This is a genomic window from Leucobacter albus, assembly GCF_039528015.1.
GTDB lineage: Bacteria > Actinomycetota > Actinomycetes > Actinomycetales > Microbacteriaceae > Leucobacter > Leucobacter albus.
Window position 1 is genome coordinate 94769 of sequence record NZ_BAAAKZ010000001.1, and the last position, 51677, is coordinate 146445.

At 68.8% G+C, this 51677-nt stretch carries 41 protein-coding genes and 3 tRNA genes (1 of these 44 cut by a window edge); 22 read left to right on the forward strand and 22 right to left on the reverse strand.

What is annotated here, in order from left to right; all coding sequences use genetic code 11:
- Positions 1-330: the 3' end of an ABC transporter permease gene (locus tag ABD115_RS00420; RefSeq protein WP_343957067.1), read on the forward strand. Its footprint begins 570 nt before the window's first position; 330 of the gene's 900 nt are visible here — the last part of the coding sequence; the start codon falls outside the window, past its left edge; its stop codon occupies positions 328-330.
- On the forward strand, positions 327-2168 hold the full coding sequence (locus tag ABD115_RS00425) for a dipeptide ABC transporter ATP-binding protein (protein ID WP_343957068.1): 1842 nt from the start codon (positions 327-329) through the stop codon (positions 2166-2168). The genes ABD115_RS00420 and ABD115_RS00425 overlap by 4 nt, the downstream gene beginning before the upstream one ends.
- A 142-nt stretch (positions 2169-2310) precedes the next feature.
- Here ABD115_RS00425 and ABD115_RS00430 read toward each other — a convergent pair whose 3' ends face one another.
- A complete protein-coding gene (locus tag ABD115_RS00430; protein WP_343957070.1) occupies positions 2311-2883 on the reverse strand; it encodes a TetR/AcrR family transcriptional regulator in 573 nt (190 codons plus the stop codon).
- 143 nt (positions 2884-3026) lie between these two features.
- Between ABD115_RS00430 and ABD115_RS00435 the strand changes: the two genes are divergently transcribed.
- The 4 genes from ABD115_RS00435 (at position 3027) to ABD115_RS00450 (ending at position 8066) form a co-directional block, all read left to right on the forward strand.
- Positions 3027-3953 (forward strand): NAD-dependent epimerase/dehydratase family protein, encoded by a 927-nt coding sequence (locus ABD115_RS00435; RefSeq protein ID WP_343957072.1) that lies wholly within the window; start codon positions 3027-3029, stop codon positions 3951-3953.
- Between the two features lie 383 nt (positions 3954-4336).
- Entirely contained in the window at positions 4337-6181 is a 1845-nt protein-coding gene (locus ABD115_RS00440) for a M14 family zinc carboxypeptidase (RefSeq protein WP_343957074.1), read from the forward strand.
- 149 nt (positions 6182-6330) lie between these two features.
- Positions 6331-6618 (forward strand): helix-turn-helix transcriptional regulator, encoded by a 288-nt coding sequence (locus ABD115_RS00445; protein WP_343957076.1) that lies wholly within the window; start codon positions 6331-6333, stop codon positions 6616-6618.
- Positions 6615-8066, forward strand: coding sequence for a type II toxin-antitoxin system HipA family toxin (locus ABD115_RS00450; RefSeq protein ID WP_343957078.1), 1452 nt, complete (start codon positions 6615-6617; stop codon positions 8064-8066). The genes ABD115_RS00445 and ABD115_RS00450 overlap by 4 nt, the downstream gene beginning before the upstream one ends.
- Positions 8067-8274: 208 nt before the next feature.
- Here ABD115_RS00450 and ABD115_RS00455 read toward each other — a convergent pair.
- Together ABD115_RS00455 and ABD115_RS00460 are read right to left on the reverse strand one after the other, a co-directional pair.
- Positions 8275-8348 (reverse strand) — tRNA-Arg (locus tag ABD115_RS00455).
- Positions 8349-8397: 49 nt separating this feature from the next.
- Positions 8398-9996, reverse strand: a complete 1599-nt coding sequence (locus ABD115_RS00460) for a fatty acyl-CoA synthetase (protein WP_343957080.1) — start codon at positions 9994-9996, stop codon at positions 8398-8400.
- Between the two features lie 171 nt (positions 9997-10167).
- Between ABD115_RS00460 and ABD115_RS00465 the strand changes: the two genes are divergently transcribed.
- From ABD115_RS00465 to ABD115_RS00475, 3 genes are all read left to right on the forward strand, one after another.
- Positions 10168-10713: an adenine phosphoribosyltransferase gene (locus tag ABD115_RS00465; RefSeq protein WP_343957506.1), complete on the forward strand. Its 546-nt coding sequence runs from the start codon at positions 10168-10170 to the stop codon at positions 10711-10713.
- A gap of 32 nt (positions 10714-10745) precedes the next feature.
- Entirely contained in the window at positions 10746-13772 is a 3027-nt protein-coding gene (locus ABD115_RS00470; RefSeq protein ID WP_343957082.1) for a DUF2207 domain-containing protein, read from the forward strand.
- 110 nt (positions 13773-13882) lie between these two features.
- A complete protein-coding gene (locus ABD115_RS00475) occupies positions 13883-15625 on the forward strand; it encodes an AMP-binding protein (RefSeq protein WP_343957084.1) in 1743 nt (580 codons plus the stop codon).
- 60 nt (positions 15626-15685) lie between these two features.
- On the opposite strand, the gene ABD115_RS00480 is transcribed toward ABD115_RS00475, so the two are convergent.
- The gene (locus ABD115_RS00480) at positions 15686-16690 is read right to left on the reverse strand and encodes an o-succinylbenzoate synthase (RefSeq protein ID WP_343957087.1); all 1005 of its coding nucleotides are present in this window, start codon (positions 16688-16690) and stop codon (positions 15686-15688) included.
- Positions 16691-16865: 175 nt separating this feature from the next.
- On the opposite strand from ABD115_RS00480, the gene ABD115_RS00485 reads away from it, so the two are divergent.
- The 4 genes from ABD115_RS00485 to ABD115_RS00500 all read left to right on the forward strand — a co-directional run bounded on the left by ABD115_RS00485 (position 16866) and on the right by ABD115_RS00500 (position 21026).
- Entirely contained in the window at positions 16866-17708 is an 843-nt protein-coding gene (locus ABD115_RS00485; RefSeq protein WP_343957089.1) for a VIT1/CCC1 transporter family protein, read from the forward strand.
- 47 nt (positions 17709-17755) lie between these two features.
- Positions 17756-18670: a 1,4-dihydroxy-2-naphthoyl-CoA synthase gene (locus ABD115_RS00490; protein WP_343957091.1), complete on the forward strand. Its 915-nt coding sequence runs from the start codon at positions 17756-17758 to the stop codon at positions 18668-18670.
- A 149-nt stretch (positions 18671-18819) separates the two neighbouring features.
- Positions 18820-20076 carry an AMP-binding protein gene (locus ABD115_RS00495; RefSeq protein ID WP_343957093.1) on the forward strand — a complete coding sequence of 419 codons (1257 nt, stop codon included), beginning with the start codon at positions 18820-18822 and terminating at the stop codon, positions 20074-20076.
- A complete protein-coding gene (locus ABD115_RS00500; protein WP_343957095.1) occupies positions 20073-21026 on the forward strand; it encodes a 1,4-dihydroxy-2-naphthoate polyprenyltransferase in 954 nt (317 codons plus the stop codon). The genes ABD115_RS00495 and ABD115_RS00500 overlap by 4 nt, the downstream gene beginning before the upstream one ends.
- On the opposite strand, the gene ABD115_RS00505 is transcribed toward ABD115_RS00500, so the two are convergent.
- Positions 20990-22312, reverse strand: coding sequence for an acyltransferase family protein (locus ABD115_RS00505; RefSeq protein ID WP_343957097.1), 1323 nt, complete (start codon positions 22310-22312; stop codon positions 20990-20992). The two genes, ABD115_RS00500 and ABD115_RS00505, sit on opposite strands and share 37 nt — an antisense overlap.
- A gap of 354 nt (positions 22313-22666) precedes the next feature.
- Between ABD115_RS00505 and ABD115_RS00510 the strand changes: the two genes are divergently transcribed.
- The 3 genes from ABD115_RS00510 to ABD115_RS00520 are packed head-to-tail and all read left to right on the forward strand — an operon-like array spanning position 22667 to position 26998.
- The gene (locus ABD115_RS00510; RefSeq protein WP_343957099.1) at positions 22667-24607 is read left to right on the forward strand and encodes an ABC transporter ATP-binding protein; all 1941 of its coding nucleotides are present in this window, start codon (positions 22667-22669) and stop codon (positions 24605-24607) included.
- The gene (locus ABD115_RS00515; protein ID WP_343957101.1) at positions 24604-26430 is read left to right on the forward strand and encodes an ABC transporter ATP-binding protein; all 1827 of its coding nucleotides are present in this window, start codon (positions 24604-24606) and stop codon (positions 26428-26430) included. The genes ABD115_RS00510 and ABD115_RS00515 overlap by 4 nt, the downstream gene beginning before the upstream one ends.
- A 19-nt stretch (positions 26431-26449) precedes the next feature.
- Complete coding sequence (locus tag ABD115_RS00520) at positions 26450-26998, forward strand: HPP family protein (protein WP_343957103.1); 549 nt, start codon at positions 26450-26452, stop codon at positions 26996-26998.
- Positions 26999-27119: 121 nt separating this feature from the next.
- Here the strand turns inward: ABD115_RS00520 and ABD115_RS00525 are convergent, their stop codons facing one another.
- The 6 genes from ABD115_RS00525 to serS form a co-directional block, all read right to left on the reverse strand.
- A complete protein-coding gene (locus ABD115_RS00525) occupies positions 27120-28331 on the reverse strand; it encodes a hypothetical protein (RefSeq protein ID WP_343957105.1) in 1212 nt (403 codons plus the stop codon).
- Positions 28332-28725: 394 nt separating this feature from the next.
- A tRNA-Ser gene (locus ABD115_RS00530) sits at positions 28726-28817 on the reverse strand.
- A gap of 69 nt (positions 28818-28886) precedes the next feature.
- Positions 28887-30143 (reverse strand): LCP family protein, encoded by a 1257-nt coding sequence (locus tag ABD115_RS00535; RefSeq protein WP_343957107.1) that lies wholly within the window; start codon positions 30141-30143, stop codon positions 28887-28889.
- 147 nt (positions 30144-30290) lie between these two features.
- Positions 30291-30381: transfer RNA gene (locus tag ABD115_RS00540), tRNA-Ser, on the reverse strand.
- 128 nt (positions 30382-30509) lie between these two features.
- Positions 30510-31361, reverse strand: a complete 852-nt coding sequence (locus tag ABD115_RS00545; protein ID WP_343957108.1) for an HAD family hydrolase — start codon at positions 31359-31361, stop codon at positions 30510-30512.
- 4 nt (positions 31362-31365) lie between these two features.
- Positions 31366-32637, reverse strand: a complete 1272-nt coding sequence (gene serS / locus ABD115_RS00550) for a serine--tRNA ligase (protein WP_343957109.1) — start codon at positions 32635-32637, stop codon at positions 31366-31368.
- A 43-nt stretch (positions 32638-32680) separates the two neighbouring features.
- Between serS and ABD115_RS00555 the strand changes: the two genes are divergently transcribed.
- Positions 32681-33694, forward strand: a complete 1014-nt coding sequence (locus ABD115_RS00555; protein ID WP_343957110.1) for a diacylglycerol/lipid kinase family protein — start codon at positions 32681-32683, stop codon at positions 33692-33694.
- Positions 33695-33697: 3 nt separating this feature from the next.
- Here the strand turns inward: ABD115_RS00555 and ABD115_RS00560 are convergent, their stop codons facing one another.
- Both ABD115_RS00560 and ABD115_RS00565 read right to left on the reverse strand, forming a co-directional pair.
- A complete protein-coding gene (locus ABD115_RS00560; protein ID WP_343957112.1) occupies positions 33698-34867 on the reverse strand; it encodes a hypothetical protein in 1170 nt (389 codons plus the stop codon).
- Positions 34864-35223: a PadR family transcriptional regulator gene (locus ABD115_RS00565; RefSeq protein WP_343957114.1), complete on the reverse strand. Its 360-nt coding sequence runs from the start codon at positions 35221-35223 to the stop codon at positions 34864-34866. Before ABD115_RS00565 ends, ABD115_RS00560 begins: the two co-directional genes overlap by 4 nt.
- A 171-nt stretch (positions 35224-35394) precedes the next feature.
- On the opposite strand from ABD115_RS00565, the gene ABD115_RS00570 reads away from it, so the two are divergent.
- Entirely contained in the window at positions 35395-35688 is a 294-nt protein-coding gene (locus ABD115_RS00570; RefSeq protein ID WP_343957116.1) for a hypothetical protein, read from the forward strand.
- Between the two features lie 62 nt (positions 35689-35750).
- On the opposite strand, the gene pheA is transcribed toward ABD115_RS00570, so the two are convergent.
- Both pheA and pgm read right to left on the reverse strand, forming a co-directional pair.
- Positions 35751-36704, reverse strand: a complete 954-nt coding sequence (gene pheA, locus ABD115_RS00575; RefSeq protein ID WP_343957118.1) for a prephenate dehydratase — start codon at positions 36702-36704, stop codon at positions 35751-35753.
- 76 nt (positions 36705-36780) lie between these two features.
- On the reverse strand, positions 36781-38424 hold the full coding sequence (gene pgm / locus ABD115_RS00580; protein WP_343957120.1) for a phosphoglucomutase (alpha-D-glucose-1,6-bisphosphate-dependent): 1644 nt from the start codon (positions 38422-38424) through the stop codon (positions 36781-36783).
- 65 nt (positions 38425-38489) lie between these two features.
- On the opposite strand from pgm, the gene ABD115_RS00585 reads away from it, so the two are divergent.
- Positions 38490-39275 (forward strand): HAD-IIA family hydrolase, encoded by a 786-nt coding sequence (locus tag ABD115_RS00585; protein ID WP_343957122.1) that lies wholly within the window; start codon positions 38490-38492, stop codon positions 39273-39275.
- 89 nt (positions 39276-39364) lie between these two features.
- Here ABD115_RS00585 and ABD115_RS00590 read toward each other — a convergent pair whose 3' ends face one another.
- The 5 genes from ABD115_RS00590 to ABD115_RS00610 all read right to left on the reverse strand — a co-directional run bounded on the left by ABD115_RS00590 (position 39365) and on the right by ABD115_RS00610 (position 44970).
- Positions 39365-40903: a carboxyl transferase domain-containing protein gene (locus tag ABD115_RS00590; RefSeq protein ID WP_343957124.1), complete on the reverse strand. Its 1539-nt coding sequence runs from the start codon at positions 40901-40903 to the stop codon at positions 39365-39367.
- Entirely contained in the window at positions 40900-42141 is a 1242-nt protein-coding gene (locus tag ABD115_RS00595) for a CaiB/BaiF CoA transferase family protein (RefSeq protein WP_343957126.1), read from the reverse strand. The genes ABD115_RS00590 and ABD115_RS00595 overlap by 4 nt, the downstream gene beginning before the upstream one ends.
- A gap of 2 nt (positions 42142-42143) precedes the next feature.
- Positions 42144-43364, reverse strand: a complete 1221-nt coding sequence (locus ABD115_RS00600; RefSeq protein ID WP_343957128.1) for an amidohydrolase — start codon at positions 43362-43364, stop codon at positions 42144-42146.
- 109 nt (positions 43365-43473) lie between these two features.
- Positions 43474-44205 carry a hypothetical protein gene (locus ABD115_RS00605; RefSeq protein WP_343957130.1) on the reverse strand — a complete coding sequence of 244 codons (732 nt, stop codon included), beginning with the start codon at positions 44203-44205 and terminating at the stop codon, positions 43474-43476.
- Between the two features lie 15 nt (positions 44206-44220).
- The gene (locus tag ABD115_RS00610) at positions 44221-44970 is read right to left on the reverse strand and encodes a DUF5058 family protein (RefSeq protein ID WP_343957132.1); all 750 of its coding nucleotides are present in this window, start codon (positions 44968-44970) and stop codon (positions 44221-44223) included.
- A 212-nt stretch (positions 44971-45182) separates the two neighbouring features.
- Here ABD115_RS00610 and ABD115_RS00615 point away from each other — a divergent pair, with 212 nt between their 5' ends.
- Positions 45183-46601: an amidase gene (locus ABD115_RS00615; RefSeq protein WP_343957134.1), complete on the forward strand. Its 1419-nt coding sequence runs from the start codon at positions 45183-45185 to the stop codon at positions 46599-46601.
- Positions 46602-46649: 48 nt separating this feature from the next.
- Positions 46650-47597: an Lrp/AsnC family transcriptional regulator gene (locus ABD115_RS00620; RefSeq protein WP_343957136.1), complete on the forward strand. Its 948-nt coding sequence runs from the start codon at positions 46650-46652 to the stop codon at positions 47595-47597.
- A 107-nt stretch (positions 47598-47704) separates the two neighbouring features.
- Here ABD115_RS00620 and pyrE read toward each other — a convergent pair whose 3' ends face one another.
- Complete coding sequence (pyrE, locus tag ABD115_RS00625; protein WP_343957138.1) at positions 47705-48259, reverse strand: orotate phosphoribosyltransferase; 555 nt, start codon at positions 48257-48259, stop codon at positions 47705-47707.
- Between the two features lie 84 nt (positions 48260-48343).
- Here pyrE and ABD115_RS00630 point away from each other — a divergent pair, with 84 nt between their 5' ends.
- A complete protein-coding gene (locus ABD115_RS00630) occupies positions 48344-49183 on the forward strand; it encodes a Sir2 family NAD-dependent protein deacetylase (protein WP_343957139.1) in 840 nt (279 codons plus the stop codon).
- A 247-nt stretch (positions 49184-49430) separates the two neighbouring features.
- Here the strand turns inward: ABD115_RS00630 and ABD115_RS00635 are convergent.
- On the reverse strand, positions 49431-51677 hold a 2247-nt coding region (locus ABD115_RS00635), incomplete at its 5' end, for a pyruvate carboxylase (RefSeq protein WP_343957141.1).

A 51677-nucleotide genomic window follows, 5' to 3' on the forward strand; every position in this document is an offset into this window, starting at 1 on the left:
TACATGGGCGTGAAACCGTTCACGATCATTCGAACGCACCTGCTGCCAAACATGGCGAGCCTGCTCATCGTCGACGCGACGCTCAACGTCTCTGGCGCGATTCTTGCTGAAACAGGGCTATCGTATTTCGGCTTTGGCATTCAACCGCCCGATGTCTCGCTCGGCACTCTCATTGCGGTCGGAACCTCGGGTCCGAGCCTCACGTCTTCACCGTGGCTGTGGGCTTTTCCGGGCGTCATGCTCGTGCTTACTGTGCTCAGCGTCAACTTCATTGGCGACGCCATGCGCGACGCGATCGACGCAAATTCTTCGAAGGGAGCTCGCCGATGAACGCGCCAGCACCTCTGCTGCGGGTGACTGACCTGCACGTGACGCTGCCGAGCGAGGCCGGTCTCGTTCGGGCCGTGACAGACGTCAACTTCAGTCTCGAGTCTGGTCGCGTGCTCGGGGTCGTCGGTGAGTCGGGCTCCGGCAAGTCGATGACCTCGAAAGCGATCCTGGGGCTGCTCCCAGAGTCTGCAACGGCAACCGGATCCATCGCCTTCCGAGGGAGGGAGTTGCTCGGGCTGGGCGATCGTGAAATGTCGCGCCTGCGCGGAAACGAGCTCGCCCTCGTGCCGCAAGACCCCCTGTCGTCGCTCACCCCTGTCTTTACGATTGGTCAGCAACTCGTTGAGGCGATGCGAATCCATCAGCGTGTGACCAAAGCTGCCGCTCGCGCTCGCGCAATCGAGCTCCTCGACCTCGTCGGCATCTCGGCGCCCCACCGGGCGATCGACGCGTTCCCGCACGAGTTTTCTGGGGGAATGCGACAGCGCGTGTTGATTGCGATGGCTGTCGCGAACGATCCCGCGATTATCTTTGCTGATGAGCCAACGACCGCGCTCGATGTAACCGTTCAGGCACAGGTGCTTGACGTGTTCCGGGCAGCACTCGAAGCGACGAACGCAGCGATGGTGATTGTGACCCATGACCTCGGCGTTGTCGCAGGAATCGCAGATGATGTGTTGGTGATGCGCGCTGGAGACGTGGTCGAGTCAGGCGGCGTAGATCGGGTGTTTGCGCAGCCGCAAGACCGGTACACCGCTGACCTGATTGCTGCTGTACCGCGGATTGACGGGCCACTCGCCGAAGCCCCCCAGCGCGAGCAAGAAACGGTGCTGCTTGCTGAGGGGCTGCATCGTCACTACCGACCACGGCAGCGCATGGCGTTGCCCTGGCGAAGGCAGCATGGCGAGCCCGTACGGGCAGTCGACGGCATCGACCTCGTCATATCTCGGGGCGAAACCTATGCGCTCGTTGGAGAGTCCGGTTCTGGGAAGACCTCGACGATCAGAGAGATCATGAACCTCGCGGCCCCGACGCACGGGCGGCTCGAACTGTTTGGTCGCGACGTGTCGACGCTCACTGCGGAGGAGCGCCAGCGGCTTCGCGCGCGGGTGCAGGTCGTGTTCCAAGACCCGCACGCGTCACTCGACCCGCGGCTCCCCGTAGCGGATCTGCTCGCTGAGCCGCTCCAGGCCGCAGGCTGGGGCAAAGCCCAGCGAGACGCGCGGGTCAGCGAGCTCCTCACGCTCGTTGGGCTGTCACCTGAGCTGCACCTCGAGCGGTTCTCGTCAGAGTTTTCGGGCGGGCAGCGACAGCGCATCGCGATTGCCCGCGCGCTCGCGCTCGAGCCCGAGTTGATCGTGCTCGACGAGCCTGTTTCAGCCCTGGATGTCACCGTGCAGGCTGGGATCCTTGAGTTACTCGGCGAGCTGCAGCGGCGACTGGGTCTCTCGTACCTGCTGGTGTCACACGACCTTGCCGTTGTTCGGCAAGTCTCTCACCGGGTTGGGGTGATGTACCTTGGGCGGATCGTCGAGCAGGGAACTGCAGCGGATGTGCTTGACAAGCCCACCCACCCGTATAGTGCTGCATTGCTCTCGGCAGTGCCGATACCAGATCCAATCGTGGAACGAACTCGAGAGCGAATCGTGCTCAGGGGTGATTTGCCGACGGCCACAGACATCCCCTCCGGTTGCAGATTCCGGTCCCGGTGCCAGGTGTTCACGCTGCTTGATGAGGCTGGTCGACAGCGCTGCGAGACGCAGGATCCGGGGCCCGCTCGGGCAGATGCGGGGCACGCCGTCGCGTGCCACTTCCCTGAGGGTGTTCATGGCGGGTAGCCGGTAGTTTCAGGGCCAAGACGCTTGGTGTGCAACTCTCCGACGGGAGAAGATAGCGGCGCGGGCCGCCTTTGCGCGCTGGAGGAAGCCTCGCCAGACGAGGTCGTGGATGTCTCGTGAGCGCTTCGCCTGTGTGAGCGCGCTAGCTGCGCGCCGTCGCGAGCGCCTCTGCGTCGGCGCGCAGCGCTGCGCGCCGCGCCGCGGGGGTGGTGTCGACAGTGAGAATCGTGTCGGCTACTCGCGAGAGTGTCCACCAGCCAACGACGAGGGTGACCACGGAGAGCAATAGCTGTTCGGCCGCATCTTGGGTGACGCCGGGAAGGGCGACGGTGAGGCCTGCCGCGAGGTTCGCGCAGCTGAGCGAGCGGCAATCGACTGCGACTGGCTCGGTGAGTTCGAGGCTCTCCCAGGCGAGCAGTCTGGCGAGCCCGGGTTGCGACTGGAGCCTGTCGAACAGGGCGAGCGCGTAGGTGCCGACCGCGGCGGCGCCTACGCCCTCGATGGGCAGGTCTTCGAGCAGGTTTGCGAGCTGGTCGTCGAGCACGGCCGTGAAGAAGCCGCTTTTCGAGCCGAAGTACGAGTACACCCGCTCCTTGTTCACGCCAGACTCCCGCCCGACCGCGTCCATTGTGGTGCCCGCGAAGCCGTGGCGAGCGAACAGCACTGCCCCCGCGTCGAGGAGCTGCCGCTGTGTCTGTTCGGTATCCCAGGCCATGGAAGCATCGTAACTCAATTCCAAACGATCGTTTGCGTTTCGGGGGCAGCTCACCATACACTCATTTCCAAACGATCATTTGGAGAATTTATGAGCCCGATCCCGCGCCCCATTCACGCCCGAGTCGACGAGGCGATCGCCGCATGAGGGCCCTCGTGCTCGGTGGCACCGGTGCCGTAGGCAACGCGACCGTGGCGGCGTTGCGGGCGCGTGGGCACGACGCGCTCCGGGGGAGCCGTCGCCCGCCCGCAGGCGCGGAGCACATGCAACTTGACCTCGCAACGGCCGAGGGGCTCGGCCGTCTCATCGAAGCGGCGAAGACCTGCGACGTCGTCATCAACGCGTCGGGCAGTGAAGACCCGCGCATCGCAAGCGAGCTCGCGCGCGCCCCCTACGTCGACACCTCCGCGAGCACTGCCTACCTCGCAAGGCTCAGGGCTCTTCCCGGCGACGCGACGCGGGTGGTGGGCGCGGGGATCGCGCCGGGCGTGAGCACGGTGCTTGCCGCGGCGGTGGATCCGAGGGCGGGCGACGACATCGACATTCAAGTGCTGCTCGGCACTGGCGAGGTGCACGGCCCCGCTGCGGTTGCCTGGACGGCGCAGCTCGCGGGGCGCGCCATTCACGGGGCGCCCGAGGATCCGCCGCTACTGAACTATCGCGAGCGTCGACGAATGAGCGTTGACGGCCGTTCCCGACTGCACCTGCGCACGGATTTTCCCGACCACCTGCTGCTCGATGCGACCGGCGCGCAGATTCGCACGTACCTCACCCTCGGCAGCCCCGTCGCCACCGCCGGGCTCGCGCTCGTTGGGTTGTTGCCCGGGCTGCGCGGCATGCTCGCGGCGGCGCCACACTGGGGCGACGAGCGGTGGCGGGTGGCAGTCACCAACCGGCGCACGGGGCAGACGCTCGCTGCAGGGGGCCTCGGGCAGTCGCGGGCGACGGGGGAGTTCGCGGCGCTCGCCGCAATCCGCGCCGCCGAGCAGCCGGGCCTCGGCGCGGTCACCATGGCAGATCTCTTCGGCCTCGAGGTGCTCGAGCAGGCTGGCTCGGTCGCGACCCGTTGAGGGCCTGGCCTGGCCCGGCCCTCCTGCGGGCCCAAATCAAGCGCCCCACGGCCAATTTCGTACGCCCGTCACTGTAGCTTTGCGCCACGATGCTCAAGGATCGCTCAAGATGGTTGGGGAGTCATTGGCAAACCAATAGCTTCCATAAGTATGTTGACAGTGCAATGGAGCCGCTCGTTCAGGGGTACCCCCGAGCGTGACCTGTTGCGCAAAGGGGAGCCGAAATCTGGCCCCCAAGCTGGCCCCCGTGGAGAGTTCCGGGGAGCCCACATCTGCGTGCGCTCGCATCGACGGCACGCGTGTTCCACCGCGGAACCTTTGACTTGCACCTCCCACACCGGCGTGAAGTGCAACAACAAAGAGAAGAAAGAAGGTGGAATGTAGTGGCAGCCAAATCTCGCCCGCTAGCGATGTATATCGCGGCAGGGGTACTCCTGTCGGGCGTATTCACTGCGCCAGCCGTTGCGTTGGCTGACGAGCAGGGGGCCGACGCCCCCGGTGTCAGCGAAGCAGCAGAACTCGTGACCCCGGGCACGAATCAAGAGGCCGGGGGCGACCCCGACGGGCCGACCGCAGGCACCGAGGCCGCAGAGCCAGAGGCCGCGCCGGCGGAGGGTGAGGCAACCGATGCCCCGGCCGCTCCCGAGGCCGCGCTGGAGGCCCCTGCAGCGGAGCAGCTGCGCACGGGCTTCGAGATTCGCGGTGAGGTCGAAGGCGAGTCGTGGACGACCGCCGAAGAGGAGCTCGACTTCCTCACGACCCTCGCGGCGACGAGCCCGCGCGTCGAGGTCGACGTGCTCGGCAAGTCGACCCTCGGGCGCGATCTGCACCTCGTGCGTGTCGGCGCAGACAAGCCGGCCCCGCGCGCAGAGCTCAGCGAGGCGAACACCGCGATGGTGACCTGCACGCAGCACGGCAACGAGGAGGCGCCCCGCGAGGCCTGCCTGAAGCTCGTGCGCGATCTCGCGTTCTCCGAAGACCCCGCGATCGTGGAGTACCTCAAGGCCGTGACTGTCGTGGTTATTCCGACGGGCAACCCCGACGGCTTCTTCGCGGCCGGCCCCGACGGCGTCGTCACGCACGACACGCGCACCCGCCTGCTGTGGGACGGCGTCGATGCGCAGGGCAACCCCGCGCCAGGCACCGACCCGAACCGCGATCACCTCGCGCTGAAGACGGTCGAGGGGCGACTGATGTCGTCGCTGCTGAGCGAATTCACGCCCCACGTTGCGCTCGACGCGCACGAGATCCCCGTGCGCGGGGTCGCAGGCCCCAAGCCCGGCCCGAATTCGAACCCGAAGGCGCGCTACGGCGACGCCGAGTTCCTGTACCCGCGCAACGCGAACGTGCCGGAGGATGTCTGGAAGCTGTCGAAGGATTTCGTTGACGGCGCGATCGCGGGCACCCGCGAGGCAGGCTTCGACGGCCGCTACTACCTCAGCGGCGGCGACGAGCGCATCATGCGCAACGTGCTCGGCCTGCGCGGCACCGTGAGCGTGCTGCTCGAGTCGAACCAGAACAACCTCAATAACAAGGATCGCGTGCGCGTGCAGACGACGGCGATGGAAGACGTGCTTGGCTACCACGCCGAGAACGTCGAGCGTGTCACCGGCATGGCGAAGAAGTACGAGGCGTCGCAGATTCAGGCAGGCAAGGATCGCGCACCGCTGTTCGTCGGCGGCGTCGTTCCTGACGGCAACCCGACCGACGGCGTGGGAACGCTGCCCGGCGGGGATCCGCTCGCGACGCTTGACCCGGCTCCGGCGTGCTACACGCTGACCGCGGCCGATTACGAGACGGTGCGCGACCAGCTCAAGGGTCACAACGTCGTTGTCGACAAGGTCGGCGAGGGCTACCAGATCGACCTGGCTCAGAAGGCCAGGCCGATGATTCCGTACATCGTCGACGCTGCAGCGCAGTACGCCGAGGTCGCCGCGACGCCGAGCGCCGAGTGTGCCGACGTCGACCCCGGCACGGGTGGCCCCGGCACGGGTGGGCCCGGAACTGGCGAGCCGGGCACCGATGGGCCCGGCACCGGTGGCCCGGGAACGGGCGGCGGCAAGGGCGACGGCTCGACCGCGCCCGTGACCGATTCGGGCAAGGGCAGCGGCAACCTCGCAGTGAGCGGATCCGAGGGGCTCTGGCTGCCGGTCGGCGCCGCGAGCCTGCTGCTCGCCGCGGGCGTCTGGGCGCTCGCGCGCACCCGCGGCAAGCGGGCTGACGCCTAGGTTGCTCCCAGCGGCACCGCGCCGCTCACCAACAAGACCCTCACTCTCGAAAGAGTGAGGGTCTTGTTGTGCGCCTCGCGGCCGGTACACATGCCCCCCGGGGCGCAGAACGCTTCCCATTCCACACAAGGCGAACTATACTTCCCATCATGAGGAACGCGAAGGATAGTGCGCTTCCGGAGCGGATCCCGGTGCGCACCCAGACCGGGTTCGGTGAGTTCGTGCGCAGTTCACGGATCAGGTCGGGGAAGACGCAGGAGGATCTGGCGGGCGCGGTGGGGAAGAGCCGACGCTGGTTGCAAGACGTGGAGCGGGGCAAGGTCGCCCCGTCGTTACCGGCTGCGATCGATGTGGCAAATGCGCTCGGCTACGAGTTCATCGCCGATCGATCCATCGCATCGAACCTGCTGGACGAGGTGTTCGAGGATCTGGCATGACGAGCCACCCAGACACCTTGGATCTCTGGCTCGATGGGCGCCTAGCCGGGCAGCTGCACCGCGGCGAGATGGGCGAGGTCGAGTTCCTGTACGAGATCGACTATCTGGGCGACCCTGTGTCGACGCCGCTGTCGGTGAGCGTCCCGAAAACCCAGGCTGGCCACGGCCCGGATCGGGTGATGCCGTGGCTGTCCAACCTACTGCCTGACGCCATCGAGGTGCGTGATCGTTGGGCTGCGAAGTTCGGGGAGCGGCGCAACGACCCCTTCACGCTGCTCCGGCACATGGGGCAGGACGCCCCCGGCTCGGTGCAGGTCGTCCCTGAGGGTGTCGAACCCACTGCGGCAGGGCGGCTGTCGCCCATCCGCGAGGAGCGGATCGCCGAGCGCATCGCCGGGATCATCGCCGACCCGGATCACTGGGTGGATGATACGGACGAGGACGAGAGCCGCTTCTCGCTGGGCGGGAACCAGGGGAAATTCGCCCTCGCGAGGGTCGGTGCGGGGTGGTTCGAACCGAATGGTCGTGCCGCCAGCACCCACATCGTGAAACCGGGGATGGCGACCGCTACAGGAGTCACCAATGCGGCGGTGCAGGCGGTCGAGTTCGCGACGATGCGTGCCGCCCGAAAAGTGTCGATTCCGGCGGCGACGGTCGAGATCGTCGACTTTGCCGGCACCCGTGCGTTCGTCACGACTCGGTACGATCGGCGCACCCGGCCAGACGGATCGGTGCTCCGAATCCATCAGGAGGACTTCTGCCAGGCGCTGAGCGTGCTGCCCTCCCGGAAGTATGAGGAGGACGGTGGGCCGTCACTGGCCGACACGAAACGCCTCGTGGCTGAGGCGTCATCGCCGAGCTACCGTGAGGGCGATCTGCGGATGCTCGCGCGATTTGCTGCCTTCAACCTCCTGGCTGCCGGTGTCGATGCGCACGCGAAGAACCATAGCCTGCTGCTCGCCGGGCCGAACACCCGCCTTGCCCCGGCCTACGACCTGATCTCGGCCCACGGAATCTGGGACGAGGGCCGTGTGCGCTACACGTCGAAGGCCGCGGTGAAATACGGGAATACCCGCCGCTACCGAAACATTACGGGGCGGGATCTGGCCCGTGCCGCCGACGTGCTCGGCGTCGACCGTGCCGGTTTCGCCGAACTGCTGCAGGAGCTTGCAGCGAGCCTTCCGGATGCGTTCGAGGCATCGATCGCGGAACTCCCCGACGGGTTCGGTGACGAGCGGGTGCTCCGGATGCCGGAGCGGGTGCGCGATTTCGCGTCGGATCTTGCCGGGCGCATCACGCCGACCGACATCTCGGAGACGCCAGCCTTCGCGGGAGAGCCGCTGTCGAAACCACGCTCGAGCGGGCAGGTCTGGGTTGCCGGCGTGCGAGACCGACACGGCTCTTGGCATACGGGGCACTACCGAAGTCGGACGATGCCCCTCGTGTAGGGGAGGTGTCTCGGCTCATCCGCAACTGGTGTATTTCCTCGCCATCAGAGAAATACAGTTGACGATGCTTCGCTCCAACCGAGAGTCAGCGATGTTAGGCCGGAGTTGTCTCGTTGCCGGCGCTAGGGGGCGGCCTCGGCGGCGGCGCAGGCCCGCCCCGCTGCAAACCAAAAAGACCCTCACTCTCGAAAGAGTGAGGGTCTTGCGGTGCGCCCCAAGGGATTCGAACCCCTGACCTTCTGATCCGTAGTCAGATGCTCTATCCAGCTGAGCTAGGGGCGCAGTGTTGATCTCTCAACTTGGAATACGTTACACGAACTTTCCAAGTAATTCAAAACGAGACCGGCTCAGACTCCCCAAATCGTTGTCTTAGCTCGCGTTTGAGGATTTTGCCGCTCGGGTTTTTCGGGAGCGTCGCGACGACGTGCACGACGGTCGGCACCTTAAACGCGGCGAGCCGCTCGCGCGTGTGCGCCCGCAGCTCCTCCTGGGTCGCGCTCGCACCAGCGGTGAGCACGACCGCCGCCGTCACAGTTTCGACCCACTTCGGGTGCGGCGTGGCGAAGACCGCGCACTCCGCGATCGCGGCGTGCTCGTAGAGCGCCTCCTCGACCTCGCGGCTCGCGACATTCTCGCCGCCCGTGTTGATCATGTCTTTACTGCGGTCGACGATGCGCAGCCGCCCGCCCTCGTCAAACACCCCCAGGTCGCCGGAGTGGAACCAGCCGCCCCTGAAGGCCTCTGCGGTCTGTTCGGGGGCGTTCCAGTAGCCGAGGGCGAGCTGGGGGCTGCGGTGCACGATCTCGCCGACCTCGCCGACTGGCACCGGCTCCCCGGCCTCGTCGACGACCCTGGTCTCGACGTGCAGCACCGGCCGCCCGGCCGAGCCCGCGTGGCTGAGCTGTTCATGCGGCGGCAGAATCGTCGCGACGGGCGCGAGCTCGGTCTGGCCGTAGAAGTTCCACAGCTGCAGGTTTGGTAGCCGCTGCTGCAGCTCGAGTAGCACCTCGACCGGCATTGCCGCCGCTCCGTAGTAGCCCTTCTTCAGGCTCGAGAGGTCGGCGGTGTCGAAGTCGGGGGAGCGCAGCAGCGAGATCCACACGGTGGGCGGGGCGAAGAACTTCGTCACGCGGTGCTCGGCAATCTTCTGGAGCACAGTCGCGGGGTCTGGCGCCGGCAGCAGAATGCTCGTCGCGCCGAGCATGATGTCGGGGCCGAGAAAGCAGTCGAGCTGGGCGCAGTGGTACAGCGGCAGCGCGTGCAGGTCGATGTCGTCACCGGTCATGCCGCCCTCGACGACCGAGCTCAGGTACTCGGCGCCGAGTGAGCGACTTGAGTGCACGGCGCCCTTGGGGCGCGACTCTGTTCCGCTCGTGAACATGATGCGAATCGGGTCGTCGGCCGCGAGCACCGTCGGGGGCTCCGCGTCGTGCGAGGTCGCGAGGATCTCTTCGTACGGCAACCACCCTGGGGCGGGCGCCGTCGAGAGATCTTCGGTGATTTCAACGAGGGTTTGAACGCCGACGCCCGAGTGCGCGACGGCGAGCTCGGCGGTTTCCACGAGCCCGGTCTGCGCGATCAGCAGCTTAGGGGTTGAGCCCGCGATGAGCGGCCCGATCTCACCTGCGGTCAGCACAAAGTTGAAGGGAACGAGAATGGCGCCGGCGCGGGCGGCGCCATAGGCGGTGACGGCGAACTGCCAGCAGTTGCGGCTGAGCAGCGCGACGCGCTCACCCGGGGCGACACCGCACCCCGTGAGGGCGTTCGCAAACCGGTTTGCGAGCCGATCGAACTCGGCGAAGGTCAGCGTGGTGTCGCCGTCGATCAGCGCGGTCTTGTCAGGGTGCCGCGCGGCGGTGCGGCGCAGTTGCTCGCCGAGTGTGTCGGCCCGGGCCGCGGCGACGGTCGCGGAGAGTGTTTCATCAAACACGGTGTTCGTACCTCACTTCGTCGTAAAGCAGTTGCCCGCGTCGGCGGGTGTTCGCAACCCTAGCAACGAGTACCTGGGACTACCACCCTCGATTGGGGGAACGGGTGAGTCGCACGGGCTGCGGGTACGATGAAGTACGTGTCTACCAACAGTGACAGCGATCAGCTCGCTATGCCGTACGTTCCCGAGCCAAGCGCGGAGCTCGCGCGGGCCGAGAAGCTCATCCTCGGCATTCCCGATTACCCGGCCCCCGGCATCGTTTTCCGCGACATCATGCCGCTGTTGGCCGACGGCCCCGCCCTGCGCGCGACCGTCGACGCGCTGATCGCTCCGTTTCTCGGCACCTTCGACGTGATCGCCGGCCTCGAGGCGCGCGGCTTCTTGCTCGCGAGCGCCGCGGCCTACGCCACGGGCACGGGCCTGTTGCCGATTCGCAAGGCGGGCAAGCTGCCGCGGCCCGCAGCGTCTGTCGGCTACGAGCTCGAGTACGGTGTCGCCGAGGTCGAGGCTCACAACGACCTTCCGGCTGGCACCAGGGTGCTGCTCATCGACGACGTGCTCGCCACCGGCGGCACCCTCGAGGCGGCGCGAGAGCTGCTCGAGCTGCTCGGGTACAGGGTCGCGGGCACCGCGGTGCTGTTCGAAATCGACGGGCTGGGCGGCAGGGACGCTGTGGCCGACCCGCACCTTCACACGGTGTTTACTAGCGGCGAGTGAGCGGTCGATCGAGGCGAGGGGGCGCCGGGCCCGTGGCGTCAGGCGCGTCAGCTGAGCGGGCAGAAGCAGCGGCCGACGCCGATCACCTGAGATCTGGGCGGATCCCCGACCCGCAACCGGAGCACACGCCCCTGTTTCGCTGGCTCGCGCGCACCCTCGGCACGATTGAGCAGTTCCTGCGCGCCCGCGGTGGCAAGCCGTTGCGCACCGGAATTCGCTGGTTCTGGGGTGCGCTGGCGCTTGTCGGCATTTTTCTGCTCATCGGCCCGGTGCTCAACAAGCCCATGGATTTCGATGAGGTGATCGACTCCGCAAGCGTCGCCGACGTCGACTGGGTCGCGCGCGACGCTGCGATCGATTACACGGTGGATCGCGAGCCAGACGGCACGTTCTCAACCCGCGTCACCGAGCGTTTCCAGGCGAACTTCGTTAACGGGCCCGAGCGCGAGGTCGTGCGCACCCTCGTCACCGAGGTGCACGGCAAGAACGCGGAGTTCGTGCTCGTCGGCGCCTCGGTCGACGGCGAAGCCGCGGCGACCGAGGTCACCAGGCACCCTACGACGACCGACATCACCATCGGGGCGCCTGGCGGGGAGCGGCTTGAGGGCGAGCGCGAGATCGAGCTGAGCTACGAGCTGCATCACCTCGCACGCGCCGTTACAGACAGCGCAACCGGCGAGCTCGTCGACGAGTGGGACTGGCCGCTGTTCGCGCCGAGCTGGCCGCAGGCCACCAAGGGCCTTGCGGTGTCGGTGACGCTGCCGACGGAGCTCGACGAGGCACTCGTGCGGCAGCCCTTTGCCTCGGTCGGCTGGTTACTGGTGCGCGGCAACGTGTGGCTCACGCCAGACGAAACGACGGCCGAGAGCGTGCGCTACGCCTTCGAGAACGACGACTCGCTGCCACCGAACTCCGATGTATGGGTGGAGTTCTCGTTCGAGCACGGCACGTTCGCAGAGCCGCCAAAGACCGCGCTGTTCTGGGTGCAGACCTGGGGGCCGCTGCTGCCGCTCGCCGCGCTCGTCGTGCTGATGCTGTTCGCGCTCGCGGCCCGCTGGATCGTGTGGGCCGATTCCGCTGGCGAGCCGTGGTTTCTGCCGCGCGCAGAGCCACCGACAGGGCTCGACCCCGTTGCCGCGGCCGAAATGCTCGAGAAGCCGCGCCACGCGGAGCTCGTCGCAGCGCTGAGCGCGCCAGACGCCGGCACTCGGAGCGAGCGCTGGCTGCGCTCAGTCGCCCGTGCGGGCCGGCGCTCGGGCAGGGCGGGCAACCTGCCAGCCGTCGAGCGCTGGCGCTCGCGCTGGGCGCGCACGAGTGGGGCGGTCGAGCAGGGGCTGAGGTGGGCGCCAGACAGCTACGTGCGCGATACCTTCTTGCTCGCGCCCATCGCGGTGACGCTGCTGCAGTGGGGCCTGCTCCGGCAGCTCTCGCACCAGGTCATTCTGCTCGTCGTGTGGTGGCCGGCGCTCTTCGTGCTCGCCGCGACCATCATCTCGGCGGTCGCGCTGTGGGCCGTCGCGCGCCCCCGCCCGCTCACCCGCAAGGGCGCGCTCGCGAAGCAGCAGCTGCGCGGCATCGACGCCTACGCGCGCGCGACGCGGCTGCTCGAGCGTGGCCCGGTCGACGACGCCCTGCTGCCGTACGCGGTGCTGTTCGAGTCGCCGAGGCGCGCGGGCAACGCGGTGACGCAGCACGCGGTGCGCGAGTCTGGCGATCGGGGCCTTCTGGCCGGGTGGCGCGGCGAACACTTCTTGTCGGTGCCGTCGCTGCTGTCGTTCGTGGCAGCCGGGGCCCTGTTTGCCGGGTCGATCGTGGTTGCGAGCACGCAGCCCGCCCCCTACAGCGCCGACGAGTTTCTTACCTGGCCGTCGTCAGAGGCGCGCGGCGCGACGTGGACTCAGCTCGAGGGCTTCGACATCTCTGCTGAGCTCGCGCGCGACGCTGCTGGCGGCGCTCGGCTCGAGGTCACCGAGCAGCTCACCGTTGGGTTTGAGCCGGGCGGGGCGTCGGTGCCGCAGTTCGAGCGCGAGTGGCCGAGCGAGCGCCTGGGTCAGCCGCTCGGGCTTGAGGTCGAGGCGATCTCTGTCGACGGCGAGAGTGTGCCCTTCGCGCAGACACGGGGCAAGCTGACGACAAAGGTCACGACAAAGCTCAGCGAAGTCTTGGCGGGGAAGCTGCCCGTCGAGGTGCGCTATTCGTTCAGCAGCCCCGTCGTCGAGGTGCAAGACGGGAGCGGTGTCGCGCAACAGCTGCGCTGGGCGGCGCTGCTGCGGTTCTGGGACGACACGTTCTTCACCGAGCAGAGCAAGCCGTTCGACGGGTCTGACCCGGTGCGCCCGATTCGCGTGCAGTTGACGGTCGCCAAAGAGATCGCCGCCGAGCTGCGATCGGGCGGGTGGATCGACCACGGCGACGCGCCAAAGCAGCCGGGCGAGAGCGGCACCGGCTTCACCGCCTGGGCCGCCGAACGAGACATGTACAACGACTCCGGGCGCATCGAACTGCGAGTCGGGGCTGAGCAGAAGAGGTCAGACGGCGCGCTCGTCGCGGTGCTCGACATCGAGGCGGTGGAGTCGCGGCCAGCCCCCGAGCCGGGCGCAGACGCTGCCGATGCCGAGCCGTTCGCCGTCGACGCCGAGCTCAACGGCACGCTCGGTCAGCACGAGCTCGGCGCGACGGGCGACCTCGGTGCCGTGCTGAACTTCTCCGCTGGCACGTTTACGAATGTCACCGACGGCGCCGCCGAGCGCTACCGCGTCGAGCACGGCGCGCCGCTCGGGCTGCTCATCGGGTTCACGGTGCTCGTGCTGATCGCGTGCGCGGCGGTATTCGTAGTCGCGCTGCGGGGCGGGTCGCGCCTCGGGCTCTCGGCCCTGCTGATCTCGTTCGGCACGCTCACGCTGCTCGCCGTCGCGCAGTCGATCGTGTTCTGGTGGGTGACGGGTTCGATGCCGGGGAGCTCTGGCGCTGTCGGTGGGTTGATTGCGCTGTCGACGGTGATGTGGGTCGCGCTCGTCGCTCAGTGGATCGCGGTGGTGCGCGGCGGCAAGACCACCTGAGCGCGGCCCCGGGGCCGAAATCGCTGCGGTCGCGGGTGGAGTTCGCCGCTACTGTAACGATCGCGAGACGGGCGGGAGCGCGAGCCGCCCGAATGGGCGAGACTAACTAGATGGGTACAGATAGCTTTTTCGCGGCACGAGACCAATTGCTTGCGCTCCAGGGAGACCCGGGTCGGGCGAGGGCAGAGTTTCGGTGGCCAGATGTTGGCGACGAGTTCAACTGGGCGCACGACGTGTTCGACCGCATGGCGGCAGACAACGACACGACGGCGCTGTGGATTGCAGAGGAAGACGGCACCGAGGTCAAGCGCAGCTTCCGCGAGCTGAAGCAGCGCTCCGATCAGGTCGCGAACTGGCTTAAGCGACTCGGCGCGAAGCGCGGCGACATCGCGATGCTCATGCTCGGCAACCACGTCGAGCTGTGGGAGATCATGCTCGCGGCGATGAAGCTCGGGGTCGTGATTCTGCCAACCTCGGTCGTGCTTGGCACGCAGGAGCTCGTTGACCGGGTGGAGCGCGGCAACGTGAGCTGGGTGTTCGCCGGCCCCGAAGACGCCGTGAAGTTTGCCGGAGTCCCGGGCAATTTCCGCGGCATCGGAGTGCGGATCGAGACCGGCACGATGGATCAGCGCGCCGCGCTCTATGACTGGGCGGTCTTCGAGGAGTCGCGCTCGGCATCGCTCGCGCCGATCGTGAAGCAAACGAAGAGCGTCGACCCGGCGCTGCTCTACTTCACGTCGGGCACAACGAAGCTGCCGAAGATCGCGGTGCACTCCCACACGAGCTACCCGCTCGGACACTTCACGACTATGGCATGGCTCGGAGTGCGGCCGGGCGACATTCACTCGGTAATTAGCGCCCCTGGCTGGGCGAAGCACGCGTGGTCGAGCTTCTTCGGCCCATGGAACGCCGGGGCTACCGTTTATGTCGCGAACTACGCAAAGTTCAAGGCAGAACGCATCATCGCAGAGCTCGACCGGGTGGGCGTGACGAGCTTCTGTGCTCCGCCGACGGTGTGGCGGATGCTCATTCAAAGTGACCTTGGCTCAAAGCCCTCGGCGCTCCGCGAAGTCGTGTCAGCGGGCGAGCCGCTCAACCCCGAGGTGATCTCGCGAATCGAAGAGAGCTGGGGGCTCGTGTTGCGCGACGGCTACGGCCAGACCGAGACGACTGCGACCATCGGCAATATGCCGGGCGAGGACATCGTGCCCGGTGCGATGGGGCGGCCACTGCCGGGCGTTGACATCGTGCTCATCGACCCCGTGACCGGTGAGGAGGGTGACGAAGGTGAGGTTTGCCTGCGCCTCGGGCCGGAGGATGACGGCACCGGCGCCGCGCGACCGGTCAACCTCATGAACGGATACTTCGGGAACGATGAAGCGACCGCTGAGGCGCTCGCAGACGGTTTCTACCACACCTGCGATGTCGCCCAGCGTGATGAGAATGGCTCGCTCACCTTCGTGGGGCGCACCGACGACATCTTCAAGTCGAGCGACTTCAAGGTGTCGCCGTTCGAGGTCGAGAGCGCGATGCTCGAGCACGATCTTGTGGCAGAGGCCGCGGTCGTCGGCGCTCCCGACGACACCAGGCTCAACGTCACGAAGGCCTATGTCGCACTCGCGGCAGACGCGCCGGCGACCGAGCAGACCGCGCACGAAATCCTTGCGCACGCGCGGCGCGCGTTGCCCGCATATATGCGGGTTCGCCGGGTCGAGTTCTTTGCGCTACCTAAGACGACGTCTGGCAAGATTCGCCGCGTCGAGCTGCGCCAGCGCGAGGAGGCCGCGCACGCGGCTGGGGAGCGCATCGCTTCGGAGTGGCGCGAGGAGGACTTCCCCGATCTGAAGGCCTGATCGGGCCTGAGCCTGGGCCGGGCTGCCGCCGTGTGGGCGTTCGCGCTGGCGGGGCTCGGCTCAGCCCGGCAGATTGATCAGCGCGTAGCAGCGCTCGATCCGCTCCCGCCACCAGCGAGTCCGCTCGGGTGACGCCTGGAAGCGGTCGAGCGCAGCACCGTCGAGCGTTGGGCGGGCTACCGGAAGCTCCCCGCCCGCTGGAATGAGTGGCTGGGTGACGACGTCACCGTCGAGCAGCGCGACCGTGCCAAGCCCGCAGGCGCCAGCCAGCAGGTGGTTGGGGAGCGCCGCGGCAAGGTGCAGCCCCATCGAGATGCCCACCGACGTGTCGAGCGCGCTCGACACGATCACTGGCAGCCGCGCGTCCTTGATGATCCGCAGCGCCGGCGCGATTCCGCCGAGCGGCTGTGCCTTCACGACGATGAGATCGGCGGCGCCGGCGCGGGCGACGGCGAGGGGATCCTCCGCCTTGCGTACGCTTTCGTCGGCCGCGATCCGCACCGCGATGCCCGCGCTCGCGAGCAGGGCGCGTAGCTCGGCGAGCTCCGCGACCGAGGCGCACGGCTGCTCGGCGTACTCCAGGCCGAACGGAGCGAGCCTCGCGATCGCGGCGAACGCCTCGGCGACGCCCCAGCCGCCGTTCGCGTCGATGCGTACGGCGCCGTCGGCCCCGAGCGCCTCGCGCACCGCCTGCACGCGGGCGACGTCGTCGGCGAGCGTCTGTCCGCGCTCGGCGACCTTCACCTTCGCGGTGCGGCAGCCGGGAAACCTGGCGAGAATCTCGGGCACAGCCTCGGCCGCAACCGCCGGCACCGTCGCGTTCACTGCGACCGTCTTGCGGTGCGCCATGGGGGGCCGCACCCAGCCGAACTCGATGGCCGCAGCGAGCCAGCGGGCGCTCTCCGCGTCGTCGTACTCGAGAAAGGGCGAGAACTCTGTCGCGCCCTGCGGCCCGTCGAAGATCACGGCCTCGCGCTCGGAGATGCCGCGAAAGCGCGTGCGGGTCGGAATCGAGACCACGCGGGCCGTGTCGAGCAGCGCTGAGAGCGTGAGGTCGGTAACCATGTTTCGATTGTCTCACCACCCAAGTTTGCCCGACGCGAAGCCATCAATCGTCTGACTAAGGTAAGCCTAAAAAATAGCCTCTGATCTGGGGAAAGGGCAGCCTAACCTTGCTTGCGAGCTGGGGAATTGAGGAGCAGACTGAGGTGTATTGACCCGAAACTTGGGAGGGGAAGCCATGACACTCGAAGCAACTCGCAGCGACATCGCGGGCGCCAACGCCCGCATCAACCTGGACCCGTCAGCCGCGCCGGAGGGCGCGCACGCCGCGGCAGCGCCGCCCGCCCGCGGGGCACAGATCGACGCACCGGAGAACGGCAACGATTCTGAGCCGCGCTCGGCCCGCATCGGTCAGAAGCTCAACTGGCTGCGCGCAGGCGTGCTCGGCGCGAACGACGGCATCGTCTCGGTTGCGGGCGTCGTCATTGGTGTTGCAGCAGCGACGCCTGGAAACACGGTCGCGGTTGCGACGGCCGGCGTCGCGGCGCTCGTCGCCGGTGCGTTCTCGATGGCGGGCGGCGAATACGTCTCCGTGAGCACGCAACGCGACACCGAGAAGGCGCTCATTGATCAGAAGCGGCGATCGCTCGCGCTTCGACCGGCCGAGGAACTCCGCGGCCTCGCGGGCTTCTACCGCCGCCGCGGGGTGTCGGCTGCGCTCGCCACCGAGGTCGCGAAGGAGCTCAGCGCGCACGACGCGCTCGCCGCACACGCCGAGGTCGAGCTCGGCATCGACCCCGACGAGTACACGAGCCCGTGGGCGGCCGCGATCTCGTCGTTCGTCGCGTTCACCGTCGGCGGCCTGCTGCCGCTGCTCATGATTCTGCTGCCGCTGCAGGCGGGGCGCATCCCGGCCGCTGGCGTCGCCGTGCTCATCGGTCTCGTACTCACCGGATGGATTTCGGCTGCGCTCGGCGAGGCGCCGAGGGCCCGCGCGATCCTGCGCAACGTGCTCATGGGCGGCGCGACGATGGTCGCGACCTACCTCATCGGCCTGCTGTTCGGCGTCGCGGTCGGCTAGCGCCGTGCGGAGTAGGGGTACGCCCCCGCGCGCAATAGGCTGGTGGCATGACCAAGCAGGTTTCTGACATCTTCGACCCGAGCGTGTGGGAGGTCGCCCCCGGCGCCGAGGGCTACACCGACATCACCGCGCACCTGAGCCTTGACGGGCGCATCGCCCGCATCGCGTTCGACCGCCCCGAGGTGCGCAACGCTTTCCGCCCGCACACCGTCGACGAGCTCTTCGACGCCCTCGACAGGGTGCGGGTGAACCCGAAGGTCGGCGTCGTGCTGCTCACCGGCAACGGTCCGAGCCAGAAAGACGGCGGCTGGGCGTTCTGCTCGGGCGGCGACCAGCGCATCCGCGGCCGCGACGGCTACAAGTACTCCGACTCCGAGACCGCGGTCGGCCCCGAGGCGCTCGCCCGGGCGGGCAGGCTCCACATCCTCGAGGTGCAGCGGCTCATCCGCTTCATGCCGAAGGTCGTCATCGCGCTCGTTCCCGGTTGGGCAGCTGGCGGCGGGCACTCGCTCAACGTCGTCTGCGACCTCACCATCGCGAGCCGCGAGCACGCGAAGTTCAAGCAGACCGACGCCGACGTCGGCTCGTTCGACGCCGGCTACGGCAGCGCGTACTTCGCGAAGCAGGTCGGGCAGAAGAACGCCCGCGAGATCTTCTTCCTTGCCCGCGAATACGACGCCGAGCGCGCCCGCGAGATTGGCGCCGTGAACGAGGTCGTGCCGCACGCAGAGCTCGAGTCGACCGGAATCGAGTGGGCCCGCGAGATTCTCGGCAAGTCGCCGACCGCGATCCGCATGCTCAAGTACGCGATGAACGCCGTCGACGACGGCATCGTCGGGCAGCAGCTCTTCGCCGGCGAGACGACGCGCCTCGCCTACGGCACCGACGAGGCCGTCGAGGGCCGCGATTCGTTCCTCGAAAAGCGCGAGCCCGACTGGTCGCCGTTCCCGTACCACTATTAGCACGCGGCAGCCCCTCAGGCGGTGCGCTGCGCGAGGGGCCGCGAAGGCAGCACGGGCGGTGCCAGTGCGGCGGGTGCGGGGCGGTGCGTCGGTACGGTGCGGTACGGGTGCCGCGCCCCGCTCTCACCGAAGCGCGGTACCCTTATGGGGTGACCGCCCCCCTCGTTCTTCGCGCGATCCCGGTTGAGGATCGGGCCTGGCTTGTCGCCGCGCTCGATGACGCACTCGCCGGCGGTGCGCCAATTCTGCCGCTCGCGCCGGGGCTTGACCCCGCTGATTCGGGAGTGGAGTCGATTCGCTCGCTGCCGCTGCCAGACGACACCGCCGTGGTGGTGCGCACGTCGGGGTCGAGCGGCGTTCCGAAGGCCGTGGCGCTGTCCCGGGCAGCACTGGTTGCCAGCGCCGAGGCGACCCATGAGGCTCTCGGCGGCCCCGGCCAGTGGCTCGTCGCGCTGCCCGCGCAGCTCATCTCGGGGCTGCAGATGCTCGTTCGCAGTTCGGTCTCGGGCATCGAGCCCGTGTTTGCACCCGAGGGCGCGGGCGCCAGGGAGCTCCTCGCCGCCGCCGACCAGCTCGAGCACGAACGTAGGTACGTCTCGCTCGTTCCGGTGCAGCTCGCCCGGCTGCTCGACCTTGCCGAAACCGACGCCGATGCGGCCGAGGCGCTCACCCGCTTTGACGCGGTGCTTGTCGGCGGTCAGGCCGTCTCGCTCGAGCTGCGCCGCAGAGCGCACGCGCTCGGGGTCAGCCTGCGTCGCTCGTACGGGATGACCGAGACGAGCGGTGGCTGCGTCTACGACGGCGTCGAGATCGGTGACACCCTCGTGCGGATCCGCGGCGGCGAAGTGCAGCTCGCGGGGCCGACGCTCGCCCTCGGGTACGTCGGTGACGCCGCCCAGACTGAAGACCGGTTCGTGGTCGAAGCGGGGCGCGACGGCACCCCGATCCGCTGGTATCGCACAGGCGACGCCGGCGAGCTGCTCGGCGGCATGCTCACGGTGACCGGCAGGCTCGACCGCGTCGTGATCTCTGGTGGCGTGAACGTGTCGCTCGACGAAATCGAGCGCGTCGCCCGCGAGTTCCCGGGCTGGGGCAGCGCGATCGCGCTCGCCACGGAGCACCCCGAATGGGGGTCGCGCCCGAGCCTCGTCGTCGAGATCGAGCCAGATGCTGCGCCGTTCGACGAGGTGCGCGAAGCCATCCGCGCCCGCCTCGGAGCGGCGGCAGCGCCCGAGTGGGCGACCGAAACTGAGAAGCTGCCGCGCCTCGCGGGCGGCAAACCTGACCTCGCAGCGATTGAGCGGTGGATCTCGTCGCTGCGATCAAGCTTTGCGCGGGCACGCGGGGCAGCGGCTGATGCGCCGGTAGCGGCGGCACCGCAGACTGACGAAGGGACAACCGAGTGAGCGCCAAGAACCCGAAGCGGTCGGGCAACCCGGCGCTGCGCGCCGTTGCTGACGACCTGCGAGCCGCCGGTGGATCCGCGACGGTGACGTGGCGCGACTGGGTCGCGGGAGCGCGGCTGCGCACCCTCCCGCTCGCGATCGCCCCGGTCGCGGCAGGCGCCGGCATCGCGAACATGTTGCACGAGTTCTCGCTCACGCTGTCGCTGCTCGCGCTCGCAGTCGCGCTGCTGCTGCAGATCGGCGTGAACTACGCGAACGACTACTCAGACGGCATTCGCGGCACCGACGCCTTCCGCGTCGGGCCAGCACGCCTCACCGGCTCTGGCAGGGTCGACCCGAAGCGAGTGCTCGCGCTCGCGCTCGTGTTCTTCGGCCTCGCGGCCGTCGCCGGGCTCGCAGCGGTGATCATCAGCGGCCGCTGGTGGTTCCTCGCCGTTGGCGTCGTCGCCATCGTTGCCGCCTGGTTCTACACGGGCGGCAAGCGCCCCTACGGCTACGCGGGTCTCGGCGAGCTCGTCGTGTTCGTGTTCTTCGGCATCGTCGCCACGGTCGGCACCGTGTGGCTGCAGACCGAGGTCGCCAACCAAGAGATGTGGTTCGCCGGTGCCGGCGTCGGCTTCTTCGCGGTTGCCGTGCTTGTCGTGAATAACCTGCGCGACATTCCGACAGACCGGGCCGCGGGCAAGCGCACGCTGGCGGTGCGCATCGGCGAGAAGTGGACGCGGGTGCTCTACGTCGCCTGCGTCGTGCTGCCGTTCGGGGTGCCGCTCATGTTCGGGTGGGCGTACTCGGGCATGTTGCTCGTCTGGTTCGTACTCGCCGCCGTGATCCCCGCGATCATCATCACGCTCACCGCGCGCACCGCCCGCGAGCTCATCCTCGTGCTACAGCTCACGAGCTTCGCCGCGCTCGGCTACGGCGTGCTGCTCGGCATCGCCTTCGGGTTCTGAGCCCGCTCCCGGCACAGCACTAGCGCCGCCAGCAGCAGCGCCGATCCGCCCAGCCACGCAGCCGGCGCCCCCACCGCGGCGAGAATCACGAGCACGCCTGCCGCCCCGGTGAGCACCGCGGCCGCCGCGCGCAGCCGCGACGGGGCGCGCGCGATGGTGACGAGCGCGAGTGCGCGCCGCTCGAGCCCAGTGACCGCGCGCACCGCTGCCGAGACGACGAGCGCAACCGCTGCGAGCCATGCCGGGCGCGACAGCCACCACTCGCCCGAGAGCGGCAGCGGGAGCGCGTGCGCGGCACCGACGAGCTGGAGCCCTGCGAGCAACAGCCCCGCGAGCAGCACGGTGACGGGCATGTGCCACGAGTAGATCGTCATCGAGCGGGCGTTGATCGCCGCCGCGGCCCGTGCGACGGCGGGTAGCGCCGCGAGGCCTGCGAGCCTCGGGCGCAGCGCCTGGAACGCGGCGAGCTGGGCGACGCCGAGCAGCGCGAGCACGGCGGTCGGCGGGTTCAGCGCGGCAAAGAGGTTTACGGGCGACATGCCGAGCGCGACCCACCCGGCGGCGCCGGCGAGCGAGGCAACCGCGAGCCGCAACCCGGGGGCCCTGCCGCCCGCGAGTGCGAAGCCGAGCTGCTGCACGAACAACCACACGAACAGCAGGTTGGCGAAGCCAACAGCCTCGATGCCCGTCGCGGCGCGGGCGACGTCGACGGCGACGATCGCGCCGCCGAGCAGCGCAAGCGTCAGCCGGGGCGCGCGCTCGTGCAGCGCGAGCAGCGCCGGCACCAGGGCGGAGCACAGCACGTACACCCCGAGAAACCACAGCGGCTGGCTGATGCGCCAGCCGGCGGTCGCAACGACCCCGGGGTCGACGCCGGCGGCACCCAGCGCCGCGAGCACCGCGGTCGTTGCCGTCGCGGCAACAAGCGGCACAGGCAGCAGCCTGCCGAGCCGTGCAGCGACGTAGCCCGCGGGCGTTGCACCGCGTGCTCGCAGCCTGCGGTAGTGAGTTGCCGAGGCGAAACCGCCGGCGATGAAGAACAGCGGCATCATCTGCGCGAACCACGAGAACACCGTGAACCCGCCCCACGGCTCGAGCGCGTTCTCGAGCACCGGCTCGCCGCCCTGCACGCTCACGCCGACCATCAGGGCGTGCACCGCGACAACCGCGACGAGGCAGGCGGCGCGCACGAGGTCGACCGAGAAGTCGCGGGCCGGTGCGCCGGGCCGCGGCGCGCGCCCGGGCGTTGAGCCCGCGTGGGCTGGGGGAATGCTGATGAGTGACATGGGTTCGGGTTCCTTCCGGCGAGAGCCCCAGCCTCGCGGCAGGGTGTGCGGCCGCGCGTCACCTCTGGGAGCGATTTGCCGCCCCTACCTCGGGACTACGGTGGGGCGGGCGGGGGCTCACCGCGGGAACACGCGCAAAACTCGTGCTTGCGCGCTTTCCCAGAAAACGGATAGGGTGACTTCTTGGAATCCCTACGACCCGGAAAGGAGCAGCCCATGCCTCGCACGATCGCATTTACAGCAGCTGCTCGTCCGGGCACCCCGCTGTCCGGACACTAGACCTCGGCCGCTCTCGGCCCAACTCTCTTCCACAGCACTCGCGCCAACCGCGCACCTCTCTCGTTTTTAGGGACCATGTCTTCTTCATCTTCAGCTTCACTGTCGCTTCCCAAGGCACTCGCTCGGCTCATCCCGTTCGCGAAACCCGCCAAGTGGTGGGTGCTCGCAGGCCTCGTCGTAGCGCTCGCGGGCTCCGTCGCGAGCCTCCTCATCCCGATCGTGCTCCAGTGGGTCGTCGACGGGCCGCTGCTCACCGGCGACCGCACGGCCATTCTCTGGGGCGTCGCCGCCGTGCTCGGGCTCGGCATCGCAGAGGCACTCTTCATCTTCCTGCGCCGCCGCTTCGTGCTGCGCCCCATGACCGAGGTCGAGTTCACGATCAGGCAAACGTTCTACGAGCGGCTCCAGCGCCTCCCCGTCGCGTTCCACGATCGGTGGCAGTCGGGGCAGCTGCTCAGCCGCATGATGCAAGACATCGGGCTGATCCGCCGCTGGTTGACCTTCGGCATGATCATGCTCGTCGTGAACGTGCTCACCATGCTCATCGGCATCGCGCTGTTGTTCCGCTGGCACTGGGCGCTCGGCACCGTGTTCTTCATCTGCTCGCTGCCCATCTGGATCGTCGGCTACAACTTCGAACAGAAGTACGGCGCGCTGTCGCGCACGAGCCAGGATCAGTCGGGCGACCTCGCGACCGCCGTCGAGGAGAGCGTCCACGGTATCCGAGTGCTCAAGGCATTCGGTCGCGGCGGGCACTCGCTCGCGCAGTTCCGTGAGCGCGCAGAAACGCTCCGCGGCACCGAAATGCGTAAGGCCCGCGAGGTCGGGCTTATCTGGTTCTGGTACGACCTCGTGCCGTTCCTCGCGCTCGGCGCGTGCCTGTTCACCGGCATCGTGCTCGCGAGCATGGGGCAGCTCACCGTCGGCGAGCTGTTCGGCTTCTTCGCGCTCGCCGCGGCGGTGCGCTGGCCGATGAACTCGCTCGGGTTCCTGTTCTCCTTCCTCATCGACGCCCGCACCGCGACCGATCGCGTGTTCGAGGTGTTCGATGCCGAGATCACGATCACCGACCCGGAGCACCCGCGCACGATCGAGGAACCCCGCGGCGAGCTCGCGTTCCGCGGCGTGCACTTCCGCTTCGCCGACGCCCGCGACTCCGAGCGCGATCTCGTCGACGGCCTCGACCTCGTGCTGCGGCCGGGGGAGACCATGGCGCTCGTTGGTGCCACCGGCTCGGGCAAGACGACGCTCACCGCGCTGCCCACCCGGCTGTACGACGTGACGGCGGGGGCTGTCGAGCTCGACGGCGTCGACGTGCGCGAGCTCAGGCTCGAGGAGCTTAGGCGCCGCATCGGCGTGGCGTTTGAAGACCCGATCCTGTTCTCGGCGAGCGTGCGCGACAACGTGCTGCTCGGCCGCGACGACCTCGACCCGAACAGCCGCGAGGCCGACCGCGTGCTCAGCGAGGCGCTCGAGGTCGCGCAGGCGGGCTTCGCCTACGAGCTGCCCGACGGCCTCGACACCGAGGTCGGCGAGGAGGGCATGAGCTTGTCTGGCGGGCAGCGCCAGCGGCTCGCGCTCGCCCGAGTGGTCGCGGCGAGCCCTGACGTGCTCGTGCTCGATGACCCGCTGTCGGCGCTCGACGTCGACACCGAGGCGCTCGTCGAGGCCGCGCTCAGGCGCGTGCTCGCGAGCACCACGGCGCTGATCGTCGCCCACCGCCCCTCGACCGTTTCGATGGCGGATCGCGTCGCCGTGATGCAGCGCGGCCGCGTCATCGCCGTCGGCACGCACAGCGAACTGCTCCGCACGAACGAGCACTACCGGTACCTCATCACCTCGCTCGAGGCGGGGGAGGAACCGGCGACCGAGGAGCCCGCCGCCGAGGAGCCCGCCGCCGAGGAAACCGGCGGGGCGGCCGCGGATCCACAAGCTTTGGAGCAGCGCAACGCTGCGCCTGACGCCGCGGATCCGCCCCCTACCGACACGACCGGCACCGAGGAGGTGGCACGATGAGCCCCGAGAGCGTACGCGGTACGCGCGGCGAAGACCGCAGCAGCTACACGCGCGAGGAGAGTCGCGCCATCAGAAAGCGGTCGCTCAGGCTGCTCGCCTCCCTGCTGGGCCCGTTCAGGCGGCTCATCATCCTGACCGCAGGCGTCGTCATCGCCTCGGCGGTGTTCCGCGCGATCGGGCCCTCGCTCATCGCGTTCGGCATCGACGAGGCGCTCCCGGCCGCCGTCGAGCGCGGCGACTGGCTGCCCGCGATCGGCATCTCGCTCGCCTACCTCGTCATCGGCGGTGGCGGAGCGGCGCTCGTCGGCTGGTACGTCGTGCTCATCGCGAAGCTAACTCAGGCCGTGATGCTCGAGCTGCGCACGCGCATCTTTAGGCACACGCAGCGCCTGAGCCTCGAGTTCCACGAGGGGTACACGTCGGGTCGCATCATTTCGCGCCAGACGAGCGACCTCGAGTCGATCCAGGAGCTGCTCGACGGCAGCCTCTCGGAGCTCATCGACGCCGTGCTGCTCGGCTCGTTCACGCTCATCGCGCTGTTCCTCATCGACTGGCGTTCGGGCGTGCTGCTCGTCTGCATGGGGCTGCCGCTCGGGCTGCTCATGTGGTGGTTCGTCATCGAATCGCAGAAGGGCTTCCGCGCGACCCGCACGGTGAGCGCGAGGCTCATTGTGCAGTTCGTCGAGACGATGACGGGCATCCGCGCGGTGCAGGCGTTCCGGCGCGAAAAGCGCAACGACAAAGCGTTCGCGAAGGTGTCTGACGACTACCGCGTGGCGAACCTGCGCGTCGTGAACCTGTTTGGCGTGCTCGACCCCGCGCTCGTGCTGCTCGGCAACATCACGATCGCCGCCGTGCTGTTGTGGGGCGCGTTCCGGGTGACCGACAACGCGCTCGCCGTCGGCGTGCTGCTTGCCGCCGTGCTGCACGTGCGCAACTTCTTCGGCCCGCTCGAAGACGTCGCGATGTTCTTGAACTCGTACCAGTCGGCCGTTGCGGCGCTCGAGAAGGTGTCGGGCGTGCTTGAAGAGGAGCCGACGGTGAAGGATCCGGAGCGCCCGGTTGCGCTGCCTGTTGCCCGTGGCGCGCTTCGTTTTGACGGCGTGAGCTTCCGCTACGGTGGCGTCGACGACCCGCGCGTCGTGCTCGACGATTGCAACCTCGCGATCCCAGCAGGGCAGACGATCGCGCTCGTTGGCACGACGGGTGCCGGTAAGTCGACGCTCGCGAAGCTCGTCGCCAGGTTCTACGACCCGACCGAGGGCGCACTCACACTTGACGGTGTGGATCTGCGCGAGCTCGACCCCGCCGACATGCGGCGCGCGATCGTGATGGTGACGCAGGAGGCCTACCTCTTCAGCGGCACCATCGCCGAGAACATCGCGCTCGGCAAGCCCGACGCGACGCGCGAGGAGATTCGCGCCGCCGCCGCGGCCGTTGGGGCAGACGAGTTCATCTCGGCGCTGCCAGACGGCTACGACACCGACGTGAACAAGCGCGGCGGTCGGGTCTCGGCTGGCCAGCGGCAGCTCGTGTCGTTCGCGCGCGCGTTCCTCGCCGACCCCGCGGTGCTCATTCTCGACGAGGCGACCGCCTCGCTCGACCTGCCGAGCGAGCGGCTCGTGCAAGACGCGCTGCAGACGCTGCTCGCCGACCGCACCGCGATCATCATCGCGCACCGGTTGTCGACGGTCGCGATCGCCGATCGCGTGCTCGTCATGGAGCACGGCCGGGTCGTCGAGGACGGATCCCCGGCCGAGCTCATCGCCATGGGCGGCCGCTTCTCCGGGCTGCACGCGGCCTGGGAAGACTCCCTGGCGTAGGCTCGCGTAGGCTAGCGGGATGGGTGAACGGTGGGGCGGGGTGCTGCGTGCGCTCGTGACGAGCACGCAGCCCCGCCTCCCGTGGCGCCGCATCGCGCTCGCATCGCTCGGGACCGGGGGCGCGGTCGCGCTGCTCGGGGCGCTCGGCACCTCGATGGATCTCACCCTGCTGTTTCTCGGCTTCGCGCCGAGCTGCCTGCTCGTGTTCGCGCTGCCCGAGGCGCCGGTGTCGCAGCCTATCGCCGTCGTCGGCGGGCACCTGGTGTCGGCGGCAGTCGGGCTCGGTGTCGGCGCGATCCCGCACACCGGGTGGTGGGAGGGCGCGCTTGCGTCGGCCCTCGCCGGGGCGCTCGCCGCGGCCCTCTCGGTGGTGGCGATGCTCGTGCTGCGGGTGCTGCACCCGCCGGCGGTCGCGAACGCGGTCGTCGTGTGCGTTACCGGCGCGGGCTGGAGCTACCTGTTTGCTCCGGTGCTCATGAGCGCGCTCGTGATCGTTGCGGTTGCCATGGTCTGGCATCGCTTCGCGGGCGGGCCGGGGGCGTACCCGTATCGGTCTACTATTCGGTGAGCTTGGCTCTGGCTCTGGCTCTGGCTCTGGCTTTGGCTTTGGCTCTGGCTCTGGCTTTGGCTTGGCCGGCCCTCGGCTAGCCCCGCCATGCATGGCGAGGCTTTCGCCAAGCATGGCGGGGCTAGTGGCGCTGTCGCCGCGTACTGCGGTGCTGTCGGGCAGCCATCGAAATGAGCGTGGCGCCAGCTACTGCAGCGATCGCGGTGCCGATGAGCCAGGCTGCCGGGTGCTGCCACCCCGAGCTCGCGACCTCAGCGCTGCCCGATCTTGGCTCCGCGCCTGGGCGGGAGCCGTCGCTCGGAGCGGTGCCGTTCATGGCGTCGTCGTTCGCGGCGCTTCCCGGCCGGCCTGACTCGCGGGCCTCGGGCCTGTCGGGGAGCGCCGGCCCGTCTGCCGAACCGTGCTGCTTCGCGCCTGGCGCGGTGCCCTGCTCCGACGGGGTACCCCGCTGCTGGGTCGCCGACCCGGGTCGGTTCGCTTCGCCCGGGGGCTTCTCGCCGGTCCCGCCGGTCGCACCGGGCTCTGCGGGCTCGGGCTCTTGCCCAACCGCCTCGACCGTGACCGAGCAGCCCGCGACCGAGGCCGCCTGCACCTGGCCAGGCGACCACGTCTCTGTTTCGACGCCGAGCACGCCTGTGGTGAGGGTGGTGGTGAGACCGCTGACGAGTTCGATGTCGCCCGCGGCAGCATCGGGCACGGTCACGGTAAACGACAAGACGCCGGCAGAATCGGCGGCCCTGGCAGCGTTCGTCGCCGCGTCGCTGGGGTGGGTCTGCACTCCGTCAGCGTCGCTCCTGGCATCGACGTCGTGCAGCCACTTGATGCCCTCGTCGGTGATCGTCGCCGATTCCCAGGGCGCCGGCGGCAGGCCGAGGTAGTTGTCGATCTGCCCGTAGGGGCCGCCCGCGCCCGGCCCGAGTGCAACAGCCTGCGAGAGCGAGACATCGCTGACTGCGAGCCCCGCGCCCGTTCGCACCACACTGGTGCTCAACCTGAGCGCCGGTTCAAGCGGCAGCGGAACGTAGGCGTCACCCGTGCCGTTGGTCGCGGCTCGCAGCGTGAAATCTACGATCGAAACGCGAAAGCTCCGGCCCGCGAGCCAGTCGACCTGCACGTGGTGCGAGCCCACTCCGTCTGGCCCCCAGTGCGAGCACACGGTGTTTGGGTGGGCGGCGTGCGCCGGCGTCGCCCCGAGCCAGGCGGCCCCGAACCCGGTCGCGCCAAACCCTGTCGCCCCGAACCCTGTCGCGCCGGCCACAGTCGACCCGACGGCCAGGGCGGTGGCGCACGCGGCAAGTGTCATCGCCCTGGCCGCGCCAGTTGATGCCCGCATGCTCCCCCTCTGACGTGTGTGGTGTTCCACGCTACCCGAGCACAGTACGAGCGTCGAGACCACCCAGCAGACGCACAGGGAGCCGGGGCGTGCCCTGCGCAACTGCGGGCGATCTGCACAGCCACGGTCAATACTCGGCGCCCAGGGCCTATCTCAGGCAGAAACCAGAGGCAAGCGCTGCGACGCTAGAGCGGGCAGCGGGCAGCGGGCAGCGGGCAGCGGGCAGCGGGCAGCGGGCAGCGGGCAGCGGGCAGCGGGCACCGAGCACCGGGCCCCGGGCGCCGGGCCCCGCCGCCGCAAGCCACCGGCGGCCAAGCCGAAACCCCAGCAACCAAAAAAGCCCCAGCTCCCAAGCTGTGCAAGGGATCTGGGGCTTTCAAGCGTTGCCCGCATATGGCGGAGACGGGGGGATTTGAACCCCCGGTCGAGTTTAACCCCGACCCTTCATTAGCAGTGAAGTCCGTTCGGCCGCTCCGGCACGTCTCCATGCGCGGGCAACGCCATTCAGTCTAACGGGAAATCGCTTCGCCCGGAAATCCAGGGGCAACGAAATTGTTAGTAACTGGTCTGACCGGCGACGCAGCTCTCGACGTCGGGCTTCAGCCCAGTGATCTCGGAGGGCAGCTTCACGCGGTCACCGCCCTCGGCGGCTGCGCCGTCGGCCGGCGGAGCCTCGCCTTCGACGGGCTCAGTGGGTTCGGCAGGAACCTCGCCCTCGGCCACCGGCGGAGCCTCAACGGCGCCGCCGACGCCGGTCACGTCGAACGATGCACCGCTCTGCAGCGTCGCGAACAGCTGCGCCGCGAGATCGTAGTTCGGCCGCAGTCGGCCAGACTCGTAGGGGTGATCGAGCGACGGGTACTGCACGAAGTTGATGTTCTCGAGGTCGATGTCTTTCACCGTGCCCGCGGCGGCCTGCATGAACTGCATGCTCTTCATGCTGTCTGAGAGCAGCATGTTGTCGACGGCAGCCTTGGCGAGGTTCCACACCTTGAACGGGTCGGTGAGCGTCTCCGAGCTCTTGAGCTTGCGCAGCAGCGACGACATGAAGACCTGCTGGTTGTTGATGCGCGAGATGTCGCTGCCGTCGCCGACGCCGTAGCGGGTGCGGAGGAACTGCAGTGCGTCCCAGCCCTCGAGGGTGTTCATGCCGGCGGGCAGGTCGAGGTTTGTTTTTGGGTCGACGAGCGGTTGCGTGAGGCAGACCTCGACGCCGCCGACGGCCTCTGAGATGCCAACGACGCCGTCGAAGGTGATCACGGCGGCGTACGGAATCTCCATGCCGGTGAGCTCCGAGATCGTGCGAGCAACGCAGGGGAGCCCGCCGTAGGTCATGGCGGTGTTGAGCTGCTGCTCGCTCATCGCCGGGTAGAAGTTCTCTTCGCCCTCTTCGCTTGGGCAGCTCGGAATCGGCACCATGAGGTCTCGCGGAAAGCTAATGACCGTCGCGTTCTTGTGGTCGGCCGAGACGTGCAGCAGCAGGTTGACGTCGTTGAGCTCGCCCTCCTCGCCGTCGTCGTAGCCCTGGCCAACGCGGGTGTCAGAACCCGCGAGCAGAATGTTCAGTTCGCCCTCGAGCGCCTGGGCGCCCGCGCCAACGGCTGCCGGCGCGGTCACGCCGAGGTCGACGGTCTTGGCGCTGTTCACGAAGCCCCACACGGCGTAGGCCGCGGTCGCGACGCCCGAAAAGGCGACGACGAGCAGCGTCGTGAGCACGAAGCGGCTTGCGTTTTTCAGCGACGACGACCTGGGAAGCTTCCCGTGGCGTACGACTGAGCGGCGCGGCTGTTCGGCCTGCGTCTTTCTCGCCATTCGGTTTCCTCTTGTCAGTCGAAGCGGCCAACGAAACGGGCCGCGCGATCTTCCCAATTTACCCGAGAGCCCTGGAGGGAGCCTGGAGCATCCGGAGAATCTCCTGGGTATTGAAGATGCCCCGAGCGGTTCGCGCGGGGCATCTTGTGGCGGAGGGTAGGAGATTTGAACTCCTGAGACGGGGTTACCGCCTGCTTGTTTTCAAGACAAGTTCCTTCGGCCGCTCGGACAACCCTCCGCGAACGAGCCTAGCAAATGTTCGCGGGCGAACCCGCCACGAGGCAAAAAACTCCAACAAATCAGTGAGAAACCCGCAAGAAAGAGGGGGCGCGAAGCACGTGCCTACGCGATCCGCCACCCCAGAAATCAGCTCGCGAGCAGCTCGGGGAACCGCTCGCGCAGCGCGAGCAGCAGGCCGCCATCCTCTGCGGTCGCGGTGACCTTGGTCGCAGCGGCCTTCACCTCTGGCACGGCCTGCCCCATTGCGACCGAGACGCCGAGACGGCCCGCCCACTCGAGCATCTCGATGTCGTTGCGACCGTCGCCCGCCGCAAACACCCGAGCCGGGCTGATGCCGAGCCGCTCGCGGAGCACCTCGAGCGCGCTCGCCTTCGTCACTCCGTCTGGCGCGATGTCGAGCCACGACGAGGTGCCCACCGCGTACGAGACGTGCGTGAGGCCGAGCGACTCGATCGCGGTGAGAAACTCCTCGACGCGGTAGTCGGGCGAGAACACGATCACGCGAGCCGCCTGCACGCCGAGCAACTCCTCGAAGGTTGCCTTGCGCTGGTTTGAGGGGAGCGTGCCCGACGGAATCTCTTTCGTGTACAGGAAGCTGCCGTCGGCAAGCTCGACCGAGAAATGAGCGGTGGCCAGCTGCGGCCGAATCTTCTGTAGCGCGTCTGCGGGGTTGAACGCCTCGACGTACTCGCGCCGGTACCCGCGGGTACCGAACGGGTCGCGCTTGAGCGTCACCGCGCCGTTGGCGGTGACGACCCACTCGGGGCGGATCCCGAGGCGTTCGACGATGGGCAGCGTCGCATCAACCGAGCGGCCCGTCGACACGATCACCTCGTGACCCGATTCGTGCAGCGTGCGGATCGCCTCCGCGAGATCGGGATCGATGATCCCACCAGCGGCGTGGTCACCCGCGCCGTCAAACCCGTGACGAAGCACGGTTCCGTCGAGGTCGAGGGCGATGATGTGGCGATCCTGCATTGAATTACGTTCCTTCTACGGGGCTGAGTACTTCGAGTCCGCCGAGGTAGGGGCGAAGCGCCTCGGGGACGGTCACGCTGCCGTCAGCGTTCTGGTGTGTTTCAAGAATGGCGACGATCCACCTGGTGGTCGCGAGCGTGCCGTTCAGCGTCGCGACGGGCGCGGTCTTGCCGCTCTCGGTGCGGTAGCGGGTCTGGAGCCTGCGCGACTGGAACGTCGTGCAGTTCGAGGTCGACGTGAGCTCGCGGTAGGTACCCTGCGTCGGCACCCAGGCCTCGATGTCGAACTTGCGCGCTGCGCTGGATCCGAGATCGCCAGCGGCGACGTCGATGACGCGGTAGCTCAGGCCGAGCGCCTGCAGCATCTCCTCCTGCCACGCGACGAGGCGGTCGTGCTCGGCCTCGGCGTTGTCGGGGTCGGTGTAGACGAACATCTCGAGCTTGTTGAACTGGTGCACGCGCAAGATGCCGCGCGTATCTTTGCCGTGCGAGCCTGCCTCGCTGCGATAGCAGGTCGACCAGCCGGCGTAGCGAATGGGGCCGGCAGCCACATCGAGAATCTCGTCGGAGTGGTACCCGGCGAGGGCGACCTCGCTCGTGCCAGTCAGATACAGATCCTGATCTTTCAGGTGGTACACCTCGTCGGCGTGCTCACCAAGGAAGCCGGTGCCGCCCATGATCTCGGGCTTCACGAGCGTCGGCGTGATGAGCGGCGTGAAGCCGTTACGCATCGCGAGATCGAGCGCCATGTTCATGAGCGCGATCTCGAGGCGCGCGCCGACGCCGCGGAGGAAGTAGAACCGGGCGCCAGACACCTTCGCGCCGCGCTCCATGTCGATCGCCTGGAGCATTTCGCCAAGCTCGAGGTGGTCGCGGGGCTCGAAATCGAAGGTCGGGACATCGCCGACGGTGCGCAGCGTGACGAAGTTGTCTTCGCCGCCCTCGGGCACGCCCTCGACCACGATGTTCTCGATGCGCGAGGCGACTCGCAGGAAGTCGGTGTCGGCCTCCTTCGCGCGCGCATCCGCCGCCTTCACTGCGGCAGCGAGCTCCTGCGCGTCGGCGATGAGCGCCGGCTTCTCCTCTTTCGAGGCGGCCTTGACGCGATCGCCCATCGCCTTCTGCGATGCGCGCAGCTGCTCGAATTCGCCAAGGGCGGAGCGGCGAGCGGCGTCGGCGGCAAGCGCCTCGTCGACCACCGACTCGTCGTTGCCCCTGGCGCGCTGGGAGCGCTTGACGACGTCGGGATCGTTGCGGAGAAGTACTGGATCGATCACACCCCTTAGCCTAGCGCGCCGGGCTCAGGACTACGATTGACCCATGACTAAGGTCCCCGAGCGCGTGCAACCTCACGCCGCCGTCGTGTACCACCCGCTCAAAACCGACGTCGCTGGCCTGCGCAGCGCGGTCGCGGCGGCCGAGGCGCGCGCCGGCTGGGCGCCGACGCGATGGTACGAGACCGAGGCGGTGGATCGGGGCACGGGCGCCGCGACTCGTGCGCTCGAGGAGGGCGCGAGCGTCGTGCTCGGCTCGGGCGGCGACGGCACGATCCGCGCGATCGCCGAGACGCTTCGTAGCAGCGGCGTGCCGCTCGGGATCGTGCCCCAGGGCACGGGGAACCTCCTCGCCCGAAACCTTGGGATGCCGCTCGGCAACCTCGCGGAGGCAGCGGAGGCCGCGTTCTTCGGCCGCAACCGCGCGATCGATCTCGGCATCGCGACGATCGTGCGCGAGCCGGATGCCGCCGGAGCCTCCGAGGAAGACGAGCACGCCTTCCTCGTGCTCGCCGGCATGGGGCTCGACGCCCGCGTGATCCGCGCGACGAAGTCGACGCTGAAGAAGCGCGTCGGCTGGCTCGCCTACGTCGACGCGGGCGTGCGCACGATGGTGAAAGACAAGCCCCTCGAGATCCACTACTCAATGGACGGCTCCGAGCTGAAACCGCTCACCGTCTACACCGTGATGATCGGCAACTGCGGGCTCTTACCCGGCGGGGTGCTCCTCATTCCCGACGCGAGCCCCGACGACGGGCTGCTCGACGTCGTCGCGCTGCGCCCGCTCGGCCCGTTTTCGTGGTTGCGCATCTGGAACAAGATCGGCTGGGAGAACGGCGTGCTTCGCAAGACCAAGGCAGGCCGCCGCATCATCGATCTCGTAAACGACACGAAGAACGTCAGCTATCTCCGCGCTCGAGAGTACGCGCTTGCCGTTGCGAGCCCGGAGCCGATCCAGCTCGACGGCGACGATTTCGGCCTTGCGGTCAAGGTTCGCGGGCGGGTGGATCCGGGTGCCCTCGTCGTCCGCGTGCTTCCCACGTGGCAGGTCCCTGAATAGCATCTACTCGCCCGTGCGTGCGGCGGTCGTAGCCCCGTTGGTGGACTCCGCGCCCGCTTCGGTCTCGTCTGGTTCGGCCGCTGCTTCGTCTGCGGTGGTCTCGGCAGAGCAGTCACGCGACAGCGGCGGCAGCTCGTCTTTCGGCGGTTTCGCCGGGCTTGGTTCACCGGGCTCGCCGGTGACATCAGAGTATGTCGCGGCACTGAGTGGGAACACGTTCCACACCTCGGCGTCTTTCGCGAGTGGATTGAACGAGTGCGCGTAGCTGCGGTCGTCGCCTGGCACCCAGCTGTCTGGAGGTGTGGAAGCATCTGCGCTCAGTGTCGTGAGCGGCTCGCCGTTTTGATCGAAGAGTCGCACCGACTCCAGCAGGTTCCCCTCGCAATCGTAAGCAAAGATGTTGGTGATTTCGCCCCCGTTCCGTGCGAGGCCCTGCATCGCGTATTCCTCGTAGGAATAGTCAGTGTGTGGGGTGGTGAGGCTCGCCCAGGTCGAAGCGAGAAATGGGAGAACGAGTACTACTGCGGCGACATTGGCGACTCTACGAACATGCTTGAGCCAGGCGCGGGGGAGCCAGCGGCCCCGACCCCACTGGACGCTGAGCACGATCAGCGCGAGCGTAAATGCGACCGACAAGTAGGAGATGGGCAAGCCGTTGATGAGCGGGTGCCGCAGGAGAAGGAGCGCGGCCCAGGCTCCGACGAGTGCGCGAAGTACCCACCAGGCGGGCTGCACAGCAACCGCAAAGTCTCGGACGCTGCGTCGTGCTGGGGTTGCGGCGAACCAGCTTGCAGCTCGTGCGCGCGCAGCCGCGATTCGCTCGCGCAGTGGGAGCTGAGGCGCAGACTTCGGGTCTCTGGGCGGGAGCCCTGCCGCCTGCCGCAACTCCTCGGCGTAGCCGGTAGGGTCACCGAGCTCGCCCCCGTCATTTAGCCGCTCCTCGAGATCGGCACCGAGCCCGTCGAGCAACTCGTCGAGTTCGTCGGCGGGGAGGTCGTTGAGCTGGGAGCGCACCGCGGCCGCGAATGCCACTGCGCGCTCAGCGTTCGTTAGCTCTGCAGCGGTGCCGCTCGGCGAGGTGCCCACGAAAGGCCGCGTGTTCGGGTGCGTCTTCGGCAGTGGCATGGTCGCCGCGATCGGGTCGGTTGCTGGAAGGGAGGCGGTGTCGTTCATGCTGAGGCTCCTTCGGGCTGCGCGGCTTGCGCCGGTTGCTGCGGTTCGATGAGGGCTGTCAGCGTCTCTGAGAAGCGCTGCCAGCTGTTGCGCTGCTCGGCGAGCAGGTCGTTGCCCATCGGGGTGATGCTGTAGTACTTGCGGTGCGGGCCGCCCTCCGACGGCACGACGTAGGTCGAGAGAGCTCCGGCCGCGTAGAGCCTGCGCAGCGTGCCGTAGACCGAGGCGTCGCCGACCTCGTCGAGGCCAGCGTCGCGGAGCCTGCGCACGACGTCGTAGCCGTAGCCGTCTTCACGATCCACCACCGCGAGCACCGCGGCGTCGAGCACGCCCTTGAGTAGCTGTGTTCCATCCACGCGGAACTCCTCTCGCATTCGCTGATACGCACTAGTGTGCATTACACAATAGTGCGGTGTCAAGAACTCGGTTTCGTCGGTGGTTCGGCGCCGAACCACCGACGAAACCGTGGGCTACAGCGTGCCAGGCGCAAGCTTGACGTTTCGGCACTTGAGGCGTTCACTGGAGGCATGGTCTTCATCGGGTGGGCGCTCGCGTTGCTGGGCGTCTTTGGGTGCCTGTTTTCGGGGGCACTTGTCATTCGCGCGAGCCCCGAAGCCCCGGTCAAGATCTGGGACGTGAACCCCGAGGCGCCCCACGCAGGGTGGCTGCAAGTCATCGGGATCCTGCTCGTGATAGTCGGCGCTGCGTTGCTCGAGCAGCCGCAGAAATGGGTGCTGCTCCCGTTCCTCTTCTTCAACTCCCTGATCTGGGTTGGCATGCGTGCTGCCCACAACCGCAGGGTCGCGGGCATCGACTTCTGACGTACACCCCTGTCCGCGGGGCGCGGGTCGGGGTCAGCGCCGCGGGGTCGCGGAGCCCCGGGTCAGGCTGGGTCGACGCCCTCGATGACTTCGCGCAGCCAGTCGCGCGCGTCGCGGAAGCGATCGTCGTCGTGCACCGCGCGAATTTCGGCCGAGATCTTGTCGGCCCGCGGGTATGAGCCGAGAAACACGACGTTCGGGCTGAACCGTTTGACCCCGAGCACGGCGTCGGCGACCCGCTCGTCTTTGATGTGCCCCTCGGCGTCGATGACGAAGCGGTAGCGCCCCATCCTGTCGCCGATCGGGCGAGAAGCGAGCAGGGTGAGGTTCACCCCGCGGGCGGCGAACTGCTCGAGCAGGTCAAGCAGCGCGCCCGAGCGATCCTCAGGCAGCTCGACGATGAGCGACGTCTTGTCTGCCCCCGTCGGTTCGCTCACCGGCACGACGCGACTCACGAGCACGAAGCGGGTGACGGCGTCGGGGTTGTCTGCGATGCCCTCGGCGAGCACCTCGACCTCGTAGTGGTCTTGGATGCCGGGGGGAGCGATTGCTGCGTCGACCTGCTTGGCCTCGTCGAACAGGTCGGCCGCGGCCTGCACGTTCGACGTCGCCGGCAGGTGGCGGTGCGCGGGCCGCGCCCCGTCGAGCCAGGTGCGGCACTGCCCGTACGCGACGGGGTGCCCGGCCACCACCGTGACGTCTTCGAGCGCGACGCCGGGCCTCGCGACGAGCACGAACCGCACGGGCACGAGGTACTCGCCGACGATCCGCAGCCCGGGGATTGTCGCGAGCGCGTCTTGCGCGACAGTTACGCCGCCGTCGATCGAGTTCTCGATCGCGATCATCGCGGCGTCGCTGGCCCCGGTGACGACGTCGTTCAGCGCCTCGCCGAGGTTCGACACCGGGTGCCAGTCTTGGCCCCGCGCCTCCTCGACCTGTTTGAGCGCAGCCTCCGTAAACGTTCCGGCCGGGCCAAGGTAGGAGTACCGGCGGCGACGTTCTGGGTGCTGTGACATGTGCCTAAGCGTATCGCGCGCCGTCGCGTGGCGCGGGGTGCCCGTGTGGGTGAGTGGTCCGGATGTGCAGCCGCCCTTAGCCGAGCACGCGTGCGACGAGCGCCTGCGCCGCCGCCTGCACCTCGATGAGGTGGTTCGGCCCGGCAAACGACTCGGCGTAGATCTTCATGACGTCTTCGGTGCCAGACGGGCGGGCCGCGAACCAGGCGCGCTCGGTCGAGACCTTCAGCCCGCCGATGGCTGCGCCGTTCGACGCCTCGGTCGCGACGGCCGTGATCGGGTCGCCCGCGAGCTCGGTCGCGGTCACGTCGGCGGCGCTCAGCGCCGAAAGCCTGGCCTTCTGCTCGGCGGTCGCTGGCGCGTCGATGCGCGCGTAGGCGGGCTCCCCGAAGCGCTCGACGAGCGCGGCGTACCGCTCCGACGGCGACTGCCCGGTGACCGCCTGGATCTCCGCGGCGAGCAGGCACAGCAGAATGCCGTCTTTGTCGGTGCTCCACGGCGTGCCGTCGAATCGCTGGAACGAGGCGCCGGCGCTCTCCTCGCCGCCGAACACGACCGAGCCGTCTGACAGCCCAGGCACAAACCACTTGAACCCGACGGGCACCTCGTCGAGGCGGCGGCCGTGGGCGGCGACGACGCGGTCGATCATCGCAGACGAGACGAGGGTCTTGCCGATGCGGGCGGTTGCTGGCCAGTCTGGCCGGTGCTCGAGCAGGTAGTCGATTGCGACGGCGAGGAAGTGGTTCGGGTTCATGAGCCCGCCGTCGCGGGTGAGAATGCCGTGCCTGTCTGCGTCTGCGTCGTTGCCGGTGACGATCGCGAACTCGTCGCGGTAGGAGGCGACTGTCGACATCACCTGCGCCGACGACGGGTCCATGCGTATCTTGCCGTCCCAGTCGAGGTGCAGAAAGCCGAACTGCGGGTCGACACCGGTGCCGAGCACGGCGAGGTCGAGCTCGTAGCGGTCGCGGATCGCCGGCCAGTAGGCGACCGAGGCGCCCCCGAGCGGGTGCGCGGCAAAGCGCACGCCGGCGTCGCGGATCGCCCGCATATCGATGACGTTCGCGAGGCCCTCGACGTACGCGCCGAGGAAGTCGTATGCGCCGGGCACGGTCTTCGCCGGCGACTCGTGGTGCACGAGATCGCGCCACCCGCCGGTTTCGAGCAGCTCGTTCGCGCGCGCGGCGATCCACCCCGTCGCATCTCCGTCTGCCGGGCCACCGTGCGGCGGGTTGTACTTGATGCCGCCGTCGGCAGGCGGGTTGTGGCTCGGGGTGACGATCACGCCGTCGGCGCGCTCGGGGTCATCGAGCGCGCGCCCGCGGTTGTGGGTGAGGATCGCGTGGCTCAGCGCGGGGGTCGGCACGAAGGCCTCGTCTCCCGTGCCCGCATTGGTGAGTACGTGCACGCCGGCGGCAGACAGCACCTCGATCGCGGTGTGCTCGGCCGGGGCCGAGAGCGCGTGGGTGTCTGCGCCGATAAAGAGCGGCCCGCGGATGCCCTGGGCCGCGCGATACTCGGCGATCGCCTTCGCGATAGCCGCGATGTGCGCCTCGTTGAACGAGGCAGTCAGGGCCGAGCCGCGGTGCCCCGAGGTGCCGAACACGACGCGCTGCGACGCGACGGTCGGGTCGGGCACGACCTCGGAGTAGGCGCGCGTGAGCGCTGCCACGTCGACGAGATCTTCTGGGCGCGGAAGCAAACCTGCACGAACATCCATACCCCTAAGTGTGCCAGGGCTTTGCCGCTACGTCTCGTTCACCTCCACGGAGTAGTCTGTGAGACATGAGCGACATGGAGCAGGGACGTCCGTCAATTGAGTGCTGGCTGACCGACATGGACGGGGTGCTCGTGCACGAGAACCGCGCCATTCCGGGGGCCGCTGAGCTGATCGAGCAGTGGACGGCGAAGGAGCAGCCGTACCTCGTGCTCACGAACAACTCGATCTTCACCGCGCGCGACCTTGCCGCGCGGCTCGCCGCCAGCGGCATCAACGTGCCCGAGGAGCGCATCTGGACGAGCGCGCTCGCCACGGCCGCGTTTCTCAAGCAGCAGAAGCCTGGAGGGTCGGCGTTCGTGCTCGGCGAGGCCGGGATACTCACCGCGCTGCACGACGCCGGCTACGTGATGACCGAGACGAACCCCGACTTCGTCGTTGTCGGCGAGACCCGCAACTACTCGTTCGATGTGATCACGAAGGCGATCCGCCTCATCAACAAGGGCGCGCGTTTCATCTCGACGAACCCGGACGCGACCGGGCCGAGCCCCGACGGCGTGCTGCCAGCGACGGGCGCGATCAACGCGCTCATCACGAAGGCGACGGGCATGGAGCCCTACGTCGTCGGCAAGCCGAACCCGATGATGTTCCGCTCGGCGATGAACAAGATCGGCGCGCACTCGCACAACACCGGCATGATCGGCGACCGCATGGACACCGACATCGTTGCGGGCATCGAGGCCGGCCTGCACACCGTGCTCGTGATGACCGGCATCTCTGACAAAGCCGAGATCGAGAAGTTCCCGTTCCGCCCGAACGAGGTGCTCGGCTCGGTCGCTGAGCTGCTCGACTAGCTACCGCCCCGGCCAGCGGGCCCGCCCCGTGCGGAGCGGAGCGGCCCCCAGAAGCTGCGCCCAGCTGCCCAGCCCGCCAGCCTACCCGCCTACCCGCCGATGCGGCGGTAGCGCTCGAATCGACGCGAGCGGCGGTGCTCGCCGCGCTGCAGCTGCAGCGACGCGAGCTCCTGCGAGATCGCGTCGCCCATGCGCTCACAGAATGCGCGCGCCTCCTCCGCAGCGTCTGGCTGCTCGGCGACTACCCGGTCGACGATGCCGCCGGCGAGCAGCCGGCTTGACGAGACGCCCTGCTGCTCGGCGAGCTCAGCGGCGTGAGAGGTGTCGCGGTGCACGATAGCCGACGCGCCCTCGGGCGGTAGCGGCGACAGCCAGGCGTGTTCGGCAGCGAGCGTGCGATCTGCCGGCAGAATGGCGAGCGCGCCGCCGCCGGTGCCCTCACCGAGAATCACGGAGAGCGTCGCGCCGCGGTGCATCGTGAGATCGGCGAGGCAGTGGGCGATCTCGCGGGCTAGGCCGCCCTCCTCGGCGTCTTGTGAGAGCGCGGCCCCCGGGGTGTCGATGACGGTTACGAGCGGCAGCCTGAGCTCCTCGGCGAGCCGCATGGCGCGGCGGGCCGCACGGAGCGCCCCGGGCCCGAGCGGTGCGAGCGCTCGCTGGGTGCGGCGATCTTGGCCGACGACGACGGCCGGAACGCCGCGAAACCTCGCCAGGCAGAGCGACAGCCCCGGGTCGCGCTCGCCCTGGCCGGTGCCCGACAGCGGCACGACGTCGGTCGCCGCAAACCGCAGCAGCTCCCGCAGGCCGGGGCGGCGAGGGTTGCGCGACCGCGTGACCGAGCCCCAGGTATCTGAGGAGCCAGGGTGCGCGTCCCCCTGCCCCGCGAGCCCGGCGCCCCCGGCTACCCCAGGGTTCGCGGCGCGCGCGACGAGCTCGTCGTGCGTCGGTGGCTCGAGCAGCCTGAGCGTGCGCGAGATGACCTCGCGCAGCCCCTCGGGCGGCAGCACGCCGTCGATGATGCCGTGGTGGGCGAGGTTCTCTGCCGACTGCACTCCCTCGGGGAACGGCGCGCCGTAGAGCGCCTCGTAGACGCGCGGCCCGAGGAAGCCGACGAGGGCCCCTGGCTCGGCGACGGTGACCTGCCCGAGCGAGCCGAACGATGCGAGCGCGCCGCCCGTCGACGGGTGCCTGAGGTACGTGAAGTACGGCAGCCCCTCGGCCTGGTGCGTTGCGACTGCGGCGGCGATCTTCACCATCGCGACGAACGCCAGCGTGCCCTCCTGCATGCGCGTGCCGCCCGACGCCGTCGATGCGAGCACAGGCAGCCCCTCCGACGTGGCCCGCTCCATCGCCCGCACGAACCGCTCGGCCGCGGCGAGCCCGACGGAGCCGGCGAGAAACCTGAACTCGCACGCGATGAGCGCGACGCGGCGGCCGTCGATGAGCGCCTCGCCAGAAACGATCGACTCGTCGACGCCCGACTTCTCGGCAGCGGCGGCGAGCTCGGCCGTGTACGCGGGGGTCGCGAGCGGCTGCACGGGCGCCGCATCCCACGAGCGGAAACTCCCGGGGTCTGCGACGAGCTCGATGAGTTCGGCGGCCGAGTAGCGGCGCGTTGCGGTGGTCATCGCGCTACCTCCGCGGCGAGCCACTCGCGAATCGCGTCGCCGTGCTCGTTGAGCGTCGGCGGCGCCTCGTGGCGGGCCCTGGCGCGCTCGCGCTCGCCAGACGCGTCGACGTCGAAGAACCTGAGGGCCGGCCCCGGCAGCGAAATCTCGCCGAGGGCCGCGTGATCCACATCGATGATGAGGCCCTGCGAGCGCACCTGATCCCACTCGTAGACCTCGGTGAGGTTGCGCACCTTGCCGGCGGGAATGCCAGCGGCACTCAGCCTCGCGAGCAGATCGGCGGCGTCGGAGTCGCGAAACGCAGCCTCGACGAAGGCGATGGTCTGCTGCCGGTTCGCGACGCGCTCCGGGTTGGAGCCGAGGCCCGGTGTCGCGGAGTCGAGCTGAAACTCTGCGCAGAACGCCTGCCACAGCCGGTCGTTGGCGACCGAGATCTGCACGTGCCCATCGCGGCAGCCGAACAGCCCGTAGGGCGCGATCGACGGGTGGTGGTTGCCCTGAGCCTCGGGGGTCTGCCCCGCGACGGTGACGCGGGTGCCCTGAAACGCGTGCACGCCGACGAGCGAGGAGAGCAGCGACGTGCGCACCACGCGACCCCGGCCCGTCGCCGCGCGCTCGTGCAGCGCCGCCAGCACGCCGACGACGCCGTGAATACCGCCGAGCAGGTCGGCGATCGGGGTGCCGACCCGCTGCGGATCGGCGGGGCCCGGCCCCGTGATCGACATCAGCCCGGCCTCGCCCTGCACGATCTGGTCGTAGCCCGCGCGGCCACCCTCGGGCCCATCGTGGCCGAAGCCGGTGATGGAGAGCTGAATGAGCGCCGGGTTGAGCTCGGCGAGCGCGGCCGTGCCGAAGCCCAGGCGATCCATCACACCCGTGCGAAAATTCTCGACGAGGATGTCGGCACGAGCGAGCAGCGCGGTGAGCGTCTCGCGCCCGTCGTCGCTCTTGAGATCGAGCGCGATCGACTCCTTGTTGCGGTTGCACGAGAGGAAGTAGGTCGAGTAGTTCTCGCCATCGGAGCCCGCCACAAACGGCGGCCCCCACGACCTCGTCTCGTCGCCGGTGCCCGGCGACTCCACCTTGATGACGCGGGCGCCGAGATCGCCGAGCATCTGCCCGGCGTGGGGGCCGGCGAGCGCCCTGGAGAGATCGATGACGAGGAGGCCCGCGAGCGGGCCCGCCGCCTGAGCCGCCTGCGCGGTTGATGCGTGCGCGGCTGATGCGTGCGTGGTCACGGCTACTTGCTCCCGTCGGTCGCGAGGTAGTGGCCGAGCGCGCTCACCGCGGCGCGCACGCCCGTTGTGAGCGTCGGCTCGATGTCGGGCAAGAAGAACGGGGAGTGGTTCACGGCCGGGCTCGGGTGATCTGCCGGGTACGCGCCGAAGAACCAGTACACGCAGGGCACGCCGATGCTGTCGGCGAGGTGGCCGAAGTCTTCAGACCCCATCGCCGTCGGAATCTCGACGATCTTGTCGGCGCCCAGCTCGGCCGCGAGGGCCGCGCGCACCTGCTCCGTCGACTCGGGGTCGTTATAGAGCCGAGGGAACCGGGTGAGCTCCTCAATGCGCGGCGCCGGTGCCCCCGACGCTGCGGCCTCGGCGTTCACGATGCGGGCGACCGCGCCGAGCACCTGTTCGCGCACCTCGGGGGTGAGGGTGCGAATGTTCAGTGTGAACTCCGCGCTCGCCGGGATGATGTTCTCTTTCAGCCCGGCGTGGAACGTGCCGCAGGTCACCACGGCCGGGGTCTGCGGCGACAGCTCGCGCGACACGATTGTCTGCAGCCGCGTGATGATGTGGGCGCCCTGCACGATCGGGTCGATCGCGTCTTGCGGCTGCGAGCCGTGCGACTGCTTGCCGGCGAGGGTGATGCGCAGCGAATCCGCGAGCGCCATCGCCGGGCCAGAAGCGAGGCCGATGCTGCCCGCCGGCGCCGCTGGAAACACGTGCTGGCCGAGCACAATCTCGGGCTTCGGGGCGCGCTCCCACAGCCCGTCGGCGACCATGGCGACGGCGCCCTCGGCTGTCTCCTCGCCCGGCTGAAAGATCCATACGACGGTGCCTGCCCACGCGCCGAGCTGCCCAACGAGCAGCTCGGCCGCCGCGAGCGCCGTGGCGACGTGCGTGTCGTGGCCGCAGCCGTGCATCACGGGCACCTCTGTGCCGTCTGTCAGCGTGCCCCTGGCGCTCGAGGCGTACTCGGCGCCCGTGTCCTCTTGAATCGGCAGCCCGTCGGTGTCGGCGCGAAAGCCGACGACGGGCCCCTCGCCGTTTCGGAGCACGCCGACGACGCCGGTGCCGCCGCAGCGAAAACTGTCGATGCCGAGCTCGCTCAGACGGGCCTCGATGAACTCTGCGGTGCGGTGCTCCTGCATCGACAGTTCTGGTGTGCGATGCAGGTGCTTGTAGGTCTCGTGCAGGCGTTCGCGTGCCGAGTCTTGGAGCTGGGTGGTGAGCATCTGTTTCCCTTTCGCTGCGGTGATGGTGGTCTGAGGGTGGTTCCCCGGGCCCGGGGCGCCTGCGCCTGCGCCCGGGGCGCCCGGGGACGCCTGCGCCCGGGAGGGAGATCTAGTTGACGAGCACGGCCTCGTGCTGGCTGCGGTCGCGCACGATCCACGAGATGACGATTGAAGCGACAACCGCGAGTGCGGTGGCGAACAGCGCGAGCTGCGGCACGAGCGGCACGATCACAAACTGCAGCAGCAGCGCGACCGCGATCGCGACGATGGTGGCGCGGAACTGCTTCATCGCCACGATGCACTGCACGAGCACTGCGCCGAGCAGCGACGGCAGAATGTAGATGCGGGCGACCTCGACGAAATCAGCGGGAATGAGCGACACGAGCCAGGTGCCGAGCAGCCCGACGAAGACGAGCAGGCTCACGAGGTGCACGGTCGCTGCGCCGCCGATCGCCATGACCGCGGCGATGTCGCCGCGCTTCGTGCCGGGCTTCGCGTTGATGCTCGCCTGCGCGACGATCGCCGCCGGCAGCAGCTTGTTCGAGATGTTGCCGATCATGAACGCCTGGTACATGGCGGCCGAGCCGAGCACGGGGAAGTAGGTGAGCGGTTCGACAACCCAGAACACAGCGAAGGTGCCGGCGACCGCGGCGAACGCGACCCACACCATTGAGGCCGAGATGTCGAGGTCGGCGAAGAACACGAGGTAGAGCGGCCCTGCGAGCGAGAGCACGAGGCCGGCGAGCATGGTGAGCGAGCCGTAGCGGGTGGTCTGCCGCTCGAACAGCGCCATTGCTGCGTCGGCTCCGACCTGGGTTGCTGGTGTGGCGGTGGTAGTCATGGTGACCCTCCGAACTTACGAGGCGGTGTGAATCAAGAAGGCGGCGTAGAGCGCCACGAGAATTGCAATGCCGAGCGCCCACTCTTTGAGCCAGCGCGCATTGAGCAGCTTGGCGACGAGCAGGCAGAGCCCCATCGTCGCCGCCGAGATGAGCACCACGAGCAGGTGCGTCATCGACTTAGGTGTCTCTGCGATCGTGAGCATCGAGAACGCTCCGAGCAGGGCAGCGGTGGGAATGAGCGCCATCGCGGCGGGGTTGCGCTTGGCGAGGCTCGCGCTCCCGCGCTTGAGAAATGGCGTCATGATGAGCGTCGCGAGCATCCACATGCCGCCCGAGAGGCTCATCGCGAGAAACGCGACGGCGAAGACCTGCTGCGTGTACGTGTCTGCGCCGAGTTCGGCGCCCATCGAGGTCGCGGCGATGCTCGCCGACGCGGTTTCGGTTGCGGCCGAGCCGATCAACCCGATCCGCACGAGCACTGCCGGTGTGCCGAACAGCGCAAGCAGCGAGATCGCGACGATGACGACGGCGAGCGATGGCCCGATCGAGGCGACCGCGCCGGCGCGAAACGACTCCTTGATTTCGCGGAGCGGCATCTCGATGCCCGGGGCCGCGCGCTTGGCGACGCGCACGTAGAGAATGGTCTGGACAAAGATCACGGCGAAGACACCGAGGGCGCAGAACCAGAGCACCGGGGAGTTCGCGATCGCCCAGATATCGGTCGAGGCTGGGTCGGCCAGCCTGAAAAGCGAAGTGTGACGCATGTTGTGCTCCTTTGCATCTCATGCTTGTGAGAGATTCGCTCTCGCAATCACCCTGGGGTACACCGGGGCCCTCCGACAAGAGGTTAGCAGATCTCGCCACCCATTTGGCGAGATCCCCCATTTTCCCAGCGATTGCCGGGTTCGGCTTCTCGCCGCTCAAGAACCCGGGCATGCTCGGGGGCACAGCATTTCAACGTCGAAAGGCATTCACCATGGACGAGATCCAGAACCTCAGCGCGGTCGAGGTCACCCACCTCATCAGGCGGCGCGACCTGTCGGCGCGCGAGGCGCTTGCCAGCCACATCGCGGCCATTGACGAGCGCAACGGGGCGGTGAACGCGGTGATCACGACCGACTTCGAGCGCGCGACGGAGCTCGCCGCGCGCGCCGACGAGCACACGGCTCGCGGCGGGCCGCTCGGCATTCTCCACGGGCTGCCGATGACGCACAAAGACACGTTCGCGACCGCGGGGCTGCGCTCGACGCAGGGGTCGAAGGCGCTCGAGCACAACGTGCCGGCGAGCGACGACCTGCAGGTCGCGCGGCTCGCAGCCGCTGGAGCGATTCGCACGGGCAAGACGAACGTGCCAGAGTTTGGTGCGGGGTCGCACACCTTCAACGATCTTTTCGGAACGACGACCAACCCATACGCGCCGTCGCTCTCGGCAGGCGGATCCTCGGGCGGAGTCGCGGCCGTGGTCGCCGCCCGCATCCAGGCATTCGGCGACGGCTCCGACATGGGTGGGTCGCTGCGCATTCCGGCCTCGTTCTGCAACGTTTACGGGCTCAGGCCCTCGTACGGCGTGATTCCGCTCGAGAGCGCATCGAACGCGTACAGTTGGCTCGCGCGCTCCGGGCCGATGGCGCGCAGCGTCGAAGACCTCGCGCTGTTCATGCGCGCGAGCGCCGGGCCGACGAGCCTGCCAAACCCGAGCCCGCTGACGCCGCACGACTTCGGCACGCCGCTGCCAGACCTCACGGGGGTGCGCATCGGCTACAGCTTCGACTTTGGTATCGGTATGCCCGTCGAGCGCGCCGTCATCGACACACTGAGCGCGCAGCTGCGCGTGTTCGAAGACGCCGGGGCGATTCTCGAGGAGGCCTCTATCGACTTCGGCGATGCCGACGAGGTGTTTCAGGTGACGCGCGCCTTCGACTTCGCGACGGGCATCGGGCCGCTGCTCGCCGACTACGGCGACGTCATCAAGCCCGAGGTGATCTGGAACGTGCAGAAGGGGCTCGACCTCGACGGCGCCGCGATGATTTCAGCGCACGCGGCCCGCACGCGGCTCGAGCGCGCGGTGCAGTCGTTCTTCGGGCGCTACGACGCCTTCCTCAGCCCGGCGGCACAGGTGCTGCCGTTCGACGCGAGCTGGCGCTGGCCTCAGGAGATCGCGGGGGTGGCCGCCGAGAACTATCTCGATTGGATGCGTTCGGCCTGCGTGCTCTCGGCGACGAGCCTGCCCGTGCTTGCGATGCCCGGTGGCTTCACCGAGAGCGGCCTGCCCGTGGGGTGGCAGCTCGCTGCGAACCACTACCGCGATGCCGACCTGCTGCGCTGGGCTGCGGCATACGAGCAGGCCACCGGGTTCGCGAAGCGACCGCCCGAGCTCATCGCGCCGGCCCAGTAGAATCGGGGTGCGCCCGGGCGGGCGCCCCGGGTCAGAGAGGACAGCGCGATGATAGCGGACGGGCTCAATGACCTGCAGCGCCGCATTATCGCCGCGCTGCAGGTCGACGGTCGCGCGCCGTGGCGCAAGATCGCCGAAGCGCTCGGCGAGCCCGAGCGCACCGTCGCGCGCTACGGCAACGAACTGCTCGAGAGCGGCCGGGTCGTGATCGCCGCGGTGGATCACTTTGAGCACTCCATGATTCTCGCGTGCACGAGTGCCGCGGGCACCGCGAGGTTGAGCGGCGAGGCGCTCGCGCAGCGCGACGACGTCACCTTCAGCTACCTCACCACCGGCACGGCAGACGTCGTCGCGGAGATCGGCTACCGAGACAACCTCGGCGAGCTACTCACGACTCGACTGCCGGCCACCGCGGGTGTGCAGAGCTTCTCGGCGATGCCGATTCTGCGGTATTTCAAGACGATTCGCGGCTGGCGCACCGGCGCGCTCACCGAGACCGAGACCGAGGCGCTCGTCGCCCGCACCGGCCCAGACCGCACCGAATGGAGCCTGCCAGAGAGTCGGGGCCCGAAAGACGACGAGCTCATCGGGGCGCTGAAGGCAGACGGTCGCGTGAGCATCGAGGCGCTCGCCCGCCGCGCCAAGATGAGCGAAACCTCGGTGGCGCGCAGGGTCGAGTGGCTGCTGAGCTCGGGCCAGTTCTCAATTCGCGCGCTCGTCGACCCTGCGCTCGTCGGCTTCGAGGTCGAGGCGATTCTCTGGGCGCGGGTCGCGTCGTACCGCGTCGAGGCACTCGGCAACGAGCTGCGGCAGTGGCCCGAGGTGCGCTACGCGGCGGCCATCGCTGGCGACGCGCAGCTCATGGTGAACGTCACGGCGGCCTCGCACCACGAGCTCTACCAGCTGCTTGCTCGCCCGGCGTGGGAGGAGCACGAGACACTTGTCTCGACCGACCTCATCATTGAGGCCCGCAAGCGCGGGGGCCGCGCGGTGTAGCGAGGGCTTGGGTCGCTCGCGCAGAGCCACTTGCGCAGAGCGCGCTCGGGCGCGGCGCCCTGAGGGGGAACGCCCTGACCTACCGAGCCCGAGCGGGCACGGGGCGATTACTGCGGGGCGAGCCCGAGGTCTTCGAGGCCGATCGCGAAGCGGTATTCGTAGCCGGCCTCTTCGATGCGCGCCTTTGCGGGCGCCTGGCGATCCACCACGACAGCGACAGCGACAACCTCGGCGCCGACCTTCTTCAGCGCCTCGATGGCCGCGAGCGGCGAGCCGCCGGTCGTTGACGTGTCTTCGACAACGACGACGCGCTTGCCCTCGAGATCGGGGCCCTCGACCTGGCGGCCACGGCCGTGATCTTTCGGCTCCTTGCGCACGACGAACGAATCGTAGACCTCGCCGCGGGCCACACCCTGGTGCATAATCGCAGAGGCGATGGGGTCGGCGCCCATGGTGAGGCCGCCGACCGCGACGACGCCGTCGATATCGGCGATGAGATCGAGCATCACCTGGCCGATGAGCGGGGCCGCGCGGTGATCGAGCGAGAGCTTGCGCAGGTCGATGTAGTACGTCGCCTTCTTGCCGCTCGTGAGCGTGAAGTCGCCGTGGAAGACGGCCTCGGTCTTGATGAGATCAATGAGCTGTTCGCGCGCGGTGGTCATGGTGTTCATTCTAGTGTCGGTGCGCGGTTACGCCCGCAGCGAGAGGCCGCCGCTCGCGCGCTCCGGCCGCCTAAGCTCGATAGCGTGAACGCAGCACTCTCAGACGCCCAGCTCGCCGAACTCGTGGCGCTCTTCGAGCGCGGCCAGGTCGCCGTGCTCACGGGGGCCGGCATGAGCACCGACTCCGGCATTCCCGACTATCGCGGCGCCGGCACCCCACCGCGCGCCCCGATGAACATCGCGCAGTTCACCGACGACCCGCACTATCGGCGCAGGTTCTGGGCGGGGGCGCGCATCGGGCAGAACCGCATGAGCGCGGTCGAGCCGAACGCCGGGCACCGCGCGCTCGCGCGGCTCGAGGCAGCTGGCCGCATCGAGGGAGTCATCACGCAAAACGTCGACGGGCTGCACCGCGCAGGCGGTTCGGGCACCGTCGTCGAGTTGCACGGAGGTGGCGGGGTGATGCGCTGTATACAGTGCGGCGAGAGGTGGACCCGCACCGAGGTGCTGGGCTGGTTCGACACGCTCAACCCCGGCTACGCCGAGCGCAACGCCGACGCCGAGATCGCGCCAGACGGCGACGCCCTCGTCTCTGAGGTGGAGACTGTGCGTGTGCCGCTGTGCCCCGGGTGCGGCGGCACGCTGCGCCCCGACGTCGTCTACTTCGGCGAGACCGTGCCCGTCGACGTGTTCGCCGCGGCCGCGTCGCTCGTTGAGCGCTCCTCGGCGCTGCTGGTCGCGGGCTCGTCGCTCGCCGTGAACACGGGCATGCGGCTCGTGCACAAGACCGAGCGCCAGGGCAACCCGCTCGCAGTCATCAACCGCGGGCCGACCGCGGTCGATCAGCGCCCCTCGCTTGCCGTGCGCATCGACGGTGGCACGAGCGAGACGCTCACGGCGCTCGCCGACGCGCTGGGGGCGTAGCCGCCGGGCCGCCGGGGCCCGGGGCCGCCGGGCCGCCGGGCCTCCGGGCCGCCGGGCCTCCGGGCCTCGGGCCAAACCGCGAAAGCACACGATAATCACCGGAGCACACGTAATGTTGCTCAATTTACGTGTGCGCGGGTGAATATCGTGTGCTTCGGTGAACGCCTGGCCGGGGCCGGGTGGCAGGGGCCAAGGGCGAAGGCCAAGGGCCGGGGCCGGGTCTGCCCCGGCCCCGGCCCCGCCGCGGCTACTCGATGACGACCACGAGGTCGCCCGCCTCGACGCCGCGCGTGCCCTCGAACGCGACCCGCTTCACGACGCCGGCAACGGGAGAGGTGATCGCGGCCTCCATCTTCATGGCCTCGATCGTGCCGATCGCCTGGCCGGCGGCAACAGAGTCGCCCTCGGCGACCTTCACGGTCACGGTGCCAGAGAAGGGAGCCGCGATCTGGCCGGCGACGGTGCGGTCGGCCTTCTCTGCAGTCTCGGCGGTCACCGCGATGCGCTCGTCTTTCACGAACACGGGGCGCAGCTGGCCGTTGACGCGCACCATGACGGTGCGAACGCCCTTCTCGTCGGGCGCACCGATGGCCTCGAGGCCAACGTAGAGGCGCACGCCGCGGCTGAGATCGATCGCGTGCTCGGCGTTCGGGTCGAGCCCGTAGAGGTAGTCGCCCGTGTCGACGACAGAGAGATCGCCGTACTGCTCGCGCGCGTCTTCGAACTGCGCGGTCGGCGCGGGGAAGAGCAGCCGGTTCAGGGTCGAGCGGCGCGACGCGCTGTCGCCGTCGAGCTTCGCCTCGTCTTCGGCAGAGACCGGGGCGACCTCGATCGAAACGTCGCGACCCGCGAGCACGCGGGAGCGGAAGGGCTCGGGCCACCCGCCGGGGATCTCGCCGAGCTCGCCAGCAAGGAAGCCGACGACGGAGTCGGGCACGTCGAACTTCTCGGGGTTCGCCTCGAAGTCTGCCGGGTCGGCGTCGACGGCCGCGAGGTGCAGCGCGAGGTCGCCGACGACCTTCGACGAGGGGGTCACCTTCGGGATGCGCCCGAGGATGCGGTCGGCCGCCGCGTACATGTCTTCGATCTTCTCGAAGTTCTCGGACAGCCCGAGCGCGATCGCCTGCTGGCGCAGGTTCGACAGCTGGCCGCCAGGGATCTCGTGGGTGTACACGCGACCCGTCGGAGCGGTGAGGCCCGACTCAAACGGCTTGTACAGCGTGCGCACCGCGTCCCAGTAGGGCTCGAGCGCGTAGGCCGCGTCGGGGTCGATGCCTGTGTCGCGCTCGGTGTGGGCGAGCGAGGCAACGAGGCCCGAGAGCGAGGGCTGGCTCGTGGTGCCAGACATCGGGGCCGAGGCGGCATCGACCGCGTCGACGCCGGCGGCCGAGGCCGCGAGCAGCGTCGCGAGCTGGCCGCCAGGGGTGTCGTGCGTGTGCAGGTGCACCGGCAGGTCGAAGCGCTCGCGCAGCGCGGTCACGAGCTTCGCGGCGGCAGCAGGGCGGAGCAGGCCGGCCATGTCCTTAATCGCGAGCACGTGAGCGCCGGCCTCGACGATGCGCTCCGCGAGCGACAGGTAGTAGTCGAGGGTGAACTTGTCTTCGGCGGGCGACAGCAGGTCACCCGTGTAGCAGAACGCGACCTCGGCAACCGCCGTGCCCGTCTCGCGCACGGCGTCGATCGCGACGCGCATCTGGTTCACGTCGTTGAGCGCATCAAAGATGCGGAAGATGTCGACGCCGGTCGCCGCAGCCTCCTGCACGAAGGCCTGCGCGACCTTCGGCGGGTAGGGCGTGTAGCCGACGGTGTTCTGGCCGCGCAGCAGCATCTGGATCGGCACGTTCGGCAGGGCGTCGCGCATGGCAGCGAGCCGCTCCCAGGGGTCTTCGCCGAGGAACCGGAGCGCGACGTCGTAGGTCGCGCCGCCCCACGCCTCAACCGAGAACAGCTGCGGCGTCATGCGCGCAACGTGCGGGGCGACGGCCACGAGGTCGCGCGTGCGCACGCGGGTAGCGAGCAGCGACTGGTGTGCGTCGCGGAACGTCGTGTCGGTGACCGCGAGCGCCGTCTGCGCTCGGAGCGCTTTCGCGAAGCCCTCGGGGCCGAGCTCGAGCAGCCGCTGGCGGCCGCCGGCCGGAGCGGGAGCGTCGAGGTCGATCGCTGGCAGCTTCACCTGCGGCTCGATCGTCTGCGGGCGGGCACCGTGCGGCTGGTTCACGGTAACGTTCGCGAGGTGCTGCAGCAGGCGGGTCGCGCGGTCCTTCGGCTTGTTCAGCGTGAGCAGCTCGGGGCGCTCCTCGATGAACGCCGTCGAGACGTCGCCGGCCTGGAACGAGGCGTCGTCGAGCACGGCCTGCAGGAAGGGGATGTTCGTTGCGACGCCGCGGATCCTGAACTCGGCGAGTGCGCGGCGAGCGCGCACGACCGCGTCTTCGAATGAGCGGCCGCGGCACGTGAGCTTCGCGAGCATCGAGTCGAAGTGCGGGCTGATGTA

What these genes read in the sequence shown, in the direction of transcription:
- ABD115_RS00525 (WP_343957105.1), bottom strand. Translation starts at nt 28,331, where the DNA reads ATGCGGGCATCAACTGGCGCGGCCAGGGCGATGACACTTGCCGCGTGC.
- ABD115_RS00480 (WP_343957087.1), bottom strand. Translation starts at nt 16,690, where the DNA reads ATGGTTACCGACCTCACGCTCTCAGCGCTGCTCGACACGGCCCGCGTG.
- ABD115_RS00545 (WP_343957108.1), bottom strand. Translation starts at nt 31,361, where the DNA reads ATGCAGGATCGCCACATCATCGCCCTCGACCTCGACGGAACCGTGCTT.
- ABD115_RS00465 (WP_343957506.1), top strand. Translation starts at nt 10,168, where the DNA reads ATGCCGTACGTTCCCGAGCCAAGCGCGGAGCTCGCGCGGGCCGAGAAG.
- ABD115_RS00535 (WP_343957107.1), bottom strand. Translation starts at nt 30,143, where the DNA reads ATGGCGAGAAAGACGCAGGCCGAACAGCCGCGCCGCTCAGTCGTACGC.
- ABD115_RS00435 (WP_343957072.1), top strand. Translation starts at nt 3,027, where the DNA reads ATGAGGGCCCTCGTGCTCGGTGGCACCGGTGCCGTAGGCAACGCGACC.
- ABD115_RS00605 (WP_343957130.1), bottom strand. Translation starts at nt 44,205, where the DNA reads ATGACTACCACCGCCACACCAGCAACCCAGGTCGGAGCCGACGCAGCA.
- ABD115_RS00515 (WP_343957101.1), top strand. Translation starts at nt 24,604, where the DNA reads ATGAGCCCCGAGAGCGTACGCGGTACGCGCGGCGAAGACCGCAGCAGC.
- ABD115_RS00555 (WP_343957110.1), top strand. Translation starts at nt 32,681, where the DNA reads ATGACTAAGGTCCCCGAGCGCGTGCAACCTCACGCCGCCGTCGTGTAC.
- ABD115_RS00490 (WP_343957091.1), top strand. Translation starts at nt 17,756, where the DNA reads ATGACCAAGCAGGTTTCTGACATCTTCGACCCGAGCGTGTGGGAGGTC.
- ABD115_RS00615 (WP_343957134.1), top strand. Translation starts at nt 45,183, where the DNA reads ATGGACGAGATCCAGAACCTCAGCGCGGTCGAGGTCACCCACCTCATC.
- ABD115_RS00520 (WP_343957103.1), top strand. Translation starts at nt 26,450, where the DNA reads ATGGGTGAACGGTGGGGCGGGGTGCTGCGTGCGCTCGTGACGAGCACG.
- ABD115_RS00585 (WP_343957122.1), top strand. Translation starts at nt 38,490, where the DNA reads ATGAGCGACATGGAGCAGGGACGTCCGTCAATTGAGTGCTGGCTGACC.
- ABD115_RS00445 (WP_343957076.1), top strand. Translation starts at nt 6,331, where the DNA reads ATGAGGAACGCGAAGGATAGTGCGCTTCCGGAGCGGATCCCGGTGCGC.
- pgm (WP_343957120.1), bottom strand. Translation starts at nt 38,424, where the DNA reads ATGGATGTTCGTGCAGGTTTGCTTCCGCGCCCAGAAGATCTCGTCGAC.
- ABD115_RS00620 (WP_343957136.1), top strand. Translation starts at nt 46,650, where the DNA reads ATGATAGCGGACGGGCTCAATGACCTGCAGCGCCGCATTATCGCCGCG.
- ABD115_RS00430 (WP_343957070.1), bottom strand. Translation starts at nt 2,883, where the DNA reads ATGGCCTGGGATACCGAACAGACACAGCGGCAGCTCCTCGACGCGGGG.
- pyrE (WP_343957138.1), bottom strand. Translation starts at nt 48,259, where the DNA reads ATGACCACCGCGCGCGAACAGCTCATTGATCTCATCAAGACCGAGGCC.
- ABD115_RS00450 (WP_343957078.1), top strand. Translation starts at nt 6,615, where the DNA reads ATGACGAGCCACCCAGACACCTTGGATCTCTGGCTCGATGGGCGCCTA.
- ABD115_RS00590 (WP_343957124.1), bottom strand. Translation starts at nt 40,903, where the DNA reads ATGACCACCGCAACGCGCCGCTACTCGGCCGCCGAACTCATCGAGCTC.
- ABD115_RS00600 (WP_343957128.1), bottom strand. Translation starts at nt 43,364, where the DNA reads ATGCTCACCACCCAGCTCCAAGACTCGGCACGCGAACGCCTGCACGAG.
- ABD115_RS00560 (WP_343957112.1), bottom strand. Translation starts at nt 34,867, where the DNA reads ATGAACGACACCGCCTCCCTTCCAGCAACCGACCCGATCGCGGCGACC.
- ABD115_RS00475 (WP_343957084.1), top strand. Translation starts at nt 13,883, where the DNA reads ATGGGTACAGATAGCTTTTTCGCGGCACGAGACCAATTGCTTGCGCTC.
- ABD115_RS00505 (WP_343957097.1), bottom strand. Translation starts at nt 22,312, where the DNA reads ATGTCACTCATCAGCATTCCCCCAGCCCACGCGGGCTCAACGCCCGGG.
- ABD115_RS00510 (WP_343957099.1), top strand. Translation starts at nt 22,667, where the DNA reads ATGTCTTCTTCATCTTCAGCTTCACTGTCGCTTCCCAAGGCACTCGCT.
- ABD115_RS00485 (WP_343957089.1), top strand. Translation starts at nt 16,866, where the DNA reads ATGACACTCGAAGCAACTCGCAGCGACATCGCGGGCGCCAACGCCCGC.
- pheA (WP_343957118.1), bottom strand. Translation starts at nt 36,704, where the DNA reads ATGTCACAGCACCCAGAACGTCGCCGCCGGTACTCCTACCTTGGCCCG.
- ABD115_RS00425 (WP_343957068.1), top strand. Translation starts at nt 327, where the DNA reads ATGAACGCGCCAGCACCTCTGCTGCGGGTGACTGACCTGCACGTGACG.
- ABD115_RS00570 (WP_343957116.1), top strand. Translation starts at nt 35,395, where the DNA reads ATGGTCTTCATCGGGTGGGCGCTCGCGTTGCTGGGCGTCTTTGGGTGC.
- ABD115_RS00610 (WP_343957132.1), bottom strand. Translation starts at nt 44,970, where the DNA reads ATGCGTCACACTTCGCTTTTCAGGCTGGCCGACCCAGCCTCGACCGAT.